This window comes from Verrucomicrobiota bacterium (assembly GCA_016871495.1).
In the GTDB taxonomy this organism is placed as follows: Bacteria; Verrucomicrobiota; Verrucomicrobiia; order Limisphaerales; family VHDF01; genus VHDF01.
In genome coordinates this window covers 1-49,544 of record VHDF01000033.1, presented here as the reverse complement: position 1 = coordinate 49,544, position 49,544 = coordinate 1, and the positions used below count along the sequence as shown (strand labels likewise).

Genomic DNA, 49,544 nt, shown 5'->3' with positions numbered 1-49,544 from the left:
GTTGCCGGTGATGCAGGTAGGGCGCGTCCGTCCCGGCGCGCCGCCGGAGCATGATGTTTTGCATCCCGTGGGCGGCGGGCTGGGACAGGCCCGCCCTACCAACAACATCGGGATACACGGGCAGGCCTGGCAATCCCTCTTTCTGGGTTGATTCCGCGGATTTTCGAGGCACATTGGGCACATGGTTTTCATGCGCCACGTCCTTGCCGTCTTTCTTCTCGCCGCGGTTTCACTGGCCCCCTTGAGCGCCGCGGAGGATCTCAACCGCGCGGATTCCGGACGCATCGCCCAGTGGGTGGGCCGCATCCTCGAGCAGGCGCATTACAAACACGCCATTTTCGACGAGAACATCTCGAAGACGTTTCTCAAAAACTATCTCGACGCCCTCGATTTCACCCACATGGTGCTCCTCCAATCGGAGGTGGACGCCTTGAACGCGAAGTACGGCAGCGTCCTTCACAAGCACACCCTACGGCGGGATGCGGCGCCTGCCTTCGAGATTTTCGACCAGTACCTGGCCCGTCTCACGGAACGAAATCAACTCGCCCAGAGGCTGATCAAAGAGCCGGCCACTGCCGATTTCACCGGCGACGAAAAATTTCTGATCACTCGAAGCAAAGCGCCCTGGCCCAAAGACGAAGCCGAGGCGGAAATGCTCTGGCGGCAGCGGATCAAATTTGAATTGCTGCAGGACCGCCTCGCCTTTCTGGACAAGGCGCGGAAGAAGGCCGAGGAACGTAAGAAATCAGGAGCCAAAGAGGAAACACCGCCCGCCTATGATCCGGCCGAGACCCTCAAAACGATTTCGAAGCGTTATGACCGGCAGCTCAAGAATATGCAGAAACTCAAGAACGATGATATTCTGCAGCTTTACCTGACTGCCCTGTCACGAGCCTATGATCCTCATTCCGATTATATGAGCGCTTCGGACGCCGCGGAGTTCGATATCAAGAGCATCAAGCTCTCCCTCACCGGCATCGGCGCCACTCTCCAATCGGAGGACGGCTACACCAAAATCGTCAGCCTCGTCCCCGGCATGCCCGCCGACCTCAGCAAACAGATCAAGACCGGTGACCGCGTCGTCGCCGTTGCCCAAGGCGCCGGTGAAGCCGTCGATGTCGTCGAGATGCCCCTCAAGGATGTGGTTCAACTCATTCGAGGGCCGCGCGGCACCGAAGTCCGCCTCACCATTATTCCGGCTGATTCCATCGGCGGTTCCGAGAAAAAGGTGGTGACCATCATCCGCGACGAGATCAAATTGACCGAACAATTCGCGAAAGCACGCGTGATCGAGCAACCCGGTCCCGACGGCAAGACCGCCCGTGTCGGGGTCATCACCCTGCCCCAGTTTTATGAGAACTGCTCCCGCGATATTGAAAAACTGATTGAACGGCTCAAGAAAGAGGATGTCACGGGCATTGTCCTCGATCTTCGCCGCAACGGTGGCGGGATTCTCGAGGAAGCCGTGTCCCTGACCGGACTCTTCATCCCCAAAGGCCCGGTGGTCCAAGTTCGCGACAAGCCCCTCCCAGCCCGTGCTCAAGTCTATCCCGACACCAATTCCAAGGTCGCCTACGAAGGCCCGGTCGTCGTGCTCGTCAGCCGCTTGAGCGCCTCAGCCTCCGAAATTGCGGCGGGAGCGCTCCAGGATTACGGACGCGCCGTCGTGGTAGGGGACCAGGCCACCCACGGCAAGGGCACGGTGCAAAAACTTCTCTCCTTGAAATCCTTCGTCGATGACGACTTCGGTCCCGACCCGGGCAAACTCAAGCTGACGGTTGCCAAGTTCTATCGCGTCGCGGGAACCACCACCCAAAAGATCGGTGTGACCCCGGATATTATTCTCCCGTCACGATACGATTATATGGAACTGGGGGAATCGAGCCTGCCCGATGCATTGCCGGCCGATGGAACCACTCCAGTCCCCTTCGCCCGCCAGGACCGTGTCACCCCCTTTCTCGAGCCGCTCAAAATCGCCTCGGCGGATCGCGTTCGCAAGAGCACCGACTTCGTTTATCTGAACGAAGACATCGAGTTGCTCAAAAAGCAATTGGCCGACCGCACCATCTCCCTCAATGAAGCCACCCGGCTCAAGGAACTTCAGGAAATCCGCGACCGGGACGAAGCGCGCAAGAAGGAACGCGCCGCCCGCAAGAACAACCCCGTGAAGATCTTCGATCTCAGCCTCGCCATGGTCGACAAGGATCAACCCCTGAAATTGTCCTCCGCCAGGACCACCGAAGCCCTTACCGCCTCCAACGAAACACCCCTGCCCAAGGAAGAGGCCGACGAGGAAGAACTGGATGATGTCACCAAACTCGACCCGCACCTCGGAGAAACGGTCTCGATCCTGACCGACTACATCAAGCTGCTCGAACTGAGAAAGGGCACCGCTTCAACCGGCGCCAACTGAAGTCCCCCCGCTTGACCGCCTCCGCCTCAGGGCGAATCCGCCAGGTGATCCATCGAAACTTGAGAAAGCCCCTGCCGCAAAATCTTGCGATAGGTTGAGGATGATCCATGGCCGGGTTAAACAAAAGAACTCCGCCGGGCCGGGGTGCGGAACGGCGAGTAACTTCAGCATCAAGTCAGTCGGGAGGTTCGAAGACCTTCCCTAACAAGCGCGCCCGCCCATGGCGAGCGCCGATTGATTCCAGGCGGCAGGAGTTGAGGCGGGTTCCATGGGGCGGCGCATCCGGAACAGCGCTTGATTTCGGAAATGGTGCCAAAGAGCTAAATCCAGGAGAAACCCAAGAATCGCCGTTCCCCATGGTCCCGTGACGGCGGCGCAGGCCAACATGGCGAGCCAAGGCAGAACCAGCGTCTTCCAGAAAACTCCCGCAGCGGCCTGAGTTTCCGCTTGAGTTCGCATGGACGCAGAAAGGCTCGCCCATCCAACAATCTTCGCCAGAATCAGCGACCGGATCGAACACCAGCCATAGAAAACGATTTCCAAGGGGCCTCGCGGATTAAGCCCGGCTCCTTGGAGCAGTCCGAGCAGGACCAGTCCGGCGAGTTGAGTATAGAGGAGCGGTTTCAGCAGAGATCGAGTAATAGCCTGGTGCAGCGTGAGCTCGAGGTAGTCACGATTCTCCATCGGACTCACTCGGATCAACTCCCAGACTCCGGACCTTTGCAGTTTGAGCGCGGCGCGACACACATGCCAAATCGTTCCGAGATAGACGAGCGCCGTGAACAGCCTCCTTACGTCAAACTCGCACAGAAGCCAATGGGTGGGGATGCTCGCAGGACTGGTTTCACTCAGGAAAAAGGGACGGAGTGCAAAAAATGCAACGGCACTCCAAGTCAATGCCAGGGCTGAAGAATCCATGCGCAACAGCTTCGCCATGAGTTCGTGCTTGAGCACAGAGGCAGGAGGTTCGGAAGAACCAGACGCCGAGGCAGGTCCTGGGATGGGAGAGAAGGTTGATCGAGACGAATGCGGCGCGGCGGCTCGTCGGACCTCCACATGCGGACTGGGCAGGAGAGCCGGGGGTGCGGTGTTTGGGATGGGTTCTGGGTCGGAGAGAACCTCGGGTCGGGTGGCTTCGGTGAGCTTTTCACCGGCAGCCGCGTCGTTGAGCCCTCCGCTCCAACGCAAGAGATCCAGTTCTGTGGCGGCGCACTCCAAGAAAAAACCACACGCCACCAGAAGGAGGGCCAGATGCGCCGCGCCGATCCAGGGGTTCCCCCCGAAAAAGACCGCCCAGACGAGACCGACACCGGGGAAGGCGAGCGTCAGGAGAATGTTTGCCACGTGATCCAAACCACTGCCAACCGCAAGACCGAGGACGGCCCCGATCACTGGAATGCCCCATTCCGCTCGCCCCTGGGAGGTTTGAGGTGTGGATTCTGGATTTCGAAGCCGCCACAGTCGTTTACGGCGCGAAGCCATGTCCATCGCGAGGTAGATCACGTAGAAGACGCCCAGCCAGAGGTAGGCTTGGCTCCGCCAGAATCCTCGGAGCACACCGCCCAACGCGCTGCGGGCGCGACGTGGAGAATCTCGCCGCCCGCGATTCCCGCGAAGCCACCGACCAGCGAAGCGCAGCTTGCCGAATGCAGCGACGGCTCACTGCTGCTCTCCATGCGGAATGAAGCCCGTGCCGGGCAGCGCGCGTGGGCAAGATGGAAGGACGGCAAGTGGAGCGAACCCCGGCTGGCTGTCACCGATCCGACCTGTCAGGCCAGCCTCATTCGCCATCCGCACGGCGAACTCCTGCTTTCCAATCCGAACAACCCGAAACGCCGGGACCACCTGACCATTCGCCACAGCACGGATAACGGGCAGACCTGGAGCGATGGGAAGCTGCTCGATCCTGGCTTCTCGATGTATTCGTGCATGACCGTGCTGCGCGACGGGCGCATCGGCATCCTTTACGAAAGCGGCGACACCGCCGGCCTTGTCTTTGCGCGCTTCCCGCTGGAATGGGTGCTGGAGAAATGATGACCAGCCTCACGAATCCCGCCTGTTGCGTTCAACTCGCCCTCCTTTACCGCGACACATTGCTTGATGACGGTGACGCAATGGGGTCAAGACATGATGAGGTCACCCAAGGTCGGTGATCCGCAGCTTCGTCTGATTCGCGGCCAACTCACTGCAAATTCCTCGCCACCTTGCCCCCTCCTCGATAAGAAAGGGGCTCGACGACAATGAAGACGCAACGCAATCGAATTCCGGTCACCCTTCTGACGGGGTTTCTCGGCGCGGGCAAGACCACGCTTCTCAACCACCTGCTGACCCAGCCTCACGGCTATAAATGCGCCATCATCATCAATGAATTCGGCTCGGTCGGCATCGATCATCAACTGGTCGTGGGGGCCGAGGAGGAGGTCGTGGAGTTGAGCAACGGCTGCCTGTGCTGCAAAGTGCGCGGCGATCTTATCCGCAGCCTGACCGAACTGTTCCGGAATCAAAAGAGCTTCGACTACATCATGGTCGAAACTTCGGGACTGGCCGACCCCGGTCCCATCGCCGCCACCTTCCAAGGGGAGGATCTTGCCGATCGCATCGAATTGGACGCCATCGTCACCGTGGTGGACGCGCCGCATATCGAGAAAGAGCTGAACGATGCTCCGGAGGCGTCCGCCCAAATCGCCTATGCCGATCTCCTTCTCCTCAACAAAAGCGATCTCGTCTCGAACGTCCAATTGGAATCCATCGAACGGAGGTTGCGGGCGATGAACTCGCTGGCTGCCATCCGCCGCACCGTTCGATCCCAGGTCGAGGTCGGGTCGCTCCTCGCCCTCGGAGCCCGAAGTTTGTCGAAGCCGCTCGAAATTCATTCCGCGCCTGCCCAGGCGGAGACGCACGAACATCACCACGACCACGATCACGAGCACGGAGAGCATTGCGGTTGCGGGCATGATCATGATCATGCTCATGATGATCACGAACACGAACATGAGCCTGTGACCGCTCGTCACGACGACCGGGTCAGCTCGATTGCGTTGCTCGAGGAGCGGGCGCTGGATCTGAAGAAGACAGAGGAATGGCTCGGCAGATTGCTCACGAACAAGGGCGGGGATTTATACCGAAGCAAAGGCATCCTTCACATCGAAGGACAAGGAAAACGGATCGTTTTTCACGGCGTGCAAACGCATTTTGAAGCCATGCCCGATCGATTTTGGAACGCGAGTGAACCGCGCCGAAGCCAGTTGGTGTTCATCGGTAGGGATCTCGACCGTCAGGAACTTGCCGAAGGCCTTCTGGCTTGCGTGGCTTAATCCGGATGGCGGAGTTCCACCCATGCACCTTCCTCGCAACTTGATCTTTCGGGTGCCGCGCCATCGTCATTCGTTCCGATGGGAATTCAATCGGCCCACGGTCAACGGGAGGGTTTCAGTTTGAAGACAGGGGAATTTTCACCCGAAGAGCGTCGCTCGCTGTTTTTCGCCGTCATGTCGATTCTTTGGGTGTTTCCGTCGTTGGGCGCGGGCTGGTTGCTGGCTCGAACGGACGGCACCGAACGACCCGTGCGGGAATTCGGTGATCGACCTTTGGAGTTTTGGATCGCCTGGCTGATTGTCGTCGCTCATCCCTTTTTCATTTGGCTAGGCTGGCGAGGGTTGCGCGCTCTGATACGCTCGGGGCTGCGAAACCACGGATGATACGGATTTCACAGATCGACCGAGGAATTTTTGCAAATGAGTCGTTTCATCCAGGCGGTCGAGAATCGGAAGAGAGTTCCAGCGCGTCAGGAGGACCGTCCCGATTCGTGCTCATCTAAAAGCCGCGGCCTTGAATCTCCTTCTGAGTAGATGAGGGCAGCCGTTGATCGATTGCGTTTCCAGGGAAGCAGGAGCAGATTGACACCTAACACTGAACGAACGGTAACATGCCTCTTTACGAATACGAACTTTGCGACGGCAACTGCGTGGTTTGCGGTGGAAAATTTACGCTCCGCCGTCCTCTTAGCGCGCCGGAACTGAAACAATGCCCGGCCTGCCGCAAGCCGGTGCGGAAAATCATTTCCAACGTGTTTTCACCCATGAAACTCAAGCCGTTGTCCATCATCGACGCCAAGAAAGCCGGATTCACCGTGCTCAAGAAAACCGGCAAAGGGGAGTACGAGCGGCAGTAACTCTGGAAACGGCCATTGATCAGCATCGATCTCTCGCTAGATCTGGGCGGCTAAGGCCCATCTCAAGTTTCGATCAATCACCCCGGGGACCTACCTCTACCGGTAGAGGGCTACCGCAGTCCAAGACGCTTCGCGACGGCGAGGCGGGTGGAGGATCCGCCAGGTCTTGGAGGGCGCCAGCCCTCTGGCGCTTTTCCGGCGTGGTCGAGCAAGGCGACGTGGTTGGGTCGAGGAGACTGGAACTTAAATCGCATCACGGACAGTTCAGTCCAGCGATGCGTTCCAATTGGACGCTGGACCCATACCTGGCATCCCGATGCGGTCGGCAGAGTGGCGCAGCCACCAAGTCAACTTGGTCGATGGCAATCGGCAGAAGGACCGGGAAAGGTCGTCCTGCGATGTTCATGCCAGGCACGGTTCGTCCTCTGCGACCTTTGCGCGAGGCAGATGAGGTTCCTCACGCAAAAGACGCGAAGACGGCAAAGAAGGTGTCGAGCGCATGGCTTGGTGGTAATCCGTCGGAGTGCCGACAAGCGGGTGGCGGGAACTTGATGAAGCGACAGCCAAAAATGCGCGGACGATGATTCGACAGACTCGCCGCGGCGAAATGGAGTCTCGCGTAGAGTGATGACGTCCTCCACGGACAACGTCTTTTCAACGCGGCGTGCTTGCATGGGGCGGATGGAGGGCCTTCGATCCGGGGCATGCGCCTCCGAAGTCGAGCGACCCAAAGGAGATGATCTCATCGAGTCAGGCGTGGGGCGAGTTCCCACTCCTCGCACACGGCCGTGCATCCCGATGTTGTTGGTAGGGCTGGCCTGTCCCAGCCCGCCGCCCACTGGATGCAAAACATCATGCTCCGGCGGCGCGCCGGGACGGACGCGCCCTACCTGCATCACCGGCAACATCGGGATGCACCGCGCACACGGGGATTCCCAACTTGCCAGTTGTCAGGAGCAAGTCTACTTTGACCCCGCAGCACACTCAGACGCGTAAGGACCGGGGAACCGGAGCGGCGCGTCGTCACATCAACACTCGACGCCATGGATCAGGACGCAAAAATCGACCTCTTTCGCGACGCTTACACGAGGCTCCGCCAGGAAATCGCCAAAGTGATTGTGGGCCACGATGCCATTGTGGAGGGCACTCTGACCGCCATCTTCGGAGGCGGCCACGTGCTCCTCGAAGGGGTGCCCGGCCTGGGAAAAACGCTCCTCGTCCGCACGTTGAGTGAAGTGCTCGACCTCTCCTTCAATCGGGTTCAATTCACCCCCGATTTGATGCCTGCCGACATCCTCGGCACCAATCTCGTCATGGAATCTCCGGATGGCCGCCGCGAGTTCCAATTCCAGAAGGGCCCGATTTTCGCGCACATCGTGCTGGCGGACGAAATCAATCGAGCCACCCCCAAGACTCAGTCCGCCATGCTCGAGGCCATGCAGGAAAGAAACGTCACCGCCGGAGGTGAAGTTCGCAAGTTACCCGACCCTTTCTTCGTCCTGGCCACGCAAAACCCCATTGATCAGGAAGGAACCTATCCGCTGCCAGAAGCCCAACTCGACCGCTTCTTTTTCAAACTGGTCGTCAACTATCCCTCGGCCTCCGAATTGACGGAAGTGCTCAATCGAACCACCGAGGGAGGCCGGGCGGAGTTGAGCAAAGTGATCGAAGGCGCGCGCCTCAAGGAATTGCAACGGCTCGTGCGCGAAGTCCCGGTGGCGTCGCATGTCAAAGATTTTGCCGTCCGGCTGGTTCTGGCCACGCATCCTAAAACCGACACCGCCCTGCCGATCACGAATCAGTATTTGCGTTTCGGCAGCAGTCCGCGCGGAGCGCAAACCCTGCTTTTGGGCGCCAAAGTCAGGGCGCTGGCTCAAGGACGGTTCAACGTCAGTTTCGAGGATCTGGAATCGGTCGTGGCGCCAGCCCTGCGCCACCGCTTGATCGTCAATTTCGAAGCCGAGGCGGAAGGCATAACCACCGATCACGTGCTCGCCCAAGTCCTCAAGGAAGTGCCGCGAGATCCCCAGCCTGTCACCGCCTGAGGGCATGAGCGCGCTGCTATCGCCTGAAACTCTGCGCCGGCTTGAACAGTTTGAGTTGCTGGCCCGCCGCAAATCGCAGAGCGCGGCTCGCGGGGAACGCCGGAGCAAGGCCCGCGGACAATCGGTGGAGTTTGCCGATCACCGCAATTACGCCACCGGCGACGATCTTCGCTATCTGGATTGGAATCTTTTTGGGCGGCTGGACCGGTTATTCGTCAAGCTGTACGAGGAAGAGCGCGAACTGCCCCTGCTCCTGCTCATCGATACGAGCGAATCCATGAGCTTCGGGGCGGCGCGCAAGCTCGACTTCGCCCTCAAAGTCGCCGCGGCCCTGGGCCATGTCGCACTTTGCGGTTTCGATCGCGTCACGGTCATGCCCTTTCCGGAAGTGCCCGAGAACGCGGGCGCGCGCATGGCCTTGCGAGGCATTCGCGGACGCAAGAGTTCCCTGCGTTTTCTCGAAACCCTCGGGCGGTTGCAACCGAAAGGCCCGGGGCGACTCAACGAATCACTCCGGCAGGCGGCCCTTCAATCGCCGCACGCGGGCCTGGCGGTCGTGTTGAGCGATTTTCTGGATCCGGAGGGCTACGAACCGGGACTGACCGCGCTGCTCGGACGCGGCTTCCAAGTGCATGCCATGCAAATCCTGGCGGCCGAGGAAATCGAGCCCGATTATTTCGGGGATCTGCGCCTTGTGGATTCCGAGACGGGCGCCGTGCAGGAAGTCACCTTCGGCAAGTACCGGCTCTCCGAATACCGGAAAATGGTTGAGGGATACTGCCTGCGTTTGCGCGAGTATTGCCAGACACGCGGCATGGGCTGGTTCCTCGCGCGATCCGACACCGATTTGGGCGCGTTTCTCCTCAAAGAATTGAGGCGGGCGGAGGTTTGGAAATGACGCGCCGGCCATGAATTTCCTCGACCCCTCCGCCTTTTGGTTCGCCGCCACCCTCCCCGCGGTGGTGGTTCTCTACCTGCTCAAACGCAAGCGACAGGTTCGACTCGTTCCCAGCACCATCCTGTGGCAGCGGTTTCTGGCTGAAAACCAGGCCAACGCCCCTTTTCAAAAACTCCGCAAGAATCTCCTGCTGCTGCTGCAAATTCTCCTCCTGCTGCTGGCCATCTTCGCGTTGGCTCGTCCGTTCCTCAGCCAGGATGTTCGCGGCGGACGCCTTCAAGTGGTCATTCTCGACGCCTCGGCCTCCATGCAAGCCACGGACGTCGCGCCCAACCGGTTCGAAAAAGCCCGACAGGAGGCGTTGAAATGGGTGGACGGCCTGGAGGACACCAGCGAAATGGTGATCGTGCTGGCGGGGTCCGTGACGGAGCTCAAGCAATCCAAGACGAGCGATAAATCCGCGCTGCGCCGCGCCCTGCAAGCCTGCCACGTCAGTGACGGACCCACGCGGCTTTCAGATGCTTTCAAACTGGCGGACACCTTGACCCGCGACCAGCAGGCAGACGCGGAAACGCACCTTTTCAGCGATGGCGCCGCCTCCGACTTGGCGGACTTCGAGAGCAAAGGCATGCGGCTCGTCTATCACCGTGTCGGAACGACCAACCATAACGCGGGCGTGGTGGCCCTGGACGTGAAGGCCAACCCGGAGAATCCCGCTCAGCGCGCCATCTTCGCGGGCATCGCCAATTACTCCTCAAACGCGCTGCAAGCCGAGCTCGAGTTGAGGTTCAACGATCAGGTGCTCGACTCGAAACCGATTACCCTCGATCCGCGGAGGTCCGAACCCGTCGTCTTCGTCGCCGCTCAATCGCCTGAAGTGCCGATCGGCAAGTTCACGGTCAGCCTGAAAACGACCGACGACCTCGCGGTGGATAACTCCGCTTCCGTGATCAGCAAGTTGCCCTCGCCGGTCCGGGTGCTTCTCGTCACCCGCGGCAACCGTTTTCTGGAGAAGGCCCTCCGTGCCGCGGGCCAGGTTGAATTGACCATCGTGGAAGACATCAAAACGCCGCCTCAGACGGACTTGGTGGTGCTGGACGATCTCACGCCCTCGGTATGGCCGGAACAGAACGTCCTGGCGATTCACACCTCGAACCCGGCCTGGTTTTCTGCGCCCCCCGCGCCCCTGGAAGCCCCGGCCATTGTGGACTGGAAAACCAGCCACACGCTGATGCGATTTGTCAGCTTCGACAACGTCCAGATCGCCCAGGCGAATGCGGTGCGGACGCCGGATTGGGCGGTGTCCATCCTCGATTCGCAGCAATCGCCGTTGATTCTCGCTGGAGAACGGGAGCGCCAAAGGATTGTCTGGGTGGGCTTCGACGTGTTGAAAAGCTCATGGCCGCGACGCCCGTCCTTCATCATTTTCATGGTCAACGCGGTGGAGTGGCTCAATCCCTTTTCAGGCAGTCCACTCTCGATTCGCGCCGGCGAGCCGTTCCGACTGCCGAAGCCGGAGGGCGTCGCAAAGGCAGAAGTAACTTTCCCCGACGGAACCACGCGTTCCCTGGATTTGGAACCCCAGTCCCGCGACATCGTCGTGGGCGACACCTCCCGGCAAGGCGTCTATCACCTCAAGGCGGGCACCCAAGAAACCCTGTTTGCCGTGAATTTACTCGATTCTCCCGAGAGCGACATCGCGCCGCGCGAGGAGATCAAACTCGGCAAATACGGCGAGGTGTCCGCCACGACGCTGAAAAAGGCCAGCCTCGAACTTTGGCGCTGGATTGCCGCAGCCGCGCTCGTGCTGATGTGCTGCGAATGGTGGTATTTCAACAAACGCACCGCGTGAACTGCCGCTCCATGCCATGGATCCTCACATGGGCTCTGGCCGCGTGGCTTGCCGCCGGGTGTTCCGGCAGCCACGGGCCGGAATCATCCGTGACTCTCTACACCTCGCAGGATCGGATCTATGCTGAACCCCTCCTCAAGCGGTTCGAGCAATCCACCGGGATCCGGGTGCGGACCGTGTTCGACAGTGAAGCCGTCAAGACCGTCGGATTGGCCAATCGATTACGGGCGGAGAGGAGCCATCCTCGCTGCGATGTCTTTTGGAGCAACGAATCCCACCGCGCGTTCGAACTCGCAAGCCAAGGCATCCTCGCCGAATTCAAGGGCTCCCACACCGCCTGCCGACATCGAGCCTTGGTCATCAATACGAATCTCGTGGCTCGGCACCAGGCGCCCCGCTTCCTCGCTTCTCTAACCAACACCGAGTGGCAAGGGCGATTAGCCCTGGCCTATCCGCTTTTCGGAACCACCGGGGCTCACCTCCTCGCCGCCCGCACCGCCATGGGCGATGCCGGTTGGAGGGCTTGGGCCAGCACGCTCGCGGCCCAGAAGCCACTCGTGCTCGACGGGAATTCCATGGTCGTGAAAATGGTCGGACTCGGACGCGCCGCGGCTGGCTTGACCGACTCGGATGACATACGCGCCGGACAACGCGAAGGGTTGCCGGTCGGGGAAGTGCCCATCGAGGACGTGCCCATGAAGTTGCGAGCCTTCGTCGGAATCGTTTCGGGACGTCCAGAATCCCCCGCCGCTCGACGTCTTGCCGATTTCCTCGGCGGCGAAGAGGTGGCGAGGGCTCTCGTGGCGAGCGGAGGGTTTGATGAGGTCGAAAGCAACGAACCCTCCCGCACCGTCGCCGTCCTGGCCGCGTCCACCGTCCGGCCAACCGGTGCTGATGCGACGTCGGGAATGGATTTCCTCCGGCAACTGTTCACCCGATGACCCCGACGGGCGCCATTCTCGCGAACAGCCTGGCGGTCGCCGCCGGGACGGCCGTCTCCGCTGGAGGTCTGGGACTCGCCGCCGCGCTCGCGACGCGCACCCTGCCGCGCGTTGTTCAAAACGCCATGCATGTTTTGGCACTGCTCGTCCTGGCCATGCCTCCGTTTCTGTTGCTCTCCTATTGGATCGGGCAAACCGGAGGGACCGTGCCCGGTGTGCGAGGTGGCACGTCCTATCTGTTCTCGCTTCCGGGAGGCGTCTTCCTGCTCTCCCTTTGGCTCTGGCCGATCACCACTCTGGCGGTGCGGGCGGCGTGGACGCGCTTGGGCCCGGGTTTGCTTGAACAAGATCCGGCCATCAAAGGGTGGATTCAGTTCCGGACGATGTTGTGGCCCTGTGCTCGCGGGGCGTGGTGGACCGCGGCGGGACTGACCGCCATCCTGGCATTGAATCAATTCACCATCCCCACCGTGCTGCAGATCAAGGTTCTGCCCGAAGCGGCCTGGATCGCTTTCAACACCCGCTTCGACACCGGCACCGCCTTGCTCCACTCCCTTCCGCTGGTCCTCCTGGGGTTGACTCTTGCTCCTTTTTTGAAGTGGCGCACCTTCGCACAACCTCTCGAAGCTCAGCGGCACCACACGGCCCGGTCAACGTCTGGTGCTGAACGATCCGAATCGAATTGGAATCCGCTGCGAGCGTGGCTTCGCGGCTGTTTGCATTCGCCCGAAAAAGTGGGCGCGGCGGTGTTCTGCGCCGCCTTGGGTTTCGTCTCGATTGGACTTCCACTCGGCGGATTGATGTTCGATGCCAGGACGTGGATCGAGTTGCCCGCCACAGGGCAGGCGAGTGCTGAAGCGGCCAAACAAAGTTTCGTTCTGGCGGCGGCCACGGCCACCTGTGCCACCGGTTTGGGCTGGATCCTGTCCCGGTGGAAAGTCTGCTCGGCTTGGATCGTGTTTTTCCTCATGCCCGGCTTCCTCTTTGGAATCACAAGCATCGCCGCATTCAATCGTCCCGGATTCGATGGATGGTATCCGTCGAATCTCCTCATCGGACTCCTGATGGTGATTCGCTACGCCGGCTGGCCCATCTTGATGCTTGTGGAAGCGCGGCGAACGGAGGACCGCGACCTGCTGGATGCCGCAAAGCTCGACGGGCTCAGGGGGTGGCTGCATTTTCACAAGATCCAATGGCCGCAATGGCGATCGCGCGCCGGAGCAGCCTGGACGCTGGTTTTCCTTCTCGCGCTCTGGGATGTGGAAACAGGCGTTCTGATTGTGCCGCCGGGAGGTGAAACCCTCGCTCTCCGTGTGTTCCACTTGCTCCACTATGGACACAACACCCAAGTCTATTCGATTTGCGCCATGCTGCTCATGATGGCGCTGGCTCCGCTCGTGTTCGGCGCCCTCGGAAAATACCTGGGATGGCTGGGTTCAGCGTTTTTCACGCGGACGGCGCTGTTGCTCTTGCTGAGTGGAGTCACCGCTGGAACAGGCTGCGGCTCGGCCAATCCTGACGAGGTCCAGTGGCGCAGCCGCTTTTTTGAATCCGTCCAGATCATGGGAAAACGCGGCACGGGACCGGGCGAGTTCAACAAACCCCGCTCCCTGGCGGTGGACTCCATGGGTTGCGTCTATGCGGCGGACATGACCGGTCGCATCGTGAAGTTTGCCCAAGATGGAGCGTTTGAGCGTTTTTGGGAGTTGGAAGTCACGGACAAAGGCAAGCCGAAGGGCATGGCGGCCGCCGCCCAGGGAGGTGTTTGGGTGGTGGAACCTCATTATACCCGTGTGACACGATTCGACGCTTTGGGAAGCAAGGTGGAGGTTTGGGGTGTGGAAGGCACAAACGCGGGCCAACTCGCGTTTCCCAGGTCCATCGCCCTGACGCCGAAAGGCGAGCTGGCTGTTTCCGAATATAGCCGGGTGGAGCGTGTGCAGGTCTTTTCCAACGACGGAAGAAGCCTCGTCCGGTCCTGGGGTCAGGGTGGCGCCGCGACGGGAGAATTCAATCGTGCCGAGGGGTTGGCTGTGGCACCTGATGGACGGTTCTTCGTGGCGGATTCCTGCAACCATCGAATCCAGGTCTTCGACTCGAACGGTCAACCCCTGGCTTCATTCGGCGGAGCGGGGACCGCCCCCGGAAAGCTGAGTTACCCCTACGATGTGAAGGTGAACGCGGAAGGCATGATCTTCGTGTGCGAGTTTGGCAATAGCCGCGTGCAAATCTTCGATTCCCAGTATCGGTCAGTGGAAATTCTGGGCGGTGCCGGATCGCGCCCCGGACAGTTCAACAATCCCTGGTCCATCGCCCTCGACGCCGAGGGCAACCTCTACGTCGCGGATGCGCTCAATCATCGGCTCCAAAAATTCTCACGTCGCAGCTCCACCCCTCTCGCCCCAGTCGCGAGGCCTTCCACTGCGGATTCGAGTCTCACCAACCTGACGAAGACGTTTTGAACTTCCGCTTGACCGATCCCTGGTGGTTGCTCCTCTGGCTCGTCGCCGTGCCTTGGACGCTGTACTTCCACTTCCGGTCGGATGTCGGCATGAGCGCCTTCCGCAAGTGGCTCGCCCTGGGCCTGAGGCTCTTCATTGTCACCCTCACCGTGCTGTCCATCGCTGGTCTGCAGCACCTCAAACCGGTGGAGGGCATGAACGTCTTCTTCGTGTTGGATCGTTCGGACAGCGTGCCTTCTCCCCAGCAGGAGGCAGCCCGGCAATTCGTCAACCAAACTTCCGCGTTGAAGAAAAAGGAGGATCGCGGTGGGGTCGTGGTTTTTGGCAGCTCGGCCAGCATCGAATCGTCCGCCAATCCTGTCGTCCACTTGCAGAAGATTCACTCCGTCCTTTCGACGGAGCGGACGGATCTCGCTGGCGCCATCCGGCTGGCTGCCGCCGCCTTCCCCGAGACCGGACAAAAGCGCATCGTCCTCATTTCGGACGGGAATGAGAATGTAGGAGACGCCGCCGCCGCCGCTTATGCGGCAGGGCCTCTCGGCATCAGCATCGACGTCCTCCCTTTAGGCGCGGCAAGAAAGAATGATACATCCATTCAGAAGCTCAGCCTCCCGCCGCAGTTGAAGAAGGGACAAACTTTCGATGTCAAAATCTTTGCTCAAGCCGACCGCCTGCAGTCGGGCAAGGTCCGCCTCTACCGCAACGACCAGTTGCTGGGGGAGCAGCAAGTCACACTCGATGCCGGAAAGAATCTCTTCTCCTTCCCTCAAACGCTCACCGAACCCGGTTTCTACAGTTACGAAGTGCAACTCGACGCGCCCGGCGACATGGTCCCGCAGAACAACCGCGCCACCAGTTTCACCAGCGTCAAAGGAGATCCTCGCATCCTGCTCGTTTCTTCCGCCCCGGAACAGGACGCCAACCTCGCCGACGTCCTGCGCTCGGCTCAGTTCGACCTCAAAGTCGCCGGCATCAACGGATTTCCGGGCAATCTGGCGGAGATGCAGAGTTATGACGCGATCTTCCTCTCGAACGTCGCCGCGGGAGATCTCGGCCTCGATCTCATGCGTTTGTTGGAAAGTGCGGTGCGGGACTTCGGCATCGGATTGGTCTGCATCGGCGGAGACCAGGCCTTCGCCGCCGGCGGCTATCGTGGAACCCCCTTGGAAAGCGCGCTTCCCCTCGACATGGAACTCAGCAGCAAGAAGGTGCTGCCGAGCGGCGCCATGGTCATTGTCTGCCACGCCACCGAATTCCCCAACGGCAATCAATGGGCGCGCGATATCGCCTTCGCCGCCCTCGACGCGCTCGGTCCCCAGGACGAGATGGGCATCGTCATGTGGGACGGCACCGACCGCTGGCTCTTCGAACTGGCCAAAGTCGCGGACAAGAAAGCCATGGGAAGAGCCATCGCGGGAATGAATCCTGGCGACATGCCCAATTTCCAGCGGGTCATGGAAATGGCCAACGAGGGGCTCAAGAAATCCAACGCCAGCATCAAACACATGGTGGTCTTCAGTGACGGGGATCCTGGCGCTCCCGACGCCAAACTCATGTCCGAAATCGTCGGCAATCGCATTACCCTCAGCACCGTCATGATCGGGGGACATGTCAATCCCGACACGATGATGGACTTGGCGACCAAGGGAAAAGGCCAGTTCTACGATGTCCGTTCTCCCGCGTCACTGCCCCAAATCTTCGTCAAAGAAGCCGCGGTCATCCTCAAATCCGCCATTTTTGAAGAGCCATTCAAGCCTCGACTGGCCTCCTCTTCCGAACTCACCCGCGGCATCGGCGGCGCGGAGTTTCCCATGCTCCGCGGCTACGTCGCCACTTCCCCCAAACCCAGGGCCGAGGTGCCGCTCGTGTCCGACAAGGGCGATCCGGTCCTCGCACACTGGCAGTTCGGGCTTGGACGTGCCGTGGCCTTCACCTCCGACGCCAAAGCCCGCTGGGCCGCGCCGTGGCTCTCCTGGGATCGCTACCGTCAGTTCTGGATCCAAGTGGCGCAATGGAGCTTGCGTCGCCTCGAGAACTCCGAGTTCAACACCGACATTTCCATCGAGAAAGGAGAAGGCATCCTCACCGTCGAAGCCGTGGACAGCCAGGGCAACTTCCGCAATTTCCTGAACCTGCAAACCGTCGTGGTCGGCCCCAAAGGGGAAAAACAAACCGTCCGGCTCCAACAATCCGGCCCGGGTCACTATGAAGCCCGATTCCCCACGAAAGAAGTCGGCATGTATCTGCTCAACCTGCTCGATTTCAAAGACGGCGTCGTGCGCTCGCGCCAGAGCCTCGGCACCAGCGTCAATTACTCCCCGGAATTCAACGCTTCCGAACCCAACACCCCCCTGCTCGGCCGCCTCGCCGAAACGACCGGCGGAAAAATGCTGGATCTGGAACGTCCGGAGGACAGCCCATTCCTCCATGATCGCAAGAAAACCCATCAACCCCGCGACCTTTGGGAATGGCTCCTGAAACTCGCCATCGTCCTCTTCCCGCTCGACATCGCCGTTCGCCGCATCCAGCCCGACTGGGAAGAATGGAAAAAGGCAACGCGCTCGTTGCGGCGATTTCTATTCTTTTGGGAGAAACCCGCCGTCACTCCCGACGCGGAGGAATCTTTGGGAGCCCTGCTCGCCCGTCGCGATGAAGTGCGAGCCCGCCGTCCCGCCTCCACCGCGGCGGATCCTGAAATCTTCAAACCCCGGGATCCTGCCGGCTCGAACGCCTCCGTCCTGGGGGATTTCTCCACGCCGCGCTCGGAACCCACCGCCCAGCCCTCCACCCCGACAGGTCAAGCAACCGTCTCGGCACCGGAGCAAGCCGGCGAAGAAGCGGGCACGACCAGCAAGCTTCTCGCCGCGAAGCGCCGCGCCCAGAAGCGAAACCTTTGACCGTCAAAGGTCTCCTCATTCGCGAGCCCTTCCCCACCTGGCGGGGACCACCACCACCGGCGTGCCGTCTCCTTCCGTTATCGTGATGCGCCTTCTCACCGGGACTTCCCGCACCACTTGTCGCGTCCCGCTGCCCGGCCAATCAATCTCCAACCGATCCACCTTCCCTGCTTTGCCCAGGCCAATCCATTGCCGAAACGGCGAGGCCCCAAACGAACCACCCGTCGTCACGGTCCGATAAATGACCCGCGTTTCCCGCCCCTCTTGCACGTGACACCGCAATCGCGCACCCAACCCGGGACGATTCGCGCTGATCCCGCGCAGTTCGATTTCCACCCATGCTCCCTCAGCCCCGGGGTTTTCGAAGAATACATTGGCCGCCGTGTCCCCCGAAAAGGCACCGCCCATCACCGCGTAGATGTCCAGATCACCATCTTCATCAAAATCGGCAAAGGCGACCCCGTGCCCTTTCTGCAAATGCCCCACTCGCGCCGCAGTCGTCACATCCTCGAACCGTCCACCGCCTCCGTTGCGAAACAGCCGGTTCGGCATGAGGGACGATAAATCAGGCTCGCCCGTGCCCAGATAAAGATCCGGCCATCCATCGTTGTCGTAGTCCCCCCAATTCGCCCCCATGGCCAGCAACAGACGGTCCAGCCCCGCCGCCCTGGTCACATCCTGGAATCGGCCCTGGCCTCCGTTGCGATACAAGCGCGGTTTCTCGCCTCCATGAGGAAGCCCCAAATAATCCGCCGCCACTTCACCGACGTGCGCCGCCTGATAACCACAAACAAATCCTCCCACCCATCCTGGTCAAAATCGAAAAACCAGGTGGGAAAACTATGCCAAGGCTCCTGAACTCCCGCAGCCTCGGAGGCGTCCTCGAACCGCATCAGGCCGGGACGGCATCGATTACGAAAAAGCACGTTCTTCCCGCCCAACACGCTCAGATAGAGATCCGGCTTTCCATCATTGTCATAGTCGCCCGCGGCCACGCCTTTGACCCAGGCACTCACTCCCACCCCTGCACTTTCTCCACACGACTCGAACGTGCCGTCTCCACGATTCCGAAAAAGCTGGCACGCATGAGCATGCCCGCCCCGCGTTTCATGACCGATCATCACATCAAGCCAGCCGTCCCCATCAAAATCCGCCCAGGCCGCGGTCTGCGTCGGATGCAGACTCAACAGCCCCGCCTCACGTGTCACATTCGTAAACACGCCGCCCCCCAGATTCTTGAGCAATGACTTCGGCAACCGGCCATCCTCTCCGAACCATCCCCCCCGCAACACAAATAGGTCCGGCAAACCGTCGTTGTTGTAGTCCGTTTGCTGAACATTCAATCCTCCCCACTCCCGATCCAACCCCGCTTCCCTGGCTCTTTCGGTGAAAGTGCCATCCCCGTTGTTGCGGTAATACTTTATCGGGTGGCGCATTCCGAGCGAAGTCACCACCAAATCGATGTCTCCATCCCCGTCAAAATCTTCCGCAACCGCTCTCCCGGAAAGCCTCGCGTCGTCCAATGCCAAAGCCGCCGCTCGATTCGTGAATCCCGGCACATCCCGGAACGAACGGAAAACCTCGGGCGGAATCAAATGTTTTCGCGGCACTCGATCCGGATAACCGCCCGCCGCCATCCACGCCAGATTCAACAGCCAGCGGGCGGAAAGATCCGAGGCGTCCGCTTCCAACTGCACTTGCAAGATCCGAATCGCCTCCTGCATGGGGCGCCGGCGGCGATGCACAGCCTCAGCGTCGAAGGGCAGGATGCAAGCGGAAGGCGAGTGCCCCGCGAGACAATTCTCCTGTTCACCCAGACGCATCCAGGCCACGGCTTCCGCTAGCCTCGGACCGGAAACCGATCTCGATCCATCCCGGCCCGGCATGCCCTGGACGCGCAAGCGTGCCACTTCCCCCCAGCGAACCGCCACCTCTTCCGCCCGTCCGCATCGGAGCAATTCCTCCGCCCACGATTCCAGGGTTCGCGCATACTCAAACCCCGATTGCCTCATCTGGCGGAGGCTCGACTCGTAACGCTCCACCCGCAACTCATTTAAGAATGGATGCTGCTCTGGATCGGCCTGGTCTGCCAATCGCTCCAGCATGTCCGGGATCGATTCAACTGCTTGGATCTCTCGTGAAATCTGGGCCGCCAAGCTCCCACTCCAAAACATCCATCCCACAAGAAAAAGGCGCCACCCAACGTTCATGAACCCCAACCGCTGGTTCCCGGAAACCCTCCCGATCGGATCGAAGAGGCCCGGAGTTGGACGTTCACTGCCGCGGCGTTGCATCCGGAGTCCCGCTCGGTTTCTGCTGTTTCAACCACGCCAGAAGATGGGCGGCATCGGACGGCGCGAGGGTCTCCGCAAAGGAAGGCATCAGCGAACCGGCTGAAATCATCACGGAACGGATCTCCTTTCGCAGGATCGTCTGCTCGACTCCATTCGGCAGGACCAACGTCAGGCTGGTCGCGCCTTCTTCCTTCAAAATTCCCGTGAGGGCGGATGACTCTCTCAACTCCAGCACCGTGGTTTCGTAGCCGGGCCGAATTCGCTCGCTCGGCAGGAGGATCTCCTTGAGCAGACTCTCTTCCGCCATGGCCGACTGGCCCAACAAGTCCGGCCCCACCTCGTGGCCTTCCTCGCCCACGCGATGGCACGTTGCGCAGGCCTGCCGAAAAACCTCTCGTCCACGATTCAAGTCGCGCGCACCCTGCAACGCACCGGTGAATTGGCGAAAGCGATCCTCCGAAATCTTCTCCAATGCCCCAGACCCAGGCCCGGGCCCATGCGCTGCGGCTCGCCAGCTTTCCGGACGCAGGATTTCCTCCAATTCGCGAACCGCCGTCCTGACCTCCTCGGAATCGCTTGAGAGGAAGGGCGCGGATTGATTTCGTGCCATCACCAAAGTGGTGGGACGGCGCGGCGCGTTCTTCCGGCCTTGGGCCAATCCCTTCAAGGCCGCCGCTTGCATGGCGGGTGGCGCCTGGCGCAAGGTCAACAGGGCTTGCTCCAGTTCTCCGTCGTTGCGGCGAGCCGCCAAGGACTGCGCCAGAGGGGTCAGAAATCCAGCGGGCGACAAAGGGTCTTTCACCCATTCCACCATCATTTCCAGGGCGCGCCCGGATAACGAAGACAACACCGCTGCCTCGATCCAGCGAACGGAACCGTGCTTTCGCAAGAGCGCCGCCAGCGCGGGCACCACCTCCGCCCTTCTGGACTCCCCAAGTGTCAACGCCAATTGAATACACACGCGCGGACTCCGTTCGACGGCTGCGGACGCCAGGACCGCCTTCAGAAGCTGAGCGTCCACCATCGATCTCAACCCGCTTTCGGCGAGTTCCAAGGCGTGTACTCGAACGGGCTCGGAGGGATGCGACATCCCCTCGATCAGGTCGGATTCGCCAAGTTTGCCCCACATCTCAAGCGTGCGCAGGGCGGCAATGATGGTGACCGACGTCGAACGCGGGTCTTTCAACAACCGTCGCAGGATCGTGACGGGCTCTTCCGGACCGCCGCGACCGTGCTCGGCCAGGAGACGTTGCGCCGTGCCACGCCGCCAAAACGAAGGACTGCCCAGTTCTCTGGCCAAGGCCGGGAGATCCAGTCGACTCATGTCGGCGGGATCGGGCCGGGGCATGTCTCGATGAGTCACCCGGTATATCCGCCCCCGATCATGTCCCGCGTACAGTCCGTATTGCTGTTGCAAATGCCGGGGAATCGCCGAGTAATCCTCGATAATCTCGCGATAATAATCCACCACCCAAAGACACCCGTCCGGTCCATGGGCCAGGTTCATGGGATGACTCCAGGAATCGTTCGAAGCGGCAAATTCGGCGCCCGCCTCATTCGGGGCACGCCGAAGTTTGAGAAGCACTCCGTCGGGTTCGATCACCGCCCGATGAATCAAGTTTCCCGAGGGTTCACAAACAAAGTAATGGCCGTGCAAGCCTGGCAGCGCCCGGTCCTGATAAATCATCGGACTGCACGCCGAGGTGAACCACCCCGCGGCGTCACTGTCGGAAGGACCATACCGGTCTCGGTAGAACTTGAAGTAAGCGGCATCCCCGGCGCGCTTGGTCCTCCAAGGATGCGCTGGAGCCAGAGGAAAAACACGCCGGTCCGCACCGCCCGCCTCCAAACCCGTAAACGCCGCCTCTCGATTCCTCGCCAGGTATCTCCATGGCAAAGGCGCGACCTGACGCCCCGGATCCACCGTGGACATCACAAAACGGTCGCCACTTTCCGTCATCGCGAATCCGAAAGTGCCCGTCGCGCCGGTGACCGGCTCGATGGCGGTGCCGTCGGCTCGAATGCGAAAATCAGTCCCTGGCAACTCCACGGGCTCGGCCAGTCGCGGTCCCACGATGCGTCCCCCGCCCGCGCCGCGTCCGAAGTAAATCCATCCGTCCAATCCCCATTGAGGAGCGTTGATGCCACGTTCCAACGCCCCGGTCTTAAATCCCGTGAACAGAATCTCCCGCACCTCCGCGCGGCCATCACCATCTGGGTCCGCGAGAAAAAGGATGTGGGGAGCACAGGCCACAATGACCCCGCCCCGCGCCGGAACCAACCCGTACGCGGGAGGCATATTCGTGGACCACAGATCGGCCCGGTCCATGCGGCCATCGCCATCGGTGTCGCGAAGCAACTTGACAGCCCCGTAGGTGCCCGCGTCGGCGGCTTTCTTGAAACGCTCCTCGGCTTGCACTCGCCGGACCACGGTATCGAGCTTCCCGCTCTTGTTCAGTTCCTCGATGTCAAGCTGGCCCTCGAGATTGTAACCATGGAGTTCGGTGACGAACAAACGACCGTATTCATCCCAAGCCACACCTGAAGGCGAAGCAATGATCGGCTCTGCCGCCACCAACTCCATGCGAAAGCCCTCCGGCATGCGATACGACGCGGCACTTTCCTCGGGAGAACGGGGTTTCGGCGCGTCGGTGGGCTCGGGTATCTGCCCCAGGAGTACCCCCAACCCACCGGACAGGATCAGGGTCGAGGCGGTGCGAAAGAAATGCGCCATTTGCATGACCATGGATTGAGACCGGATTTTGGACTCCATGACCCACCCCGGCAAGAGCGGACAACCGCCCTGTTGAGATGCAGCCGATGGTTCGGGGTCCCGGTTTACCCTGGGATCGGCGAGCCTTTCACATGACGCGCCCACTTCTCCTTGAACGAGGGCCGGTCCAAGAGCTCGGAATTCAGCACCCCGCTCGGTTTCACGCCGTGTGAAAGATCCACCATCACCTGGCACGCGGCGCGGCCCATGTCGCGGAACAATTCGTCAGTCCACGCAATGCTATGCGGAGCGAGCAACACGTTGTCCAGATCGCGGAAGCGACTCGGCGCGTTGACCGGTTCCTCCACAAAACAGTCCAGGGCCGCCCCCGCGATGCGGCGGTTCTCGAGCCAGGCATAGAGCGCGTCCTCATCCACGATCCCGCCGCGGGCCGTGTTCAACAGATACGCGTCCGGTTTCATCAGGGCCAGTTCCCGGGAGCCAAGCAGGCCGCGCGTCGCGGCGGTCAGGGGGCAATGGATGGAAACAAAGTCCGATTGCCGGAGCAACTGTTCCAGACTGACCAGGCGCGCACCGTGGTCCGCGGCGCTCGCCTCACTCACAAACGGGTCGTAGGCCAACGGGATCTTCATGCCAAAGCCGCGCAGCAGTTCGATGACTTTGCGAGCGATGCCTCCGAGGCCGATCACCCCAAGGGTTCGGTCTCGCAACTCGCGTCCCATGTACTTCGAGCGTTCATCCCACTGGCCGCCACGAACCAGCGCGTCCTTGCGGCGCATATGATGGCTCAGCGCGATCATCCAGCCAATGACGGCCTCCGCCACGGGTCGATCCACCGCGCCCGCAGTGATGGTCACGAGCACGTCGGCGGCGGTGCACGCCTTCACATCCACCGCGTCATAGCCCACCCCAAACCGCGCCATGACGAGCAGGTTGTCCGCGTTCGACACGCTATCGACCGTGACCGCCGGCGTCAGCACCATCACCCCTTGAGCATCGCCAATTTGGTCCGCGCCGATCTGCTTGCGATGCTCCTCGAAAACGCGTGTCTTGATGCGCGGATGCTCTGCGAGCACCGACAAGCCGATGTCCGCATATCTCGGCGCGCCGCTGCTGTCGTAAAAGTCGGAGGTCAGAGCGACGATGAATGGCCCGGAGTTCATGCGGGCGGACTTTTCCCGGTCACCCTCGTTTCTTCCGAGCCGGCAACACGCAAAGGCTCCGGTGGTCGCGGCAACGGCGTCATGGGCAGAGACTCTTCCTCCGGGAAAAACGACGGAGACATAGCCCGGTCGCGGCCCACCATCCCGAGCGCCGCATGGAGTCCGCGCAGGAACAGCCCGCTATCCGTCCCAAGCCCCAACATGCGAAAGCCTTGAAACCGCCGTTCGATCAAGTCTTCGTGGCTGGTCGCAAGGATGCCGCAGTGCTTGCCATGAGCCCGCAAGGTGTCCTTGATGGCAAGCAGTTCCTCCGCCACTCCCGGCCCCTCCCATTGACCGCGAAAACCGGCCGTGGAGGAGTAATCCGCCGGACCGAAAAAGACCATTTCCACGCCGTCCACCTGGGCAAGAGCCGAAATATTGCTTCCCGCAGTGACGGATTCGACGATGGGCACGACCAGCAAGTGGTCGTTGGCTTCCCGGGTGTGTTGCGCCAGGCATTGTCCCCACGCCGTCGCGCGTTCCGCCCCAATTCCTCGAACGCCTTGCGGAGGATAATGGCAAAAGGCCAGAGCCTGCCTGAGTTGATCCGCGGTCTCAATCCAGGGAACCACGACGCCATCGGCGCCGATGTCGAGGGCACGCTTAATCAGGCCGCCGTTCAACTCGGCCACGCGCACCAGCACCACGGTCTCGCTGCGCACCGCGGCGCGAACGTGCTCAAGGATCTCTCTCCAATCCAAATGCCCGTGTTCGGCATCGACGACAATCCAGTCGAGTCCAAGCGCCACGGCCATTTCCGAAATGCTCGCGGATTCCAGAGTGACCCAGAGTCCAAAGATCGGTTCATCCGCTTGGAGCTTTTCCCGAAGCCGTTGGAGAGCCTGGGTCTTCATCCGGTCGCTCGGGACGGTTCATCCCGGTCCAGCGGAGTGACCGGATCGATGAAAACCCACGAAATGGCGCCGATCAGGTAAATGATCCCGGAGACCCAGAAGATTGGTTCCCAGCGGCCACCGGCGGCTTCCCGAATCCAAGGGAGCAGCATGGGTGCCAGGAAACCCGCAAAATTGCCCATCATGTTCATGCTGCCGGAGAGCGATCCGGCGAACTTGCCGCCGACATCCATGCAGGCACCCCACGCGCCGGGCATCACCAAATCATTTCCAAAACTGGAGAGTCCCATCGCAATCATGGCCAGGACTGGATTCTCAAGGTAAGCGGCCAGGACGAACATCACGCCCGCACCGGTCAACCCGAAGTAAGCCATAAAACGCCGGGCCGCGGCGGTGCTTTTCAGCCAGCGGGCGACATGATTCAGAATCAGGCCGCTGACGAGACAGCCGATTCCACCGAAAAACAGGGGCAGCCCGGCAAGCAGCGCGCTCTTGCCCACATCCAACTGCCGGGCCTCCCTGAGATAGGTTGGGAGCCATGTGATGTAGAAATACCAACCGTAGGCCATGCAGAAGTATTGAAGCCACAACATCCAAACGGTGCGATTCCATAGGAATCGTTTCCAAGGGACCGCTGCGTGGCCGGCGAGGTTGGCCTCTGGGGTCCCGATCAGCGCCAGTTCAGCTTGGTTGATGGACGGATGATCCCGGGGGTTGTCGCGAAACCAACGGTAGAAGATTACAGCCCAAACCACGCCCACCATGCCGAAACAAACAAACGTCCAGCGCCACCCCATGATCCCTATCATCCAAACCACCAACAACGGCGTGAAAGCGCCAGCCCAGCGCGCACTCATCCACATGATGCCCTGCGCGCGCACACGCTCGACCGCCGGAAGCCAGAGGGTGAAAATCTTGGTGATATTCGGAAAGGCTCCGGCTTCGCCCAAGCCGAACAGAAATCGATAAACCAGGAGGGAAACGTAATTCGTCGCCACCCCGGTGGCCGCCGTGAAGACAGACCACAAGACGACCACCTTCATCAGGATCCGGCGCGGCCCGCCACGATCCCCCAGCCAGCCCATGGGAATTTCGAACAGCGCGTAGGCGAGTCCGAAAACTGAAAACACCAGTCCCATCTGCTTGTCGGTCAGCGCAAACGCTCCCTGGATGTCCGGCTTGGCCTGCGACATGCAGACGCGGTCCACGTAGGTGATGATCGCCAGCGTGATCGCGAAGACGATCACCCAGTAACGCGTCCGCGTCGGCCCGGACGGTCGGGCTGCTTCCGATTCCTGCATTGGCCCCCTGCCCTTCATCGTGAGGGCAGATGGTAGCCCCGGCTATTCAGACGAATCCGATAGAGGCTCTTGCCCGCCGTGATGTAGAGCAGATTTTCATCTCGGCCGCGACCGAATCCGACATTCGTCGGAATTTCGGTCTTGAGGTAGGCGATCTCTTTCCCCTCGGGCGAGTAGACGCAGATGCCCGGCCGGTTTTCGGCGCGCACCGCGACGTAGAGATTACCCTCCCGGTCGCAGACCAATCCATCCGGACCGTCCTGGGGGGAATAGTCCACGAGGGTCTTTCGAAACGTGGCCGTTCCATCGGCGTGCAGGTCGTAAGCCAGGAGTGCCATCAAGCCCTTGCGAAGCGGCGAGGTGATTTTATCTCCCGGCGACTTCACGCCTTGGTCAAGCCGCTCAAAACCGGTCGCTCCATTCTCGTTGCTGACGACATAGATCGACTTCTGGTCCGGTGAAACGCAGACCCCATTCGCCTTGCCCGCGTCGGAAATAATGCGGTGGATCGACCCATCCAGATCAATGCGATAAACACCGGTCACCGGTTGATCAATCGGCTCATGACCCAGATAGCGCGGATCACTAAAGTAAATGCGGCCCTTTTCGTCCAGGGTCACGTCGTTGGGGGAATTGAGCGGGCGCCCTCCATACATCGCGGCGAGAATGTAGCTCATGCCCGTCCGCATATCGGTGCGGGTCACCCGGCGGCCGCCGAAGTCGGCCATTTCGCAAACGATCATGTCGCCCGCCGCGTCGAATTTGATGCCGTTCGACATCCCGCTGGGCGAACGGAAAATCGTCGTCTTGCCCGTCGCGGGATCGAACCGCCAAATGTGGCCGGCATGGATTTGTCCCCGATCGTTCCGCGACACGTGCGAAAAAGTGATGTCGCTGAAGTAAACCAGACCGTCCATCGCCACCGCGACTCCTTCAGTCAGCGTGATGCCCTCGAAGAGTTTTTCGAGTTTCGCGCCCGGCGGGATGATCGGCTCGGCCGCCCTCGCGACGCCGGCATCCATCGACCAGACGACGGACAACAGCAGCAGAAGGCAACGCTTGCCAAAAACGAGGAGAGAGGGAACGGACTGGAACCGATGCGCCGGCAGAATCCGAATCCAGGGGGAATGAAGTCGATTCATAATTCGGTGGAGACGTTGAGGGAGTGGACGGCTGTTTACCTAGCATGCCTCGGGAAAACAAGAAATAGAATATTCTCCTGATCAATCCCTCTGAACTTTTTGAAGCGCACGCCATCCAACCCGGCGTCCCATCCGGGCCAAGGCCTGACGGAGTCAGACGCCGATGCGACGAGACCTCGCTGGCACCTGCCAGGTCCCCTTCACTTGGCCATGCTCGACAACCCAGACTTCCTGATGAAGAGCCACGGTGGGGCAAATGTGCCATGGCACACCCAAGAGCATGCTCCCGACCGGGAATGCGCCCGCGCGTTCCGTTTGGAGAACGAGATGTTCTTCATTGTGCCCCACGGCAACGGCGTCGGGGAGTTCGGGGAAAATCACCCGGGGATGGGGCATCTCGCTGGCCACCGCCTTGTGGCCCAAATCCAAACAAAGCCGGTCCGCCGCCGGCTTGCTGATCACCCGGGCGAGAACCATCGCCGCAATTTCAAACGGCAGATCCGGGAAGGCCTTCGCGTATCCCGCGTCCCAAAACACGCATGTGCCAGGACTGCACTCCACCCCGGGACGACGAGCATGAATCGGAAACGTCGGAGTCCCGCCAGCCACCACGCGCGGCACGGAATAACCCGCCTTCAGGAGCGCGTCTTTCAACCCTTCCACCAGCGCAAAAGCCGCGTGGCAGGCCAGTGTTCGCTCTTTCAAATCCGTTTGGTGGAGGTGGCCGTCATAAGCATGCAAGCCACCCAACTTCAACCCCGGCATGCCCGCCACCGATCGGCAAAAATCCAAAGCCGACTCCACCGAAACCCCCGTCCGGTGTTGCCCCACGTCGAGATCGATCAAGATCTCGAGCGGAACCCCGGAACTCAAGGATTGCCGGGCGGCCGATCGGGAGGCTTCCAGATCGTCCACCAACCCCGCGAAACGGGTCTGGGGATAGGCCTGGCGCAATTCCAGAATCCGGGACACGGTGGGCCCCACCAGCGGATAGGCGATCAGCACATGGGCCGCTCCCGCTTGCCCCAGCAATTCGGCCTCGGCGACGGTGGCACACTTGAACTGACGGATGCCTCGCTTGCGCTGCATCCCGATCAACTCAACCATCTTGTGAGTCTTGACGTGCGGACGCAACCGGTCGGGACCGCCCGCGATGTCCACCATGCGATCGAGGTTCGCTTCGACGCGTTCCCGATCGAGCAAGAGAGCGGGAGAAGGAACCCGTTCCAGTCCGGCAATTCGAGGCCAGACGTTCATCAGGCCAATTCGAAGATGACTTCGATTTCGACGGTGATATTGCCCGGAAGAGATCCCATTCCCACCGCGCTGCGGGCGCCCACGCCCAGGTCAGCCCCCCAAATCTCAGCGAACAACTCACTGCATCCGTTGATGACCTTGGGGTGATCCATGAAGCCCGGCACCGAGTTCACCATGCCCAGGACTTTCACCACTCGTTTGACCCGGTCGAGGCTGCCGAGGCCTTCGCGCAAGGTCGCCAGGATCGCCAAGCCGGTCTGCCTCGCCGCCGCGCGTCCATAATCCAGGTCGTAACCTTCCCCGATGCGGCCCGCGATCAAACTCTTGTCGGAACGCAGAGGTCCATGGCCCGAGACATAGGCCAGGTGACCGCAGATCACCAAGGGCTTGTAAACCCCAATGGGCTTGGGCGCTGGAGGAAGTTCGAGTTTCAATTCGGCAAGACGGGATTCGGCGCTCATGGTGATAAAGTGGGAGTGGTGTTGAGGTCAGTTCGTGACCCGGGAATGCTCGCGTCGCCCGAATTCTCCACGCAAGCCCATTTTACGCCGCCACTCTCATTTTGAGGAGCGCGGCTGTGTCGGAGACCAGCCGCAGCGCGCGGACAGGTCGGAAGACTCCAAATTTTTCAACAGTACGATGGATCGCCGACCGGGTCTGTTTCGATTTGTCCTGCTTCCTCAGACCCACTCCTGGCTAAAAAAACACAGACTGTTCAAATCGCGCCATCATCCCGCCTGGGGTTGGTTTTCATTCCAACTTCTCAAAACCCGTGTTGGCAACGAGTTAACCCCTTCCATGTCCAGCATTCATGCGAGTTGGCAGACGGGTTGCTAAAGGAGAATCCGCGATCGTCGAACCTCGGTTTTCAAAGCCTCTCGCCGTTCCGAAAACGAGTCCGATGGGTTCGCCTTGAAACCGGCTCCAGCCCGCGAAGCTGGCGCCTCGAACACTGAACATCCGCATGAAGAAAATCGAAGCCATCATCAAACCCTTCAAGCTCGAAGACGTGAAGGATGCCCTCGCCGAAGTCGGCATCGAGGGCATGACCGTCTCCGAAGTGAAAGGATTCGGACGCCAAAAAGGCCACACAGAAATCTACCGGGGAAGCGAATACACCGTGGATTTCCTGCCCAAAATCAAACTTGAACTGATCATCGCGGATCAACGCGTGGACGCGGCGGTCGGCGCCATCATCAAAGCGGCGAAGACCGGAAAAATCGGCGACGGCAAAGTCTTTGTGTCCCCCGTTGAAAATGCGATCCGCATTCGAACCGAGGAAAAAGGAGACCAGGCCATTTAATTCTCCGCCCCCCCGAAAAACATCTCTCTCCATCCTATCATGAAAAAGATTTTCCTCTATTCCCTCTCGCTCGCCTTGCTCCTGCTCCCCGTCATGATCGGCCTGGCCGCCGATGCCCCGGCCAAAGAACCGACGGTCGAGGACCGCCTTGCCGACCTCGAGTCGTACATGAACAACGTCGCCCGGCAAACCAACGCGCCCAGCAAAGTCGCCGGCCCTGGACCCGGCCACAATGCCTGGCAAATGGCCGCGACGGCACTCGTGCTGTTCATGACCCTGCCCGGCCTCGCCCTTTTCTACGGCGGCTTGGTCCGCAAACGGAACGTGCTCTCCGTCATGGCGCAATGTCTCGGCATCGCGGGTCTGGTGACCATCCTCTGGTTCATTTGCGGGTACAGCCTTTCTTTCTCCACGGGCTCGCCTTTCCTCGGCAATCTCGACATGGCCTTCTTCAAAGGCGTCGATGGCAATGGGGTCGGGCAAGGCTACCACTGGATCTCCAATAACGTCTGGGCCATTTTCCAGCTCACGTTCGCGATTATCACTCCGGCGTTGATCGTCGGCGCCATCGCCGAACGCATGAAGTTCTCCGCCATCATACTGTTCGTGCTCCTCTGGATGTTCGCCGTCTATTTCCCCTTCGCCCACATGGTCTGGGCGACGGACGGACTCATGTGCGGCCCTCTCAATCCGAACGCCAAGATCAAAGCGCTTGATTTTGCCGGCGGAACGGTTGTGCATATGACCTCAGGCTGGAGCTCGCTGGTCCTCTGCATCATCCTCGGGAAGCGCCTGGGTTACGGCAAGACCCCGATGCCTCCACACAGCATGGTGCTCTGTATGGTCGGCACCGGCATGCTGTGGGTCGGTTGGTACGGATTCAACGCCGGTAGCGCGCTGGCCGCGGATGGCATCGCCGCCAATGCGTTCACCACGACGACGCTTGCCGCCGGCACGGCGGGATTCGTTTGGGGCATGCTGGAGTATGTCCTGAAAGGCAAGCCCAGCATCCTTGGCTTCTGTTCTGGCATCGTCGCCGGCCTGGTGGTGGTTACCCCCGCGTGCGGCTTCGTCACCCCGAAGGGCGCAATGATCATCGGCGTCGTCGCGGGTGTCATCCCCTTCCTCGCCTGCGCTTATCTTAAGAAAATCCTGGGTTACGACGATGCCCTCGATACCTTCGGTGTTCATGGCGTGGGCGGAACCTTGGGCGCCCTCATGACAGGACTCCTGGCAACCAAAGACGCGAATCCGGTCGTGGGAGGGTTGGCGGATGGATTGCTGCTGTCGCAACTCAAGGCCATTGGCGTCGCGATCGTCTGGCCCGTGGTGGCAACCGCCGTCATTGCCTTCATCGTCAAGGCCGTGGTTGGTTTGCGGCCGACCGAGGAAGTCGAAACCATGGGACTCGACCTCACGGAACACGGCGAAGAAGGGTATCACGGTTAATTCCGTTCCCCGAACGAGACCCGGAGTTTTTATTCCAAACCCACAGCGGCGGCCCTACTTTGGGCCGCCGCTTTCCTTTTTGCCCGGAGGACGGCGCAAATGAATTTCCCGCGTGCCTTTCTCAATCAGCGCCATCGTGCGCTCACCCCCGGGCCAAGTCACCTCCATCGACCCTCCGTCCGCGGGCATGGCTAAAATCAACGCCGCCGCATCTTGGCCGCCGGATCCGTGGCCAACCCGCACCGCGTGGCGGGGCGACATGCCCAGGGTGTCGGTCCATCGAACACTCGCGCCAATTCCCCAGGGATTCCCGGGACCATCTTCCAACCGCACGCGCAAGCCGGCCGCACCTCTGCGATTGCGCAACAAAACGACCTCGTCTCCAGTCTGGGCCACCGCCAGATCAAGGCGTCCGTCCCGATCCCAGTCGCCGGCGGCCAACCCGGCCTGTTCTCCATCCCAGCGCATGCCCGACTCCGTCGAAGTCATGGTTTTAAACCCTCCCTTCCCATCTCCCCGCAACCACAACCCGCGCCCGGCATCCTCGCGATCCGATTCCAGTTTCCTGCCGAAATGATTTTGCGCCAAAACCAAATCGACCTAGCCGTCGCCATCGAAATCTCCCGCCGAGAGCCCGTTTACCGGAGTCCGTTGAGCTTCGCGAGGGAGCGCTTGAGCCTCGAATCGACTCCCCCGATTGTGGAGCACGAGGCTCGACAGAATGGAGGCCTGAAATGCTCTGCCCTCCCCCGGTTCCGCCGCCACCACGCGGTCAAACCCCGCTTCGGCGTAAGCTCGATGAGTGGGAAACTTGCCCAAAATCCACAGTGCCCCGTCCGTGGCTTCTTTCAATGAAAACAAGGGATAGGTCCCCTCGGCGTGCAACGAAGCCACACCCACCCAGTTCATCCCGCCGGCGGGAGTTTCGAAATGAACCAATCGCAAGGGTCGATCAGGCAGGGTCCGCAACTCTGAATTCAATCCCCAATTCCCAAACGCCAAATCCATCCGGCCATCGCCATCGAAATCTCCCGACGTCACACAGGACCACAGCCCCGTTAACCGATCGATCCCCCACCGTGAGGTTTGTTCGACCACGCCGTTCCCACTCCAGCCGAAGATTCGCGGTGACCCCCATTCCGTGGCCAAAACCAACTCCCCATGCCCGTCCCCATCCAGGTCCGAAAAAACCGCGCCGCGAACTAAACCCGCGTCCCACTCCCAAGGCCCAAGGGTCGTCGCGAAACCTTCACCAGTCCGCCCGCCTGCAAATAGTTTCGAGCGCGCGGAGAGCGGATAACGCCCCGCGCGAAATCCCGCTCCACAAAACAAATCCAAAACTCCATCGCGGTTAAAATCGCCCACCGCAAATCGAACCTGCCGCGTTTCGAGCTCAGCCAGCCAGCGGGGCGGCCCCGCATGCTCACTCACCCAAATTTCGGTTCGGGGTGAATCCGTTCCCGAATTCACCACCCGGGCTTCGGCCCAACTCAAGCCGGTCTGGCTCGCCCACTCCAAAATCGCGACTACCTCCGTTCCGCTCGACGGACCCGTGGTCGCATTCTCCGAGGCGCGCTGCCAGGCCCCCGATCCTGACCGCTCCCAAACGGCCTTTGATCCTGGGCCGCTCTCGCCATGCCACAAACGGAAAGGTGCCTCCCGATTCAAATCCACAAGCCCCACCGAAGGTAAAATCCGCTCCGCTTGCCAAGGCCATCCCGGATTCCCATCCACACTGAATGGAACCTCCGCCGTGGTGTTCCGCCCCAGGTTAATCCGGCGTTCCTCGAAGAGTCCCGCCGCGCTTGACTCACCCGCGCTGGACGCTTGTCCCTCCGAAGCAGTCTCGGGTTCATCGATTTCCACCGCGCTGTTTGCCGGCACCCCCTTGAGCAACGATTCTCCCCCACCCCGCCAAGCCACCGCGATCTCCACAGCGGCTCCCGCCTTGCCCGCCGCAAAAACCCGCGCCGGATCGTCGGAAGCCAGGTAACGACCGCCCGCGAGTATCTCCTGCCATTGCGGCGGCAATTCTTCGGCTCGGACCGTGACCTTGGCACCCACCCCGCGAGTGTTCCCCCCACGTCCCCTCAAGCGGATGTGCACTCGCGGCTCACTGGTTTCATTGCGATAAATCAAGGGGGCGTCATTCAAACAGTTGATGACCACATCCAAATCTCCATCCCCATCCAAATCGCCCAGGGCCATGCCGTGGGAAAGTTTCTTGGAATCAAACCCCCACTCCGGTCCGGCGGTCCGAAAAGTAAGGTCACGCTGGTTCCGAAACGCCAAATTCGGAGTCTGCAGGCTCGGATAGGACAAAACATTCGGCCGTTCCGCCTTGGGCTTCGCAGCCATGTCGCGATCGTTCACGTCGTGCGTGTGCCCGTTTGTCACCATAATATCCTCGTAACCGTCGAGATCCACGTCCAGAAAAACAGGCATCCACGACCCATCGGAGGCCTCCAACCCCGCATAATGGGCAATCTCCACCCAGGTTCCATCCCCTCGATTCCAAAACAAAGTGTTTCTCGCAACTTGAAGCATGGCTTGTCGCGGCCCCGGCATCGGCGGTTTCAGGCTCCCGCCTTGAGTCTGGCGCAATCGCCGGACCGGGTCCGTGGCCAGCATTTCCACCACGTACAAGTCAGGCCGCCCGTCGCGGTCGATATCCGCGGCATCAACTCCCATCGAGGCAAACGGCACTCGGCGAAACGCCTCCGGACCGGCTTCCACAAACGCGCCCCGTCCATCGTTGATCCAGATGCGATCCGGCGTTTGAAAATCATTGCAGACGTACAAATCGGGAGCGCGGTCCCCGTTCAAGTCCCGCAACTGCACACTCAAGCCAAAATCCCACGGCGCTTCCAGGGCGGTGCCATCGCGTCTTCGAAACCTCGGTGTGCCCCACGGAACCGCCTTGAACAGGCCCTGGCCGCGATTCTCATAGAGCGTGTCCGGTTCGCCCAACTCCACCAGCTTCCCCTCGATCCAACGCAGTCGGTTGGCAAACCGGCCCACCGGGACCGGACGCCCGTCGACCATACGGTAATGCACGCCCCCCCCCGTCCCGAAGAATCGAGGTTTCGCCGAAATTGCACAAATACACATCCAGCAATCCGTCACCATCGACGTCACCGAGCGCCACGCTCGTGCTTCCCATTCTTGAACTGAGCCCCGCGGCAAAGGTGGAATCTTCAAAGCGGCCCCGCCCGTCATTCAGGTAAAGCTTCAGCCCTTGCGCGTTGAAGGTCACCAGCAAGTCCAGGTCGTCATCACCGTCGACATCCGCCAGGACCGCGCCGCGCGAGAGTTGGCCGGAGATTTCGATTCCTGCTTCACGGGTCACCTCCTTGAATCTCCAGTTCCCGAGATTTCGGAACAAGGCGTTCTTGCCCTCGAGGTTGCAGAAATACACGTCGCACCAGCCATCCCCGTCCACGTCGCCCAAGGCCACGCCGGATCCGTTCATGAGGTTCGCATTCTTCGCCAACAGCGCCGGACTCAGCCGATTGGTGAAGTTCACGCCCAAGGAAATCGGATCGAGCGACTGAAATCCTTCCTTCCCCGCAACCGGAACGTGCAGTGCACGAATCCGCGGTTCCGCCGACTGCAGTTCGGGCCGGCAGCCTTCCGAGCTCAGGAGAACGGCGAGAACGAAGCCAAGCAGATCTCTCGTTGGCGAGTGTCCTGAAAAGATTGAGCCTGCTTTGAACCGACGACTCCCACTCAACGCAGGCTTGGCATTCCGCAAAAAGGTCACAGGGATGCCTCAATGCAGACATCTCCACAGCAATCATGTCAACAAAACGACTGATTTAACCTTAAAACGCCGGTTGAACGTGGGGTTCGATCTGTGCTTCGAACCCGGCGGAGTGGGGCCCAAGGCCAGGATTCCTGCACTCTTCTCCAGGGATTGAAGGGCAGGCCAGGAATTTCAATTCTGATCCGTCAGGCTGGCACTCGATTCCGAGCACTTCGAAAACCAAAAAGTTCCTTCAGCCAGACCCAGGCGGCCATGAGCCCGATCTCCTCGTAACCGCGCAGCCCGCACGCTTGCGCCACCAAATCCTCGTGGCCCTTGTAGCGCGGTGGAAGTTTGAACAGCGTCTCGAATTCACCGTCCCGCCGGTCCTGAATCTCAGGATGAAACACACCCCGACCCACCCGCCATTCGCCTTCCGTCAACTCCAGCCGCCGTTCCGCCAAGACCAGCCAGGGACGATAAGCGAACACCAGTCCGCCACCCTCGCGCGGCGTCAGCTTGCCGAAGGTTCGCACCGGCACTTTCTCAACTTCACGCGAGAGAAAGGCCCAGGCAGCCTCGCCCGATGGACGAAACCAATGGCGCCGACGCGATACGATGTCCCATGAAAATACCGTGCCGAAGATGAAAACCCGGAACGACCACCCCGCCAGTCCATAACACAACACCACCAGGACGAGTGACCAGATGGCGCCGACTTTCGGACTCGCGAAGGATGTCGCCGTCACGGTGCCTAAAAGGAACGCCCTGAAAACCTTCAGCCCCGCGTCCACCGTGGCAAAAGGGCTGATCAAGATCAGGACGTTGATCACGTGAGAGGCCAGGAACACCACGACGAACGCGGTGAAAGCGACCGGTGCCATGAGAATGCTGAACAGTTGCGCCCCGTCGATGAAGGCCAGACCGGACCCCGCGAACGCCGCATCGATCTGAAACGTCCGGTAAACCGTGCCCAGAATCGGAATCAAGGCTCCGGTCGCGATCAATGCGCTGAACTTGTTCTCGAACACCTCCGCGACGTCCAACGGCTTTTTCAAGGCGGTGGGAACCACCGGACCCAGCGAATCCTTGGCCATACAAACCGAAACCAAAATCAACGCCGGGATCCAAAACCAAGGCTGGGCGTACCACGATAGACGGCCGCGTTTTTCAGACGGAGTTTGAAAATAGTGCCAGGCCCCAACAGCCCCAACCCCCAGCAAAGGCGAGATGGCGATCCCCGTAATCGTCGAGAGAGCCTCCGCCATCATCACTCCAGGCGGACCGCCCCCCCGGCTCGGAGTGTCCACCGCCTTGTTCGCAGCCAGCATCACCGCCGCCCCACCCAAGACCCGGGATCGCTGATCCGCGAGACGGGCACCTCGTTCTTCGGCTGCGGTCGAAAGGTCAGAGACACCGCTCGGGTTCTGGAAGATCTCCGCAGTCACCGCTCCCGCTCGAACCTCGGTGAAAGCCCCGCCCAAGGCCAGAGCCCAACCCCAAATAAGAAGAATCCCCGCCAATGACCTGCATTTCATGGCTTCCATTAACGCACAAGCCGCGCGCTTTCGCAACTGACCCAAATCATCAGCACCCCCAAAGACCCGCGCGATCAACCCCCGATTTGCGCGCGGTAAGAGTCGGAAGAAAGCAATCCCGCGACTTCGTCCGCCGATGCCAATTCCACTCTAAAAAACCACCCTTCCCCGTAAGGATCACTGTTCACCAACGCCGGGTTTCCGGTCAGGGCGGGGTTCACGGCGCGGACAACCCCCGTCACCGGACTGTAAATGTCACTCGCGGTCTTGACGGACTCGACCACGGCGCAGGGCGCGCCGGCTTTCACACTCGCCCCCAGCGGGGGAAGTTCCACAAACACCACGTCGGTCAACTCGTGCTGCGCATGGTCGGTAATCCCCACCACCGCCGCCCCACCCTCCACCTTCACCCATTCGTGGGATTTGGCGTATTTCAATCCGTCCGGAACGTTCGACATAAGTAAGAATTGCAGCCTCGACCTTGCGAAGGTCAAACCGGTTTTCGATAAAACGGCTTTTTTACGACTTCCGCCCCGTACCGCTTGCCTCGAATCTCCACGCCAACCGGACCTCCAATTTCAACCGATGCCCTCTCTACCAAGGCCAAACCGATGCCCGTGCCCAGGGTCGGACTCACCCCTCCGCTGGTCAGTTCACCGATCGGACGCGACGCCGGTCCCGTGCTCCAGACCTTGTATCCTCCCCTCGGCGGCGCGGATCCCGCCACCATCTTGATCGCGATGATCTTTCTCGGTGCTCCCTCCGCCTTTTGAGCCCGCAAGGCCTCGGCCCCCGTAAAACTGCCCTTCTTCCACGCCACGAAAAAGCCCAAGCCCGCTTCCACGGGGCTGATCGTTTCCGAAAGTTCGTGTCCGTAAAGTGGATAACAGGCCTCCAATCGCAGCGAATCGCGAGCCCCGAGTCCGCAAGGCTTGATTCCCGCGTCCGTTCCTTGAGCGAGAAAGTTTTCCCAGAGAACGGGCAGCGCGGCATGCGGCGCCATCACTTCGAATCCATCTTCTCCAGTATAGCCGGTGCAGGCCACTCGCAGAGGATGTCCATCGAATGTCCCAGTCGCAATGCGATTTTTCGACAGTTCAACGATCCGTTCTCCGTTCCATCGACCCAGAGCGCGTTCCAACACTTCCCGGCAACGAGGTCCCTGGATCGCCACCGCTCCCCACGTGCCGGACTCATCTCGCACCGTCACTCCATCACCCCAATTCGATTCCTGCTGCCGACCACGCATCCAAACCAGATCGGGCTCCACCCTCGACGCGTTGATCACCAGCCAATAATGATCTTGTTCGAGCCGGTACAAATACAAATCATCGACCACACCTCCATCCGGAAGACACATCAAGGTGTATTGTCCCTGGCCGATCTGCAATCGCCCAACATCGTTGGTCAACAGCGCCTGGAGAAAAGGTTCCGCCTTCGGACCCGACACCGCGACTTGTCCCATATGCGCGATGTCAAACAACCCGGCGTGGCGCCGAACACATTGGTGCTCGTCGAGAATGCCCGAATACTGAACCGGCATTTCCCAACCGCCGAAATCCACCAGCCTCGCGCCGAGTCTCTGGTGCTGGGAAAAAAGTGTCGTTCGTTTCAACATGGTCTGCTCGCACGGCCGGACTCAACCCCACTTCTCGGTCCGCATTTGTGCTTTCGGAATGCCCAAATCGCCCAGCACCACCTTTTCAATGGAGTCGACCAGAGCATTGGGCCCGCAGGCATAAAAGACCGTTTCGGCAGGATTCTGGACATATTCCTTGATCCATTCCGCCGTGATGCGCCCGCGTCGCCCCGTCCAGGGATCGTCCGGATGCAGACGAGTGCAGGTGACTTCAAATCGAAAGTGCGGATTGTCCTGGTCAAGTTGCTTGAATTCGTCGCGGAAAATGATGTCGTTGGTGGTGCGCACGCTGTAGAGGACCGTAATCTCGGTCTCCAATTCGCGCAGTGTCGCCTCCCGTGCGAAACCGCGAAAGGGCGTCACGCCTGAGCCTCCCGCGATGCAGATGAGATGTTTTTGAGGCTCGTAAACCGGCAGGAACTTGCCCGCCGGCGGCAACACCAGCATCCGGTCGCCATCCTTGGCCCAATCCACGATTCTCGTCCCCATCTTGCCGTCCCGTTTGACGGTCACTTCATAAAAACCGCGGTCGAGCGCGCAGGAGGAAAGCGAATAGGCGCGCCGGTAGCCGGGAGTATCCGGCCACGAAAGGGTGATGAATTGTCCCGTCTTGAAATCGATTTCGTAACCCTCGGGCCAACGGAGTTTTAGGGTCTTCGTGTCCGGCAAATCCATGAACGCCGATTCCACCGCCATTTCAACAGCTGCTTTTGCCATGCGTTGTGAGTTATTGCGTTGACCTTACCGGGGGTGGACGAGGGGTGTAAAGCACGAGCACCCCGGACAGAGTGTGCGTCCGCCGGCTGCCGGCGACGCGCGCGGCATGCGCGCGGCCTTCAGGTCGCTTCCAGGAGTGGCTGCAGGCGCGCTTGCCTTGTTCGACGCGCGAGGTGAATGCCAGAGCGAACCCGTTCACCTCGGATCGACTCCGCAACGGGAGAACAGCGCCGCCGACTCACTTGCGCGTGGAACACGCCGGGAAAGGCGAGGTCCGGCCAACCGCCCATTCACCGACCATGGACGCGGCGCATCCCGATGTTGCCGGTGATGCAGGTAGGGCGCGTCCGTCCCGGCGCGCCGCCGGAGCATGATGTTTTGCATCCCGTGGGCGGCGGGCTGGGACAGGCCCGCCCTACCAACGACATCGGGATGCACGGCCATGGACGCGGGGGATCGGAATTTCGTTGTCCGGGTCCGGTACTCAGCTAACGTCATCCTTCCGCCATGAACTGGAAAGAACACGCAGGGTCCGGCGTCCCCCCGGCAACGCTGTGCGCCTTTCACAAGGACGCGTCGATTGACGCCAAGAAAACCCAGCCACGGCTCGCTCCGCTGGCTCGAATCGTTCACAACTTCGGAGATTCAGGTCGCAGAACTCAGCGACGCCTGAACGTGTGCCGCAGGCTGATGGGCAAGCTTTCCACTCCCCATTTCCACCGTCCTCTTCGTCCGTTGCCACAAGCCGAGGTTGAACGATGGCGCAATGAACTCTGGGCCTTGGAACTCTGTTCCGCAGCGCCCTAGCCCGCGAAGAAACCCTCCAAGCCAACCCTGCCACCCCTGAATCCACCATGAACCCAATACCCGTTGAGGAACCCAAACCCATCCCCCACCCGCCAATCCCTCAGGAAGCCTTTGATTGGTACGACGAATACGCGCATGGCATCATCGACCGGCGCACGTTCATGAACCGCCTTTCCACCCTCGCTGCGGCTGGGTTCTCCATGAACATCCTTCTCTCCGCGTTGATGCCGAATTACGCCAACGCCGAGCAGGTGTCCTTCAACGATCCGGACATCAAGGCCCGCTTTGCCGTCTTCCCCTCCCCGCACGGTCACGGGGAAGGACGCGGCTACCTGGTCGTTCCCGCATCGATCAAAGGGAAGGCCCCAGCCGTGCTGGTCATCCATGAGAACCGCGGGTTGAATCCCTACATCGCCGACGTGGCCAGGCGCGTCGCCAAAGCGGGTTTCGTGGCCTTCGCGCCGGACGCCCTTCACCCGAAAGGGGGTTATCCCGGCAATGACGACGAAGGCCGGACGCTTCAAAGTTCAATGGAGCGGGCGAAGATCGAGCAGGATTTTATTGCGGCCGCGAAATTTCTGAAATCGCACGAGTTGTGCAACGGCAAGCTGGGGGCGGTGGGTTTCTGCTTCGGCGGCTACATCGTGAACATGCTTGCCGCCGTCGTGCCCGATACGCTCCATGCGGGAGTCCCGTTCTACGGCACGCCCGCGGCCAGGGAAGTGCGCAAGCACATCAAGGCTCCATTGCTCATCCAGTTGGCGGAACTGGATCAACGCATCAATGACACTTGGCCTGAATATGAGGCGGACCTGAAGGCAGCCGGAGTGAACTACACCATGCACATGTATCCGAAGTGCAACCACGGCTTCCACAACGACTCCACCGGCCGCTACGACGAAAAGAACGCGCAACTCGCCTGGGAACGCACCCTCGCATTCTTCAAACAACACCTCGGATCCGCGTAGGATCAGACGTCCTGGCCCGGGGTGGCGTGAGGCACGAGCCCCACCCCCGGATCCTGAGCACGACAGCGTCGTCGACCCCGGAAGGGGTCGCAGCGGGGCCAGTGCGCCTGGCAGGTCCAATCTCCAGCACTCATGACCTGAGATGCAATGCGTTCGAGTTGTCTCTTGAGCCACCACGGGAGTATCAGCTCCGAATGATCAACGGCCTGCATAGGGGGAATCGGCTGCAGTGGTCTCAAGCATATTCCCGTCTCCGCAGATGTTCGCTGCAAGAAGGCAGGAGGCCTGAAGCTCAGCGGTGCCTCCAGAGGTTGTCGGTGACCGGGTTGTCGCTGTAACGCAGACAGCCCTGTCTGCTGTGGCGCAGGCTGCCCAGCCTGCGGGGCGACGAAGGAAACCCGGCGCGTGGAGCGCATGGAAGGGCCTCGTTCTTCACCCGCCGGGCCGACTGGCAGTCGGCGATACGGCAGGCTGGGCAGCCTGCGCCACACGAAAGACCACTTCGGGATACACGGGAAGCTCAGGGACGAGCGGTCCGCCCCTTGCCCATGAAGAATCCGCCCTGCAGACCTGAAACCCGCACACGCCGGGTATGGGCACCTTCGACGCTGGCATCCCTCCCGGATGCACAGGCTTGGGCGACCCGGTGGACCGGTGGTATCGTCGCCGTCCGGAACCGGATTGCCAGATGATCCAGACTCCGCGACCCATCCAGGGACGGTGGAACGTCAAAGCAGCTTCCCGCAAGCAGGTTTGAACCTGGCAATGGCAATTCAGCAGCGTCGAGATGGGCAAAAGTTTGAGCGTCAAAGGCCGACCGACCGTGGAGGGGTATCCGCAGGGTGATCCATCAAAAGTTGAGAAGGAATTCTGCGGCCAGGATCTTGCCATGGATCGCTGCGGATCCATGGCCTCTTCCTAGTCGAAATTCTCGATCCGCCGTTTCGAGGTTGACCCGGCAGCGGGTTTGAGGATGCACTACGCCAGTTCCCGCAACCATGATCGCTCACCTCGCTCAAGCGGCGGCGCCCACCCTAGACTACTGGCCGTTTATCGTCCTGTTGATCAGCGTCGGCGTCATCATCACGCTCATTACCGTCCTCAAGGTCCATGCTTTCATGGCCTTGATCCTGGCCGCCATCACGGCCGGAATGCTCTCCACCAAATTGCCGGGCGAGCCGGACCGCAGCCATATCGTCCAAGCCGTCGAATTGACGGCGACGGAATTCGGAGTCACGGCAGGCAAGATCGGCGTGGTCATCGCGCTCGCCGCCATTATCGGCATGTGCCTGATGGAAAGTGGCGCGGCGGATAAAGTGGTGCGGCGCTTTATCGGCGTGTTCGGAGAAAAGCGGGCGGGCGCGGCCATCTTCATCAGCGGCTACATTCTCTCCATCCCCATATTCTTCGATACGTTCTTCATGTTGTTGCTTCCGCTCGCCGTGGCCATGCGCATGCGGACAGGCAAAGATTACCTGCTTTACATCATGGCCATCTGCTGCGGCGGCACGGTGACCCACTCACTCGTCGCTCCGCACCCGGGTCCACTCGCCATGGCCGAAAGCCTCAAACTCGACCTGGGTTTGACAATCATGGTGGGAACCGTCGTGGGATTCATCCCCGCGACTTGTTCCTGGCTGGTCGCAAATTGGATCAATGCCCGCATGGACATCCCCTTGCGGGAAAACTCCGGAGTGAACTTCGCCCAACTCAAGGCTACCGCCGATCGTCCCGAGTCCGAGCTGCCGCCCTTTTTCTGGTCCATCCTGCCGGTCCTGTTGCCCATCTTTCTCATCTCGCTCGCCTCAACCTTGACGGCCATCCAAGGCAAATCCTTCGACGCGCCGGATTTGAAGGATCCTCAGGCGCTCTCCCGAAAACTGAGGACCGGTGAGGGCCCGATCTCCAAACATGTTTACCAGCAGTTCAGTTCCAAAGCCCGCCGTCAGTTGGAAGAACACGGGGACAAGGGGCCCCTGTCCCGGGTGTTGGTGGAATCAATGGTGGGAGAACTCAACCGGGTCATGGACACGGACCGGGTTCTGCTGACCAACACGTTCGCGGGTCTTCAATTGCGAGCGGAGACAACCGCAATGAAGACCTATCGCTTGGAAGGCGAGAATCTCGCGCGATTCAATCGCATGACGATCGAAGACGGATTTCCGTCCGAGCTGCGCCCCACCCACGGCATGAATCCGGCGCTGTATCGCTGGGGCGAATTCGCCGGCAACCGCAATATCGCCCTCTTCATTGGCGCTCTTCTCGCCGTGGGCGTGTTGATGAAGCAACGGGGTTTCACCCTGGCCAAAATCGGCGAACTCTCAGAGGGCCCGTTCGCGACAGGTGGCGTGATTATCTTGATTACCAGCGCCGGCGGCGCCTTTGGACTGATGCTCAAGAATGCCGGCGTGGGTGAAGCGGTCCAGGCTTTCGTGGCAGGCAAGAACGTGAATCTCATCCTTTTGTCCTGGGCCATCGCCGCGGTCATCCGGGTGGCTCAAGGTTCGGCCACCGTCGCCATGCTCACCACCGCCGCGATGGTCTACCCGATCATGAGTTCCGGAGACGGACTTCCCTTTCATCCGATCTACATCTTCATGTCCATCGGATTTGGCGCCATGTTCCTCTCCTGGATGAATGACAGCGGATTCTGGGTCGTCGGCAAGTTGAGCGGCTTTACCGAAAAGGAAACCCTCCGCAGCTGGACCGTGGTCGTCACGGTCAATTCCGTCTCCGGCCTGCTGGTGTGCTGGCTGGCCTCAACGATTCTGCCGTTCAAGTGAACGGTCCGCTTCGATTTTCAAGAGCCAGTCTCCACCGCCCGGCGGCGAAAAGCCAACGGCTTCACCGCGAAACTCGGCCTTCGCCGCATGGTAGCCGCCATGCCGTGGATTGAACCAGTTCGCTCGAAAATCATGGGGCAGGCCCGCTGGACTCAACAAAATGTCGGTGGACTCCGGAGTGTAGATCACCGTCAAAGCACGGTCTTCCGATTGACTGCATGAAATGAACTGGTGCGGCGAGCGCTCGCCAGGTTGGCCTCGCAGGATCCCCGGGGCGGGACGCAAACGGTTAAAATCAAGGCTGGTGAAGAAGCGCGCCAGGAACCCCATTTGCTCGGCTCCCTCCATCCGCATCGCTCGAAACCACGGCAATGGTGTCCCGGTATCGGGATGATCGAAAGGCGGCCCCGATCCATCATCCCAACCCCAAACCCCATGCCCGCCGTAAACCACACCGCACGTCGGCGCGTTCAGAAGCGACCAGTAATGTGCCCGGCGAACAACAAACGCTCCCATCGGTTTGCGATCCGCACCCCCATGATTCTCATAGGGCGCTTCCAGACTGAGGAAGGGACGGAACGGCGGCCTCCGCCACGCGGTCGAGGGAGGCCCGGAATGTATCCATCGCACGTTGTCCTCCCGTTCGTTATGGCCGCTTTGGTATCCGCAAATGTCGAGCCAACGCTCGCTTTGAAACTCGTCCCAAACCCACTGCCTTCCGCCCGGGTGCAGGGAAACAGGAGCGTGGGAAATGTTTCCAAACACAGCCCTCCCAACCCGCTTCCAGCGTTCCGCGCGCCCTCCCCGATAGTCCCCGTCGCCATTCACCAACCAGATCACATGGTTCGCACTCCAGCGCGCCGCGAGATGCCGCGCCAGGACAATCAACTGATCCTCCGGCAATGCCGAACCCGGACTGCTCCGAGAACCCGCGCGGCCCGGGTTGTCCCACAGCATCACGGGCACGCTCAAAAACCCCTCCCGATTCATCGCTTCCACCCGGCGATCCAGACGCTGGAAGAAACGCGGATTAAGGATGATGCGGTGATCCCCCGCGTAGGCCAATTCACCGTTCTGGTCCCCATCCGGTGAGGCTCGATACTGCGTGGATACCCATTGCACCGCCGTAAAACCCTGCCGCTTCCTCTCCCCCAGATAGAGGTCCCATTCGTGATCCTCCGCTTTCAACGGGCCGCTCCAAGCGGTGTCTCCCATCCAAAAAAACGGAGTGCCGTCCTCATGCTCGAAATAACGGCCCGATCGATGGACTCGAACCGGGCCGTGCCGGGCGAACCGATGTTCATGCTTGGGCGCGGTGCACAGGAATCGTCCCGTCTGCAAATGGAGACCGCCATCGGCCGGATTGGCACAATAGGTCTCATACTTCCAAGACCCGATTTCATTGGGAGAGAAGCGGACTCGCCAGGTGTTTGTTCCATCCCAAAAGCCATCCACCTTGTGGACTTCACCGCTCGGCCCAATGAAGACGGCCTCGAGTCCAGTATCCTGCACGGGATTCACATAAGCAGCACGGCTTTGCAGGGTCATCTCAAAGCGATCCCACTTGCTGACCAACGGAACGGTGAGGGGCTTGACAGAATAAGTCGAGCAGCCGGCCGCGAGAAAGACGCACGCCAGCACCAGCGCCAAACGCCTCAAGGTCATGAGGGAGAATCCACTCGCTCGCTACCGTGGCCCCGCAACTCGCCAATGGATGCCCGGATTCGAGGGGTCCACAAAATGGGCTTCGCGCAGGGTCGTGCCCTTCAGGTACCAAATCCCGAGGGACCCATCGTCGTGCTGGAACATTAAGTCGCGTGTTCCGTCCTGGTCAAAATCCTGCACGACCACCACCCGCCATCCGCTGCCGGGATGACTCGGCTGCAACAGCCCCGGCTCGATCAACCGGAGCCCCGATAACTTCCAATAACCCAATGTCCCATCCTGATGCTGAAAAAGAAGGTCGGGATGCCCATCCGAATTCAGATAAGAACTGCCGACCAAGCGCCACCGCGCGTCCTGCACCGCACCCGGATTCAAAGAAGCGCTGGCGGACAGCGTCGTGCCGTTCATTAACCAGGCCGAAAGTCTTCCGTCCGCGTGTTGGAAAAAGAAATCGCGTGTGCCATCGCCGTAAATATCCGCCATCGTGATCAAAAACCACCCCGGTTCATTGTGACGTGCAGGCGAAAAATTCAACACACCCTTCATCCGCACCCCGTCCATCGTCCACGCCGCCAGATCACCGTCCCGGTGCTGGAACAAAAGATCGGGCTTTCGATCCTGGTTGAAGTCCGCCGTGTTGATCAAACGCCAGGCACGGTCGCCGATGTGCGACGGATCAAAGAAGGCGCTGCCCACCAGAAAACGATCCTGCAAAAACGCGCAGGCGAGAAATCCATCCCGGTCCTCCAGGACGATGTCCGGAAAACCGTCTCCGTTGAAGTCCGCCGGAACTGCATTCTCCGCGTCCAACAAAACCCGGAACTCGAAGGAGGTGGAGACGGTGGCGTCACGATCATCCCGCACCGTCAACTCGATCCGACTCGAACCCGCCCTGCCCGCCCGGGGCTCGATGCGGAGAACGCGGTGAGCACCCTCACCGTCGAGTCGCAGCGCGCCATTCGGCAAGAACGAAGGATCCGAGGATTGAGCCGAAACCTTCAGCTTCTCCAAGGGAGAATCAGGATCACCCACGGTGAAGGGAATGGCCACCACCGCGCCAGTCGTCGATTCCAGGGTGACATCCAGCACTTCGCTCACCGTGGGCTTCTGATGAATCGGGATCACCCGAAGTTTGAATCGGATAGGTGTCGTGCCGCCATCGGGATCGGTCACCAGCACAGCCAGCTCCGCCTCGCCGGACTGACCCGGGGCGGGACGAATGACCACGGACCGTTGAAAGCCCGCACCGGCGAACACGAACGCGCTGGAGGGGACCAGCACCGGATTGGAGGATTGTCCGGAAAGCTTCAGGCTTTCAAAGGAACTCTCCTCGTCCGCCACAAAAAACTTGAGCTCGGAGGTGGATTCATTCTCGCGGATGGACTGATCGGGAATGCCCGTCGTTTCGGGCGGAACATTCCGGGCCGTCACCGTCAGTCGAAATTGGCGGACGGCCGACAACCCGTCGGAATCTCGCGCCACCACCGTAATCTCGGAGACTCCGCGCTGAGTGATCGCGGGCCGGATCTCCAGGCGCGGTGAAACCAGCCCTCCCGAAATGCGCAGGGACCCGGCAGGCAATAGAGCGGTGTTATCCGCCGCGGCGGAAAGGGCGAGGCCGGACGAAGGAGTATCGGCATCGCGCACCTCCAGGGAAATTTCCAACGGAACACCCTGGCTGGTGGATTGATCCGGGATCAAACCCAACGTGGGAGCTTGGGGATCGACGGCGAGAGCGCAAGGGATACCTGGGCCAGACCACAAAGTGAAACCAAGCAGCAGGCTCAGAAGGAATTGGGAACGAGCGTCCATAGAACAACAGAATGGATTTAGGTGTGGCTCGCGCTTGCTTGAGGCAAACGCTCGATCCACCAGAACACTCTCCCCTCTTCCGGGTAGAAGGTCAAAGGGCTTTTCGCCGCTCAGCCCCACCCCGGAGCATCCGCAAATGTCCAGAGGGGTAGGGACGAGGGATAGAACCTCGCCCATCCCTCCGAACCGGGCGGGTGGAGAATCCGCAAGGTCTTGGAGTGCGCCAGCCCTCTGGCGCCCCAACTTTTGCGCATCTCGACGCTGCTGAATCGCCATTTCAGCCAAAAAACTCCGTCGGGCCGTGGTGCGGAACGGTGAGTAACTTCAGCATCAAGTGAGTCGCGAGGGTAATCGTCACCGTCCTTCGCAGACCTGCCGATCAGAACGACAAAGCAGCGGCGGCCTTGCGACCGCCGCTTTCAGTGCAAATCACAAGAGCGGAGAACTACACCTTAACCCACTGACGGGACTTGGCGGATGCCTCGACCGCTTCGAGCACGCGTTCATTGCGAAGACCGTCTTCGAAGGTGGGTTGGACCGGCTTGCCATCCACGACTGCGTTCACGAAGTCTGCGACCGTGTGAACGAACGTGTGCTCGTAGCCGAGGATATGGCCGGGAGGCCACCAGGCACCCACATACGGATGCGCCCCGCCGGGCTGAGTCACGAGGATGTCGCGAAATCCCTGGCGATCGCCTGGATCTTCGTTGTTGAAAAACTTGAGCCGGTTCATGTCCTCGAAGTCAAAGCTGAGAGAACCTTTGCTCCCATTGATCTCGATCGTAATGTGGTTCTTTCTTCCCAGGGCGAAACGCGTGGCCTCGAGATTTGCCAGGGCGCCATTCTTAAAGCGTCCGATGAACATCGCCGCGTCATCCACGGTAACCTTGCCCATCTTCCTCCCCCCTTTCCCGCCCAAACCGTCGCCTTTACCGCCGCCGTCTTCGATGGGTCTTTCCTTGATGAAGGTGTGCATCAACCCGCAAACCTCGCTGAATTCACCTACCAGATAGCGCCCGAGATCGATGATGTGCGCGTTGATGTCGCCATGCGTGCCACTGCCGCTGACGCCTTTCTGCAACCGCCAGACCAGGGGAAAATTCGGATCCACGATCCAGTCCTGCGCGTAGCGGGCGTAGTAATGGTAAATCGCGCCCAGCGCGCCTTCCTCGATCATGCGCTTGGCGTGGGCGATGGCCGGAATGCGGCGGTAATTGTGGCACACCATGTGGACCACTTTGGCCTTTTTCGCAGCGGCCAGCATCTGCTCACACTGAGCGACCGTCAGGGCCAGGGGCTTCTCGCAAAGGATGTGCTTGCCGTTCCGAGCCGCGGCGATCGCAATCTCGGCATGGGAATCATTGGGAGTATTGATATCCACGATGTCGATGTTCGGGTCCTCGACAACCTTCCTCCAGTCGGTGGACGCGGATTTCCATCCCAACTGGGCCGCGGCAGTTTCGACCCCTTGGGGATCGCGTCCGCAGATCGTGCTCATTTCGATTCCGGCTTTGAGTGGGAAAAAATGGGAGGCTTGGCGCCAGGCGTTGGAATGCGCCTTGCCCATGAAACGATAACCGATCATACCGACTCTCAGCGTGGTGCCCATATCGTGAAAATGCTTGGTAAAGTTGAGATTGAAACAGGATCTGCGGCTCTTATAGTGACCGCCGATTTTCGAGTCAATGAAGGACTCCAAATCCCTCTCGCGACTCCGGGCTTCGCCAAGCCGAAGGCGGCATCGTCCCGAGCCGTCACAGTGGAGAGCATTGCGCCGTTCATGCAGATCCAAATCCTAAAATCGAAAATTCACCGCGCGACCGTGACCGAAGCGAGCCTTGACTACGAAGGAAGCCTTACCATCGATTCCGAGTTGATGAATCTGACCGGCCTCGTTCCCCACGAACGTATCCTCGTCAGCAACCTCGCCAACGGAGAGCGATTCGAGACTTACGCCATCCCCGGAAAGCCGAGTTCCGGCGAAATCATCCTCAATGGCGCCACCGCGCACCTGGGACAAACGGGTGACCGGTTGACCATCATGAGTTTCGCCTGGATCGACTCTCCACGAGCCTCCTCCTGGTCACCCAAGATCTTAACCCTCGGCGAACGCAACGCGGTGGCCTCCCGCCGGGGATGTTGATGCTTAAGCCCACTCCCATGATGCCTCTTTCCGCCGCTGAAATCGCCCGCCATCTCGATGGCGAAGTGCGCGGGGATCCCGCCTTCGTATTCACCGGGTTCGCCCCCGCAGGGTCCGCCCGGCCAGGGGACCTCACCTTCGCCGAGAACCAGACCTACTTCGATCGAGCCGAACGCAGCGCCGCCGCCGGAATCATGGTCGATGGCGCGTTCAAATCCGAAAAGAAGATCGTCATCCAGGTCAAGAACGCTCGCATCGCGTTTGCCAAGATCTTGCCGCTGTTCTTTCCCGAACCGGCCATTCCGCCCGGCATTCATCCAACCGCCGCCGTGGACCCCTCGGCGTCGATTCATCCCTCGGCCCATGTGGGAGCCCGTTGTGTGATCGGCGCCGCCACCCTGGTCGGCCCCCGTGTGGTGCTCCACCCCGGAGTGGTCGTTGGCGACCACTGCGAAATCGGCGAGGAGAGCCACATTTACCCCAACGTCACGCTCTACACCCGCACGCAA

The 49,544-nt window shown here is 60.5% G+C and carries 39 protein-coding genes; 18 read left to right on the top strand and 21 right to left on the bottom strand.

The features are described 5' to 3' along the window. The first annotated feature begins 190 nt into the window (after positions 1-190). A complete protein-coding gene (locus FJ404_09475) occupies positions 191-2,413 on the top strand; it encodes a tail-specific protease (GenBank protein MBM3823100.1) in 2,223 nt (740 codons plus the stop codon). Positions 2,414-2,614: 201 nt separating this feature from the next. Here FJ404_09475 and FJ404_09470 read toward each other — a convergent pair whose 3' ends face one another. Continuing rightward, positions 2,615-3,367 carry a hypothetical protein gene (locus FJ404_09470; protein MBM3823099.1) on the bottom strand — a complete coding sequence of 251 codons (753 nt, stop codon included), beginning with the start codon at positions 3,365-3,367 and terminating at the stop codon, positions 2,615-2,617. A 72-nt stretch (positions 3,368-3,439) separates the two neighbouring features. Between FJ404_09470 and FJ404_09465 the strand changes: the two genes are divergently transcribed. The 4 genes from FJ404_09465 to FJ404_09450 all read left to right on the top strand — a co-directional run bounded on the left by FJ404_09465 (position 3,440) and on the right by FJ404_09450 (position 6,584). Then, entirely contained in the window at positions 3,440-4,447 is a 1,008-nt protein-coding gene (locus tag FJ404_09465; protein MBM3823098.1) for an exo-alpha-sialidase, read from the top strand. 206 nt (positions 4,448-4,653) lie between these two features. Further along, entirely contained in the window at positions 4,654-5,727 is a 1,074-nt protein-coding gene (locus FJ404_09460; GenBank protein MBM3823097.1) for a GTP-binding protein, read from the top strand. Positions 5,728-5,805: 78 nt separating this feature from the next. Continuing rightward, positions 5,806-6,111: a hypothetical protein gene (locus FJ404_09455; GenBank protein ID MBM3823096.1), complete on the top strand. Its 306-nt coding sequence runs from the start codon at positions 5,806-5,808 to the stop codon at positions 6,109-6,111. Between the two features lie 227 nt (positions 6,112-6,338). Continuing rightward, a complete protein-coding gene (locus FJ404_09450; GenBank protein MBM3823095.1) occupies positions 6,339-6,584 on the top strand; it encodes a zinc ribbon domain-containing protein in 246 nt (81 codons plus the stop codon). A gap of 347 nt (positions 6,585-6,931) precedes the next feature. On the opposite strand, the gene FJ404_09445 is transcribed toward FJ404_09450, so the two are convergent. Continuing rightward, positions 6,932-7,492: a hypothetical protein gene (locus FJ404_09445; protein MBM3823094.1), complete on the bottom strand. Its 561-nt coding sequence runs from the start codon at positions 7,490-7,492 to the stop codon at positions 6,932-6,934. 135 nt (positions 7,493-7,627) lie between these two features. Between FJ404_09445 and FJ404_09440 the strand changes: the two genes are divergently transcribed. The 6 genes from FJ404_09440 to FJ404_09415 are packed head-to-tail and all read left to right on the top strand — an operon-like array spanning position 7,628 to position 17,679. Further along, positions 7,628-8,629 (top strand): MoxR family ATPase, encoded by a 1,002-nt coding sequence (locus FJ404_09440; protein ID MBM3823093.1) that lies wholly within the window; start codon positions 7,628-7,630, stop codon positions 8,627-8,629. 4 nt (positions 8,630-8,633) lie between these two features. Further along, positions 8,634-9,527, top strand: coding sequence for a DUF58 domain-containing protein (locus FJ404_09435; GenBank protein ID MBM3823092.1), 894 nt, complete (start codon positions 8,634-8,636; stop codon positions 9,525-9,527). 10 nt (positions 9,528-9,537) lie between these two features. Then, a complete protein-coding gene (locus FJ404_09430; GenBank protein MBM3823091.1) occupies positions 9,538-11,379 on the top strand; it encodes a VWA domain-containing protein in 1,842 nt (613 codons plus the stop codon). After that, on the top strand, positions 10,644-12,320 hold the full coding sequence (locus FJ404_09425) for a hypothetical protein (GenBank protein MBM3823090.1): 1,677 nt from the start codon (positions 10,644-10,646) through the stop codon (positions 12,318-12,320). Before FJ404_09430 ends, FJ404_09425 begins: the two co-directional genes overlap by 736 nt. After that, complete coding sequence (locus tag FJ404_09420) at positions 12,317-14,782, top strand: hypothetical protein (GenBank protein MBM3823089.1); 2,466 nt, start codon at positions 12,317-12,319, stop codon at positions 14,780-14,782. The genes FJ404_09425 and FJ404_09420 overlap by 4 nt, the downstream gene beginning before the upstream one ends. Next, positions 14,779-17,679, top strand: coding sequence for a VWA domain-containing protein (locus FJ404_09415; protein ID MBM3823088.1), 2,901 nt, complete (start codon positions 14,779-14,781; stop codon positions 17,677-17,679). Before FJ404_09420 ends, FJ404_09415 begins: the two co-directional genes overlap by 4 nt. Before the next feature lie 15 nt (positions 17,680-17,694). Here the strand turns inward: FJ404_09415 and FJ404_09410 are convergent, their stop codons facing one another. The 9 genes from FJ404_09410 to FJ404_09370 all read right to left on the bottom strand — a co-directional run bounded on the left by FJ404_09410 (position 17,695) and on the right by FJ404_09370 (position 28,927). Then, on the bottom strand, positions 17,695-18,483 hold the full coding sequence (locus tag FJ404_09410) for a CRTAC1 family protein (GenBank protein ID MBM3823087.1): 789 nt from the start codon (positions 18,481-18,483) through the stop codon (positions 17,695-17,697). Next, positions 18,351-19,973 (bottom strand): VCBS repeat-containing protein, encoded by a 1,623-nt coding sequence (locus FJ404_09405; protein MBM3823086.1) that lies wholly within the window; start codon positions 19,971-19,973, stop codon positions 18,351-18,353. Before FJ404_09405 ends, FJ404_09410 begins: the two co-directional genes overlap by 133 nt. Beyond that, positions 19,954-22,746, bottom strand: a complete 2,793-nt coding sequence (locus FJ404_09400) for a c-type cytochrome (GenBank protein MBM3823085.1) — start codon at positions 22,744-22,746, stop codon at positions 19,954-19,956. Before FJ404_09400 ends, FJ404_09405 begins: the two co-directional genes overlap by 20 nt. A gap of 65 nt (positions 22,747-22,811) precedes the next feature. Beyond that, entirely contained in the window at positions 22,812-23,870 is a 1,059-nt protein-coding gene (locus FJ404_09395; protein ID MBM3823084.1) for a hydroxyacid dehydrogenase, read from the bottom strand. Next, on the bottom strand, positions 23,867-24,766 hold the full coding sequence (locus FJ404_09390) for a hypothetical protein (protein ID MBM3823083.1): 900 nt from the start codon (positions 24,764-24,766) through the stop codon (positions 23,867-23,869). Before FJ404_09390 ends, FJ404_09395 begins: the two co-directional genes overlap by 4 nt. After that, positions 24,763-26,067, bottom strand: coding sequence for an MFS transporter (locus FJ404_09385; protein ID MBM3823082.1), 1,305 nt, complete (start codon positions 26,065-26,067; stop codon positions 24,763-24,765). Before FJ404_09385 ends, FJ404_09390 begins: the two co-directional genes overlap by 4 nt. A gap of 14 nt (positions 26,068-26,081) precedes the next feature. Next, positions 26,082-27,209, bottom strand: a complete 1,128-nt coding sequence (locus FJ404_09380) for an SMP-30/gluconolactonase/LRE family protein (protein ID MBM3823081.1) — start codon at positions 27,207-27,209, stop codon at positions 26,082-26,084. A 153-nt stretch (positions 27,210-27,362) separates the two neighbouring features. Next, positions 27,363-28,466 (bottom strand): D-TA family PLP-dependent enzyme, encoded by a 1,104-nt coding sequence (locus tag FJ404_09375; GenBank protein ID MBM3823080.1) that lies wholly within the window; start codon positions 28,464-28,466, stop codon positions 27,363-27,365. Beyond that, on the bottom strand, positions 28,466-28,927 hold the full coding sequence (locus tag FJ404_09370; protein ID MBM3823079.1) for a RidA family protein: 462 nt from the start codon (positions 28,925-28,927) through the stop codon (positions 28,466-28,468). Before FJ404_09370 ends, FJ404_09375 begins: the two co-directional genes overlap by 1 nt. A gap of 503 nt (positions 28,928-29,430) precedes the next feature. Here FJ404_09370 and FJ404_09365 point away from each other — a divergent pair. After that, the gene (locus FJ404_09365) at positions 29,431-29,769 is read left to right on the top strand and encodes a P-II family nitrogen regulator (protein MBM3823078.1); all 339 of its coding nucleotides are present in this window, start codon (positions 29,431-29,433) and stop codon (positions 29,767-29,769) included. Between the two features lie 39 nt (positions 29,770-29,808). Next, complete coding sequence (locus FJ404_09360; GenBank protein ID MBM3823077.1) at positions 29,809-31,218, top strand: ammonium transporter; 1,410 nt, start codon at positions 29,809-29,811, stop codon at positions 31,216-31,218. A gap of 54 nt (positions 31,219-31,272) precedes the next feature. Here FJ404_09360 and FJ404_09355 read toward each other — a convergent pair whose 3' ends face one another. From FJ404_09355 to FJ404_09325, 7 genes are all read right to left on the bottom strand, one after another. After that, complete coding sequence (locus FJ404_09355) at positions 31,273-31,812, bottom strand: VCBS repeat-containing protein (GenBank protein ID MBM3823076.1); 540 nt, start codon at positions 31,810-31,812, stop codon at positions 31,273-31,275. Positions 31,813-31,818: 6 nt separating this feature from the next. After that, positions 31,819-34,437 (bottom strand): hypothetical protein, encoded by a 2,619-nt coding sequence (locus FJ404_09350; GenBank protein ID MBM3823075.1) that lies wholly within the window; start codon positions 34,435-34,437, stop codon positions 31,819-31,821. Further along, on the bottom strand, positions 34,163-34,744 hold the full coding sequence (locus tag FJ404_09345; GenBank protein MBM3823074.1) for a VCBS repeat-containing protein: 582 nt from the start codon (positions 34,742-34,744) through the stop codon (positions 34,163-34,165). Before FJ404_09345 ends, FJ404_09350 begins: the two co-directional genes overlap by 275 nt. 425 nt (positions 34,745-35,169) lie before the next feature. Further along, entirely contained in the window at positions 35,170-36,501 is a 1,332-nt protein-coding gene (locus FJ404_09340) for a hypothetical protein (GenBank protein ID MBM3823073.1), read from the bottom strand. A 74-nt stretch (positions 36,502-36,575) separates the two neighbouring features. Next, a complete protein-coding gene (gene gcvH, locus FJ404_09335; GenBank protein ID MBM3823072.1) occupies positions 36,576-36,959 on the bottom strand; it encodes a glycine cleavage system protein GcvH in 384 nt (127 codons plus the stop codon). Between the two features lie 32 nt (positions 36,960-36,991). Continuing rightward, a complete protein-coding gene (gene gcvT, locus FJ404_09330) occupies positions 36,992-38,119 on the bottom strand; it encodes a glycine cleavage system aminomethyltransferase GcvT (protein ID MBM3823071.1) in 1,128 nt (375 codons plus the stop codon). Between the two features lie 21 nt (positions 38,120-38,140). Beyond that, a complete protein-coding gene (locus FJ404_09325) occupies positions 38,141-38,857 on the bottom strand; it encodes a hypothetical protein (GenBank protein ID MBM3823070.1) in 717 nt (238 codons plus the stop codon). 507 nt (positions 38,858-39,364) lie between these two features. On the opposite strand from FJ404_09325, the gene FJ404_09320 reads away from it, so the two are divergent. From FJ404_09320 to FJ404_09310, 3 genes are all read left to right on the top strand, one after another. Beyond that, the gene (locus FJ404_09320; GenBank protein MBM3823069.1) at positions 39,365-39,664 is read left to right on the top strand and encodes a hypothetical protein; all 300 of its coding nucleotides are present in this window, start codon (positions 39,365-39,367) and stop codon (positions 39,662-39,664) included. 47 nt (positions 39,665-39,711) lie between these two features. Continuing rightward, on the top strand, positions 39,712-40,632 hold the full coding sequence (locus FJ404_09315; GenBank protein MBM3823068.1) for a dienelactone hydrolase family protein: 921 nt from the start codon (positions 39,712-39,714) through the stop codon (positions 40,630-40,632). A 998-nt stretch (positions 40,633-41,630) separates the two neighbouring features. Then, a complete protein-coding gene (locus FJ404_09310; GenBank protein MBM3823067.1) occupies positions 41,631-43,415 on the top strand; it encodes a hypothetical protein in 1,785 nt (594 codons plus the stop codon). On the opposite strand, the gene FJ404_09305 is transcribed toward FJ404_09310, so the two are convergent. From FJ404_09305 to FJ404_09295, 3 genes are all read right to left on the bottom strand, one after another. Continuing rightward, entirely contained in the window at positions 43,392-45,080 is a 1,689-nt protein-coding gene (locus tag FJ404_09305) for a DUF4038 domain-containing protein (GenBank protein ID MBM3823066.1), read from the bottom strand. The genes FJ404_09310 and FJ404_09305 overlap by 24 nt on opposite strands. 21 nt (positions 45,081-45,101) lie before the next feature. Continuing rightward, on the bottom strand, positions 45,102-46,892 hold the full coding sequence (locus FJ404_09300; GenBank protein ID MBM3823065.1) for a VCBS repeat-containing protein: 1,791 nt from the start codon (positions 46,890-46,892) through the stop codon (positions 45,102-45,104). Between the two features lie 445 nt (positions 46,893-47,337). Further along, positions 47,338-48,501, bottom strand: coding sequence for a Gfo/Idh/MocA family oxidoreductase (locus FJ404_09295; protein MBM3823064.1), 1,164 nt, complete (start codon positions 48,499-48,501; stop codon positions 47,338-47,340). 171 nt (positions 48,502-48,672) lie between these two features. On the opposite strand from FJ404_09295, the gene FJ404_09290 reads away from it, so the two are divergent. Together FJ404_09290 and FJ404_09285 are read left to right on the top strand one after the other, a co-directional pair. Next, complete coding sequence (locus FJ404_09290; protein ID MBM3823063.1) at positions 48,673-49,035, top strand: aspartate 1-decarboxylase; 363 nt, start codon at positions 48,673-48,675, stop codon at positions 49,033-49,035. Continuing rightward, positions 49,029-49,544, top strand: a 516-nt coding sequence (locus FJ404_09285) for a UDP-3-O-(3-hydroxymyristoyl)glucosamine N-acyltransferase (protein MBM3823062.1), incomplete at its 3' end; no start/stop codon positions are given. The genes FJ404_09290 and FJ404_09285, both read left to right, overlap by 7 nt.

Excerpts from the sequence above, each read along its gene's own strand:
- FJ404_09295 (MBM3823064.1), bottom strand. The coding sequence starts at position 48,501 with ATGGGCACCACGCTGAGAGTCGGTATGATCGGTTATCGTTTCATGGGC.
- FJ404_09390 (MBM3823083.1), bottom strand. The coding sequence starts at position 24,766 with ATGAAGACCCAGGCTCTCCAACGGCTTCGGGAAAAGCTCCAAGCGGAT.
- gcvH (MBM3823072.1), bottom strand. The coding sequence starts at position 36,959 with ATGTCGAACGTTCCGGACGGATTGAAATACGCCAAATCCCACGAATGG.
- FJ404_09455 (MBM3823096.1), top strand. The coding sequence starts at position 5,806 with ATGGGAATTCAATCGGCCCACGGTCAACGGGAGGGTTTCAGTTTGAAG.
- FJ404_09385 (MBM3823082.1), bottom strand. The coding sequence starts at position 26,067 with ATGCAGGAATCGGAAGCAGCCCGACCGTCCGGGCCGACGCGGACGCGT.
- FJ404_09300 (MBM3823065.1), bottom strand. The coding sequence starts at position 46,892 with ATGGACGCTCGTTCCCAATTCCTTCTGAGCCTGCTGCTTGGTTTCACT.
- FJ404_09425 (MBM3823090.1), top strand. The coding sequence starts at position 10,644 with ATGGCCGGAACAGAACGTCCTGGCGATTCACACCTCGAACCCGGCCTG.
- FJ404_09290 (MBM3823063.1), top strand. The coding sequence starts at position 48,673 with ATGCAGATCCAAATCCTAAAATCGAAAATTCACCGCGCGACCGTGACC.
- FJ404_09320 (MBM3823069.1), top strand. The coding sequence starts at position 39,365 with ATGAACTGGAAAGAACACGCAGGGTCCGGCGTCCCCCCGGCAACGCTG.
- FJ404_09465 (MBM3823098.1), top strand. The coding sequence starts at position 3,440 with ATGCGGCGCGGCGGCTCGTCGGACCTCCACATGCGGACTGGGCAGGAG.
- FJ404_09400 (MBM3823085.1), bottom strand. The coding sequence starts at position 22,746 with ATGGAGTCCAAAATCCGGTCTCAATCCATGGTCATGCAAATGGCGCAT.
- gcvT (MBM3823071.1), bottom strand. The coding sequence starts at position 38,119 with ATGTTGAAACGAACGACACTTTTTTCCCAGCACCAGAGACTCGGCGCG.
- FJ404_09325 (MBM3823070.1), bottom strand. The coding sequence starts at position 38,857 with ATGGCAAAAGCAGCTGTTGAAATGGCGGTGGAATCGGCGTTCATGGAT.
- FJ404_09340 (MBM3823073.1), bottom strand. The coding sequence starts at position 36,501 with ATGAAATGCAGGTCATTGGCGGGGATTCTTCTTATTTGGGGTTGGGCT.
- FJ404_09475 (MBM3823100.1), top strand. The coding sequence starts at position 191 with ATGCGCCACGTCCTTGCCGTCTTTCTTCTCGCCGCGGTTTCACTGGCC.
- FJ404_09420 (MBM3823089.1), top strand. The coding sequence starts at position 12,317 with ATGACCCCGACGGGCGCCATTCTCGCGAACAGCCTGGCGGTCGCCGCC.
- FJ404_09305 (MBM3823066.1), bottom strand. The coding sequence starts at position 45,080 with ATGACCTTGAGGCGTTTGGCGCTGGTGCTGGCGTGCGTCTTTCTCGCG.
- FJ404_09380 (MBM3823081.1), bottom strand. The coding sequence starts at position 27,209 with ATGAATCGACTTCATTCCCCCTGGATTCGGATTCTGCCGGCGCATCGG.
- FJ404_09315 (MBM3823068.1), top strand. The coding sequence starts at position 39,712 with ATGAACCCAATACCCGTTGAGGAACCCAAACCCATCCCCCACCCGCCA.
- FJ404_09450 (MBM3823095.1), top strand. The coding sequence starts at position 6,339 with ATGCCTCTTTACGAATACGAACTTTGCGACGGCAACTGCGTGGTTTGC.
- FJ404_09460 (MBM3823097.1), top strand. The coding sequence starts at position 4,654 with ATGAAGACGCAACGCAATCGAATTCCGGTCACCCTTCTGACGGGGTTT.
- FJ404_09375 (MBM3823080.1), bottom strand. The coding sequence starts at position 28,466 with ATGAACGTCTGGCCTCGAATTGCCGGACTGGAACGGGTTCCTTCTCCC.
- FJ404_09405 (MBM3823086.1), bottom strand. The coding sequence starts at position 19,973 with ATGCAACGCCGCGGCAGTGAACGTCCAACTCCGGGCCTCTTCGATCCG.
- FJ404_09370 (MBM3823079.1), bottom strand. The coding sequence starts at position 28,927 with ATGAGCGCCGAATCCCGTCTTGCCGAATTGAAACTCGAACTTCCTCCA.
- FJ404_09440 (MBM3823093.1), top strand. The coding sequence starts at position 7,628 with ATGGATCAGGACGCAAAAATCGACCTCTTTCGCGACGCTTACACGAGG.
- FJ404_09395 (MBM3823084.1), bottom strand. The coding sequence starts at position 23,870 with ATGAACTCCGGGCCATTCATCGTCGCTCTGACCTCCGACTTTTACGAC.
- FJ404_09350 (MBM3823075.1), bottom strand. The coding sequence starts at position 34,437 with ATGACGGGCGGGGCCGCTTTGAAGATTCCACCTTTGCCGCGGGGCTCA.
- FJ404_09435 (MBM3823092.1), top strand. The coding sequence starts at position 8,634 with ATGAGCGCGCTGCTATCGCCTGAAACTCTGCGCCGGCTTGAACAGTTT.
- FJ404_09310 (MBM3823067.1), top strand. The coding sequence starts at position 41,631 with ATGATCGCTCACCTCGCTCAAGCGGCGGCGCCCACCCTAGACTACTGG.
- FJ404_09445 (MBM3823094.1), bottom strand. The coding sequence starts at position 7,492 with ATGTTGCCGGTGATGCAGGTAGGGCGCGTCCGTCCCGGCGCGCCGCCG.
- FJ404_09430 (MBM3823091.1), top strand. The coding sequence starts at position 9,538 with ATGAATTTCCTCGACCCCTCCGCCTTTTGGTTCGCCGCCACCCTCCCC.
- FJ404_09365 (MBM3823078.1), top strand. The coding sequence starts at position 29,431 with ATGAAGAAAATCGAAGCCATCATCAAACCCTTCAAGCTCGAAGACGTG.
- FJ404_09360 (MBM3823077.1), top strand. The coding sequence starts at position 29,809 with ATGAAAAAGATTTTCCTCTATTCCCTCTCGCTCGCCTTGCTCCTGCTC.